Origin of the sequence: Xanthomonas sp. WHRI 6106 (assembly GCF_040202405.1) — a bacterium.
Classification (GTDB): Bacteria; Pseudomonadota; Gammaproteobacteria; order Xanthomonadales; family Xanthomonadaceae; genus Xanthomonas; species Xanthomonas cannabis.
Genome location: NZ_JBEGFC010000005.1, coordinates 57,120 through 114,790, shown reverse-complemented (window position 1 = coordinate 114,790; position 57,671 = coordinate 57,120). Strand labels below are relative to the sequence as shown.

Below are 57,671 nucleotides of genomic sequence, written 5' to 3'. Positions count from 1 at the left end.
GCTGTTCGGCTTCCGCAACGACCAAACCATCGACGGGAATGGATTGTTCGAGCCGCGCTTCGGTTTCAACTACACCTTCGACAGCGATCGCCCCACCCAGTTGCGTGGCGGCGTGGGCCTGTTCCAGGGTGCCGCGGCAACCGTGTGGTTGTCCAACCCGTATTCCAACACCGGCCTGGCGTATACCGATTACAACTTCTCCAGCCAGACGCTGGTGAACACCAATGGCATTCGTTTCACGCCTGACATCAACAATCAGCCGATCGGTAATGGTTCGTTGAATGGCGCTACGCAGTCCGTCGATTTCGTCGACAGCAAGCTGGGTCAGCCGTCGGTATGGAAGGCCAACCTGGCATTCGATACCGAGCTGCCCTGGTACGGCATCGTGGCATCTGCCGAGGCAGTGGTGACCAAGGTCAACGAGGCGATCTACTACCAGCAGCTCAATCTGGGCAGTACCAGCCGCGTGGGTCAGGATGGTCGTAACCTGTACTGGAATACTGCAGGCTTGAATCCGGCCTGCTGGTTGGAGGATGGCCGTAACCCGACCGGTGCCGGCGCTCCGGCGGCTTGTGTGCGCGGCACCGCCTCGGTGGTCGATGCGCGCGGTTCGCGTGATCCGCGTTTCAACGATGCCATCATCGCGCGTCCCACCGACAAGGGTGGCAGCGAGAGCTTTACCGTCGGTCTGAATAAGCCCTTCAATGGTGGTGACTGGTCGTGGGGCCTGTACTACACCTACACCGATGCCGATGAAGTCAGTGGTCTCACCAGTTCCACCTCGGGCTCGCAGCTCGGTAACAACGCGGTTTTCCAGGCCAACGAAAACGTCGCCTCGACCGCTGCGTATGAGGTCAAGAACAGCATCCTCGGCACCTTGAACTGGAAGCATGCGTTCTTCGGCGACTATGAAACCAAGTTGGGCCTGATCTACCAGGGTCGCAACGGTCGTCCGTACAGCTACGCCTTCGATAACGACGCCAATGGCGACGGTCGCTTGAACGACCTGCTGTACATCCCGGCCGGTCGCGGCGATGTGCTGTTCGGTACCGCTCGAGAAGAACAGGCGTTCTGGAACTACATCGAAGGCAACGAGTATCTGGCTGCCCGCCGTGGTCAGGTCGCCGAGCGCAACGGCGCACGCAACTCCTGGATCAACCAGTTCGATCTGCATATCGAGCAAGAGATCCCGGGCTTCTTCAAGGACAACAAGGCCTCCCTCTGGCTTGACGTCATGAACGTCGGCAACCTGCTCAACAAGAAGTGGGGCCGTGTCGAGGAGTATGGCTTCCCGGGCATGCGTGGTGTCGTGGAATACGGCGGTATCGATGCGGCCAGCGGCAAGTACGTGTATCGCTTCAATACACCGGACCAGTCCACGGTCTATGACGATCGCGGCATCTCCCGCTGGGCGCTGCAGCTGGGCTTCCGCTACCAGTTCTGATTGCGGTTAGCGTGTCGTGTGTTGCGGAAACGGCCGGGGCAACCCGGCCGTTTTCTTTTGGGCGGGTGAGTACGCTAAAGTTCCTGAGATACGACAGGAGCAAGCTATGGAACTCAGCAGTACGGCAGCACGGGCGCTGCCGGTGGTGGATGCGCGGATCTACCCGCGTGGTGGCCTGGACGTCTTGTCCAAGGCGGAAGTGGCCAGGCTGCGCGATGCCTCCAGTGGCGGCATGCACGAGCTGTTGCGCCGTTGCGCGCTGGCCGTGCTGACCAGTGGCAGTGCCTCGGACGACCCGCGCGCCGCGCGCGACCTGTATCCGGACTTCGATATCCAGGTGAACCAGCAGGACCGCGGTATCCGCATCGATCTGATCAATGCCCCGGCGATGGCATTCGTGGACGGCGAGATCATTCGCGGCGTGGCCGAGCTGCTGTTCGCCGTGGTGCGCGACCTGGCCTACATGGCCATCGAGCTTGAGGCCCAGCGCGGCGATCTGGACACCAGCGAAGGCATCACCAATGCGGTGTTCGGCCAGCTGCGTAACGCGCGCATCCTGCAGCCGTCGGACCCGAACCTGGTCGTGTGCTGGGGTGGGCATTCCATCTCGCGCGACGAGTATCTCTACACCAAGCAGGTGGGTTACGAGCTAGGCCTGCGCGGCCTGGACATCTGCACGGGCTGCGGACCAGGCGCGATGAAGGGCCCGATGAAAGGCGCGACGATTGCCCATGCAAAGCAGCGCAAGCACCACACGCGCTACATCGGCGTGACCGAGCCCGGCATCATCGCGGCCGAATCGCCCAACCCGATCGTCAACCATCTGGTGATCATGCCGGACATCGAGAAGCGCCTGGAGGCCTTCGTCCGCATCGGCCACGGCATCCTGGTGTTCCCAGGCGGTGTCGGCACGGCCGAAGAGATCCTTTACCTGCTCGGCATTCTGCTGCGCGAGGAAAATGCGGGCCTGCCGTTCCCTCTGATCCTAACCGGCCCGACCATCGCCGCGCCGTACTTCGCGCAGATCGACCGCTTCATCCGCCTGACCCTGGGAGATGCGGCCGCCTCCCGCTACGAAATCATCGTCGGCGACCCGGTCGCCGTGGCGCGCCGCATGGCCGAAGGCATCCACGAGGTGCGCGCGCACCGCAAGGACCAGAAGGATTCGTACTACTTCAACTGGTCGGTGCACATCCCGCTCGAGTACCAGCAACCGTTCGAGCCCAGCCACGAAGCCATGGCCGACCTGGACCTGCACCATGGCCGCCCGGCACCCGCACTAGCGGCAGACCTGCGCCGTGCCTTTTCCGGCATCGTCGCCGGCAACGTCAAGGAAGACGGCATGCGCCGCATCGAAGAGTTCGGCCCGTTCGAAATCAACGGCGACCCCGACATCATGCAGGCCCTGGACGAGCTGCTGCGCGGCTTCGTCGAACAGCGCCGGATGAAGATCTCGGGGGATTACCGGCCTTGTTATCGGGTGGTGACTTGATCTTTGGTCGGATCAAACTGACGCTCGTCGGTACAAATGCCCGTTCGTCGAGACAAAGCTTGTCTTGAATTGGGAAGCGATTCATGCTCCCTAGCACTAACGCTGGGGAGCGTAATTGATGCGTGAATTTCGTAGCCGCGGGTTTACGCTGGCTGAGCTGATGATCACCATTGCGGTGCTCGCAATCGTTACGGCGATCGGCTATCCAAGTTTTCAGGGGGTCATTCGCTCAAACCGAGCTGCCACCGCCAACAACGAAGTGCTGGGATTGCTCAATCTTGCTCGAAGTGAGGCTCTTCGTAGCGGTCAAAGGGGGGCGATCTGCGGAAGCAGTAATGGTACTGCCTGCGATGGCAGTTGGGGCGGCGGGATTTTGGCTTGGGGGGATGTCAACGCCAACGGTGCACTGGATGGCGGGGAGCCTGTATTGCGCTACTGGCTCGGTAATCCACGGTTGGTCGTTCAAGGTCCAGGTACTGCAGTCATTGCTTTCGATGGAAGGGGGCGCCGAGTCTCAGCTGGCGACCAGCAGGTCACGGTGCGTCCTGATCAGTGCTCCGGCCAATCGTTGATGCGGACCCTGCTGGTTAATGCAGCGGGGCAGGTGAGAAGCAGAAAGGATGCCTGTTGATGAACAGTGCCGGCTGTAGACGACAAACGTCGGGGTTTACACTTATCGAGGTCCTCATCGCGATCTTGGTGCTCGCTTTTGGATTGCTTGGATTTGCATTACTGCAAACCATGAGCGTACGGTTCGTACAAAGCGCTAATTATCGAACGCAGGCGACCAACCTTGCTTACGATTTGCTAGATCAGATGCGGGCCAACCGCTATCAAGCGAGTCAGTATACGGCAGCCAGCTTCGCTGCCGGCTCCGCTCCAGCAAAGGGACCATGTGCGCGCCCAACAGGTGCCACGGTTTCCATTGCTCAAAATGTCGAGCGCTGGAAATGTCAGGTAGGTAAAGCGCTTGGAGACTCGGCATCTGCCAATGTCGTCGTGGCAAACGGCCAAGTTACCGTTTCGATCTCGTGGGGCGACCAGCGCTGGGATGCGAACGATCCTGATACAGCAACAACTTTTGCATTGCAGACGGAGATCTGAATTCATGAGTGCACGAGTCAAGTTTGCAGGCTTCTCACTTATCGAGATGATGATCGCGCTGGTCATTGGCCTGCTGCTGTTGCTTGGGGTGATACAGGTATTTTCTGCATCCCGGACAGCCCTTCAGCTTTCCGAAGGAGCATCGCGTGCTCAGGAAAATGGTCGATTCGCACTGGATTTCCTAGCTCGTGACATCCGTATGGCTGGTCATTTCGGCTGTGTCAATGATCAGGCCCATTTCGTAAAAGGCGAAGGTGACCCGCGCGTCAATCTCTCTGCAGCCACAGGAAGTGGTAACCCTCTCGATTTCTCCGTATCCATACAGGGTTACGAAGCAACGGGTACGGCGCCAGGGGGGCGAATTCAGATCGGTGGGACATTGGCGGCGGCTACCGGAGTTCCTTCTCAGATTCAATCTCTCAATCCGGCTCCTTTACCTGGAAGCGATATTCTGGTGTTGCGATATCTGTCTGCCGAAGGTGTCCCGGTTACGGGAATTGTCCGGTCTGGGAGCGCATCAGTCGTTAGCGTAAATGGTGCCCGCTGGTCGCGGCTGACGAGCGGAGGTGTGGGTGCGCCTAGTTTGTTCGGCATTGCCGATTGCTCCCATGCCGATGTTTTTACCGGTACATCCGCTGCTGGTTCAGTAACTGCCTCAGTAGATCTTTCGCGCTACACCGCCCAGCCGACCGGGCAGACGATGCTCTATCGCGCCGAGTCATTGGTTTACTACGTGGGATCGGGTACGTCCGGTGAGCCATCGTTGCGGCGTGCACGGGCAGATAGCACCGGTGCATATACGCAAAACGAGGACTTAGTGGAAGGAGTGGAGAGCTTGCAATTACTGTATGGCTTGGACGCGACTGTGGATATCTCCAGAGGAACTCCCCCTGCAGGAAACATTACCTCACATGTAGTTGCCTCTGGCCTCACTGCGCCCGCTAACGCTGCGGGTGCGAACCAATGGCGAAGAGTAGGCGAGGTCCAGGTTGGAATTGTAGCCAGAAGCCCTTCTGCTGCTGCAGCCGGCGCCACTGCAAGTGATGACCCGTTGGGTGTATTGGGCGTATCTGTTTTGCCGCCTGCAACTCCCGATGGTCGCTATCGAGCGAGTTATGAGCTTTCCGTCGCGCTCCGTAATCGCTTATTTGGAAACTGAGATGCATGTGAAACCGCGCTTTTTCAATCGACGAATGTCTGCTCCCAGGACTCGCCAAGGTGGTGCTGTTTTGTATATCGCCTTGATTATGTTGATTCTGCTTGCCCTGATAGGGATCTCTGCAATGCAGGGAGCTGGCATGCAGGAAAAAATGGCGTCCAATTATCGCGCGGCCAATCGCTCTTTCCAGCAGGCGGAGGGTGTTGTACGAAATGCCGAGGCTTCCGTCGAGGCTGTCTCGAATCGTACTGCGTTGCCGACGGGGAATGTCGTGAGTTCAGGCGACATCAAACGCGGATGCGATGATGGATTCGACCCAGTCTTGTGGGCTCAACAGCAGACATCCAATAAAGCAGTCAATGTTCGTCAAATCGACCAGTGCATCCAGGGCGAGGCAAACATCGGAATGGGGCAGGCACTGGATTCGGCATCCCCTATCTTTCAGATTACAGGCATAGCCGTGGATGACGAGACTAATGCGTCTTCTCGATCTGCGGTCGATACCGTATTCAAGCTTTGAAGGCCATTTTTATGCCATCGCGTAAAATAAAAATTGCTATCGCATCTGGCGCTGCCTTGGTCGGTGGCTTGGGGGCGATATACATGCTGGTTGCTGCACAAGGTCAGGGCGTTTTAGCCCAGGCGCCGCTTAACAGTAAGTTGTCGATACCTTCAGCGTTCATCATGGCAGTCGATGACTCGGGCTCGATGACGTTTCAGACCCAGTTTCCGGGTGCTGACGGTCAAGGTTGTTGGAGCACCAATCGCGAAAGTTTCTTTTCATCGCCAGGCGTGCTCAACACGACCGGGCAATGTGGTTACAATCATGTCACGATTGGTCCGCGCCTGGACATTACACGCCGAGGTGTACCTCCGCTTGATATCTATGGGTTTGCAAGGTCTTCGGCCTACAATCCCACCTATTTCAATCCTGAGGTTGAATACGATCCATGGATTGGAAAGAATCGCAGTATCTATTCCGAAGCGAGTACGTCTGCGACTAAAATTGATCCAAGATCAGATGCAACAGTGGATCTGACTGCTAACTCTTTGCTGACAGATTGGCAGGATTCATCATGGATGCAGAATGGAATGGTGATTCCAAAGGGTGTTCTTTATAGGCGGGTTAATGTAAATAACAGAAACCAGGTAACTGGCTATGGTAATGTTCAGTCGTCGGATGGTGCAGAGTGGAGCAGCGGTCAAGCCTATGTGGTGATGTCAACTATTCGTTCGGTATTTTTCACTCCCTACACCCGAAATACAGATCCCCTTCCTGTCCTACCTGGTTACCCGAATGCTTATGCAAATGTGCCGCGAGTGCGTGTCGCAAATGCGTGCGGTCAAGGGTGTGATTTGTGGAAATACACGATTCCACCCACGGGAGCTGCTGATGCATTGCAAAACTTCGCAAATTGGTTTTCTTTTTATGGCAATAGAAATAAAGCCATCATCGCAGGCATGACGCGCTCTCTGAATTCGGTCGAACCCAATTTGCGCGTGGGCTACTTCAGAATTAACCAGAACGCTAGTTATGACTCCGTAACTGATTCGCTCCCAATGCGTAGCTTGTCAGACGATGCGCAGAGAGAAGCGCTCTACAATGAAATGATTGGACTTACGGCATCTGGTGGTACACCCAATCGCGAAGCGGTGAATGCTGCCGGCATACAATTCAAAAGAACCGATAGTGGGGCGCCAATTCAACTGGCTTGCCAAAAAAATTCCATTATGCTTTTTACTGACGGTTATAATAATAATCCTGATGGTTCTGCAGGTGCCTCAAATGACGAGGGCGACGGCCTGATGGGAGTTCCCTTCAAGGACGGGAACTCGAACACAATGGGTGATATTGCAGCAAAGTACTACAATGATATCAATGGAAAGTCTCCGCTTCGCCCTGATCTGCCTGGCGGACTTGTGCCCGTTCCCAGCGCTTGTGCCTCTGCTCCTAGCGTGCGGCTTGATTGTCAGAAAAATCTGCATATCAATTTTTATGGCGTGACCCTGGGGGCACGCGGAAACCTATTCGACCCTGACAGGGTGAAAGACGCCTACACCGATCCATCAGTCTACGATAACTGGCCCGCGCGCTCAGACAATGATCCTGCGACTGTCGACGATATCTGGCACGCGGCGGTCAATACCCGTGGTGAATATATAAACGCACGCACTCCCGCTGATATTACAGCTGCGATTGATCGCGTTCTGGCGTCCGTTACTTCTGGGCCTTCTCCGTCTGGTACCTTTGCACAAAGTGGTGCGCGTATTGGTAACGGCTCATTTGCGGTATCACCTTCTTATGAGGTCGGTGCCGATGGTGTGGACTGGTATGGCAAGTTGGTTGGGAGCACTGTTTCGGTAAATCCGCAGTCGAGACTTGCGACGACAACGCAGGTTTGGGAGGCAAGTTCACGCATTCCGGCGGCGGCTTCGCGAAATATTATTGTGAGTGAAGCGGGTGCCGCTAACGTTTTTAATGCAAGCAATGTTTCTCTTGCGGATCTCTGCACGAAGCCGGCAGGGCTTTATCCGGGTATCACCAAGTGCTCGGAACTTCGCTTGACTGCCCTGGGAGCGTCTGCGCAGACTGCTGTAGCTTACTTGAGGGGTGATCCCGTTGGAGAGGTGAAGAGGGGCGGGAAGTTCCGTGATCGAACTACCTTGCTTGGAGATATTGTTAACTCTACTCCTGTTATTAGTGCTCCAACGGACGATTTTGGCTATCGCTCATTGTCCGGCGCGCTGGGTACCAGTTATGAAGCCTATCTCAATGCCAAGAAGGCAGCAGGGCGGTATACCGTCTATGTCGGCGCCAATGACGGTATGTTGCATGCGTTCGATGCTGGCATGACTGCAGATGGTTCGATGGATGGTAATGGCGGGCTAGAGCGCTTTGCCTATATCCCTGCCACGGCGTTGGGACATATGGGGGACTTGTTGTTGCCCTCAGATCCTACCGGTAAGTCAGTGGAGTATCAGCATCGATATTACGTTGATGGCCCTGTGGTAGTTGGCGATGTCAATTACGGCAGTAGTTGGAAAACGGTCGCTGTAGGCACCGCCGGTGCTGGCGGGCGTAGTATTTTTGCCTTGGACGTCACCAATTCCTCCAGTTTCTCGGCGTCTAGCCGGCTGTGGGAAATTAGCGATCTCGATACTAGCTTGTCGACCACAGTAAGAAACAACATCGGCCATGTGCTTGGTAAGCCTGTGATCGTACCGGTAAGGGCTGCCAATGGCGGTGTGACCTGGAAGGCGATCTTCGGGAACGGCTACAACAGTCAAAGCGGCAAAGCAGTGCTGTTCCTGGTTGATATTAAGGCCGGCGCGCCGACGGTAACAATGATCGAAGCGAACGAAGCCGGAGGTGGCAGTGCCGGGAGCAATGGGCTAGGAAACATAGTGGTAGTGGATCGTTGGGGTGGAACGTCGTTGACCGAAGGCGTCCGTGACGGGTACGCGGATACAGTGTACGGGGCTGACCAGAAGGGAGCGATCTGGAAATTTGACTTGCGGAGTTCCGCAACCTCAATCACTGCCCCCCTCTTCACTGCTAGGACGTCTACGGAGAGTGGACAGACTTACCGTCAGCCTATTACCGGAGGACTGGTTGCAACTGCCGGAGACGCAGGTGGTGTAATGTTGTTTTTTGGCACCGGAAGCTTCTCTTTTGAAAATGATCCCAAGGACGAGGCTATTCAATCCTTGTACGGTATTAACGATACCTCCAGGGCGGGTCCTGTCGTTCCGCTAACGCGAGCAAATCTGCAGGGAAGTAGCGTCGCAGCAGCCACGCAAGGAGGGGATCGCATATTGACACGTGGTGCAGCGCCGGCAAATTCGCAGGGTTGGTATGTGGATCTGCCTTCCAAGGAGCGCATGGTGGGAAATCCATCGATTGCGTCCGGGATTGTGCTAATGCCGACCTACACCCCGGTTCTGGTCAGTTCCGGCTGTTCTCCCGAAGGTTCAAATTGGTTGTTTGGTCTGGATACGCGCACAGGCGATGGCGCTTTGATCGATGCCCGCAAAGGATCGCCGGGAGGTGCACGCTTTTCGGCTGGGACGGCGGCCACATCCTTGTCTACCGGCGGCACCGCGCCAGTCAAGGATGTAGGAGTTTCAGCCATTCCCAGGTTGTCGCCAGCCGAAAGTGGCAGTGTTCCTGGCGGTCAGGCCTGCTGGATGGTCGTTAATGCCGCTGGCTCTGCGCCGCTTTATGTGCCATATCCTTGTGGTAGACAGTCTTGGAGACAGGTCCAATGATGATGTTCCTAAAGATCGCAAGGTCTTCAGCTAGCTCAGCTGTCCGTGATGTCCCAAGGGCCTCCGGCTTCACGTTGATCGAGCTGATGATTGTGGTTGCGGTTGTTGCTATCTTGTCTGCAATCGCTTATCCAAATTACGTCGAACATGTTCGTAAATCGCGACGGGCTCAAGTGAAGGCAGATCTCGTTGAGTATGCGCAGTTGGCTGAGAGGTTCCACACGGTACGTAATACCTACGCGGGATTCACGTTACCCACCGTTGTGTCGCCGAGGGAGGGGGGAACAGCAGCGTATCGGCTTGGTCTTCAGGCCAGTCAGTCGACTTTCTCTATTTCCGCTACTGCGCAAGGTGGCCAGGTGCAGGACAAATGCGGCGATTTGGGTATTGACCAAGCGTCAAGGAAGTCCAATTCTAAGGGCGCAAAATCTGACTGCTGGTGAGGTCCAGATGTTTGCTCCTGGGGGTTGCATCTCCCGAAATTGGTGTCTAGAATACGCCTCCCCGCCCGAATAGCTCAGCCGGTTAGAGCACTTGACTGTTAATCAGGGGGTCGTTGGTTCGAGTCCAACTTCGGGCGCCAAGATGTGAAAAGAGGCCGCGACTAGTCGCGGCCTTTTTTTTGGCCTCACGGCTGCGTGCAGCTGGTGGGCATGGCGTAGCGCACGGCGCGTGCTCTCCCTGCGTTGTTGACCACAACGTCTGCAAGTCGCTTGGCATTGGTGCACAGGCTGATGGTGATGTTGGTGCCGCTGCTTCGGCCGCTGGGAAGGAACCGGACTACAGGCCTGCCGAGGCTCGAGGTGACGTCGATATCGCCAGTCGCCGGATACTGGGTAATCCTTAGAATGGCGTCGCTTTGGGCTGGTTGCCCGTGGCGGTCAGGGTCCTTGAACAGAATCCAGCCCTGACTCCACACCCGGTCGGGCCGGCAGGTCGCCCCATCGGCAGATGGGCACATGCTTATGGGGACGCGCTGTGTAATGGCCAGACTTCTCGCCATCGCAAGATGTGCCGTGAGCAAATGCACTCGTGTCGTCGCCCGATGCCACTCCAGAACGCTCTGGAAGCTCGGCAGGCCGATGGCTGACGTGATGGCGATGACTGCCATCACGACCAACAACTGCACTGCGGTGTACCCTCTCGCGCTCGAACGAGTCACTGCTTCCATCGCGCTCTCCCTGAGGTCGAGCAAGCAGTCTCCGTGTTGGCCGCATGTCAGGAAACGCTTGCTTCACTCAAGTGAGCGTCAGTTTTTTACCGGCATCGACCTACGAGATTTCGTACCGTCCCCCCGAGATCCGCTCCATGACCGACCGTTTTGAACTCGTCTCCCCGTACTCTCCAGCCGGCGACCAACCCGCTGCCATCGAGAAGCTGGTGGCCAACTTCGAGGCCGGCCTGGCCAAGCAGACCCTGTTGGGCGTGACCGGCTCCGGCAAGACCTACACCATTGCCAACGTCGTACAGCAGGTGCAGAAGCCGACCCTGGTGATGGCGCCCAACAAGACGCTGGCAGCGCAGTTGTACGGCGAGTTCAAGTCGTTCTTCCCGAACAACGCGGTCGAGTACTTCGTCAGCTACTACGACTATTACCAGCCCGAGGCCTATGTGCCCTCGTCGGACACCTTCATCGAGAAGGACAGTTCGATCAACGAGCACATCGAGCAGATGCGCCTGTCGGCGACGAAGACGCTGCTCTCGCGTCGTGACTCGCTGGTGGTCGCCACCGTCTCGGCGATCTATGGACTGGGTGCACCGGAGGACTACCTGTCGCTGCGCCTGATCCTGTCGATCGGCGAGCACATCGACCAGCGGCAGTTGATCCGTCATCTCACCGATCTGCAGTACACGCGCAATGAATTCGAGCTCACCCGGGGCGCGTTTCGCGTGCGCGGGGAGGTGGTGGACGTGTTTCCGGCCGAGTCCGATACCGAGGCATTACGGATCGAGTTGTTCGACGGCGATGTCGAGCAGCTGACCTTGTTCGATCCGCTGACCGGCGAGACCCTGCGCAAGCTGCAGCGGTACACCGTCTATCCAAAGACGCACTACGCCACCACGCGCGAGCGCACGCTCAGCGCCGTCGATACGATCAAGGAAGAGCTGAAGGAACGGCTGGAACAGCTGTATTCGCAGAATAAGCTGGTCGAAGCGCAGCGTCTGGCACAACGCACTCAGTTTGATCTGGAGATGATGGCCGAGGTGGGCTTCTGCAACGGCATCGAGAACTATTCGCGGCACCTCACCGGCAAAGCGCCCGGTGAGCCGCCACCGACATTGTTCGACTACTTGCCGCCGGACGCATTGCTGGTCATCGACGAATCCCACGTGACCATTCCGCAGATCGGCGCGATGTACAAGGGCGACCGTTCGCGCAAGGAAACGTTGGTGGAATTCGGCTTCCGCCTGCCGTCGGCACTCGACAACCGGCCACTGCGCTTCGAGGAATGGGAAGCGCGCTCTCCGCGCAGCATCTATGTGTCGGCGACCCCGGGACCCTACGAGTTGCGCGAGTCCGCCGGCGAAATCACCGAGCTGGTCGTGCGTCCAACGGGGTTGATCGATCCAGTCGTAGAGATCCGCCCGGTGGGCACCCAGGTCGACGACCTGATGTCCGAGGTGCACGAGCGCATCAAGCTCGGCGACCGCGTGCTGGTCACCACGCTGACCAAGCGCATGGCCGAAAACCTCACCGAATACCTGGGCGAGCACGGCATTCGCGTGCGCTATCTGCACTCGGACATCGACACGGTCGAGCGCGTGGAGATCATCCGCGACCTGCGCCTGGGCAAGTTCGATGTGTTGGTCGGCATCAACCTGCTGCGCGAAGGCCTGGACATGCCGGAGGTGTCGCTGGTGGCGATCCTGGACGCGGACAAGGAAGGCTTCCTGCGTTCGACTGGTTCGTTGATTCAGACCATTGGCCGCGCCGCGCGCAACCTGCGCGGCAAGGCCATCCTGTATGCCGACAAGATGACACGCTCGATGCAGGCGGCGATCGACGAAACCGACCGGCGTCGCGAAAAACAGGTCGAGTACAACCTCGAGCATGGCATCACACCGAAGTCGGTGGCGCGCCCGATCTCCGACATCATGGAGGGTGCCCGCGAGGACGCCGCCGAGAAGAAGGCTGGCAAGGGACGTTCGAAGTCGCGTCAGGTGGCCGAAGAAGCGCCGGACTATCGTGCGATGAAGCCTGCCGAGATCGCCGGCAAGCTCAAGAGCCTGGAGCAGAAGATGTACCAGCACGCCAAGGATCTGGAGTTCGAGGCTGCGGCCCAGATTCGTGACCAGATCCAGAAGTTGAAGGCGGCAAGCCTGGGGTAGGGCAGGGCGTTGTCTAAGCGCAAGGAGGGCTTGTGATCCTCAAAACCCTGCGCTAGAATGCGCGCCCTGCACAGCGCAATGCTGGCGCAGGATTCGGGCGGTTAGCTCAGCGGTAGAGCACTACCTTGACATGGTAGGGGTCACAGGTTCGAACCCTGTACCGCCCACCACTTCAAGTCCAGACGACATCAGGGCTTGGGTGGCTTCAAGATCGGCAGCGACGTTTGCCACTGACTCCAGAAGTGACGTTGCTCAGAAGTTTCTCTTGCTTCGGCCTGTCCTTGGCCAGATCTTCGATGATCGACTTCACCCCTTCGTCGCTGCACTTGGATGCCTAGGATCTAGCCTTGTGCAACGGTGGTTGGTTGTGTCTGCTGGGCGGTGAGCCTGCAAGACGCTCCCCATGCGGCTGGTCCACGTTGCCGCGGCCCTGGGACGATGTAGCGGCCAACTCCATCCGATCTACGATAGGGCCGTGGAGTTCATTCTTTCTTATTGCCTACTACATCTGCGCGATTGCCGCCTTGCGCGGGTCGCTTGACCCGCTAACTGAACGCTACTTCGGACGACTTGGGCGCGTTACCAGTGCAAGCGGCTGGCTTCTGCGATCGGCCGATGCCGCTGGCTAGCTGCCACTCCCCAAGGCTTGATCCAATCCAGGCTCACCCGCACCGCTTCCGGACCAGTGCTGTCTGGCCAGCGCGGTCGCATGGGTCCACCGAAAGCGCTTTCTCCGTCACACGTCCTGCTTTAACATCCCATCCGCGCTGACGGAAAGGAAGGCTGGCGATGGACGAGTATCAGCACACCGTGCTGACCAGGGGAGGGTATCGCGTCGTGGCGATTACGCGCGATGAGATGTATGCACCTGATGCTGTTGTGGCGTACGCGGTCGTTACCGATGCGGGGGCGCGAATCACGCCCGATCTGTCCCTGGACCAGGCGAAGGTATGGATCGACTCTCTCGTCGAAAGTGAGAGCGGGGGGCGAAAGTCCGGCCTGATCGATCATAAGCCCGTTGTTCGTCGCTAGTTGTCGTCAGATGCAAGCCTAAGGAGAAGGGCGCATGTCCAAACCCAAAACGATTGCGATTGCCACCTTGGTCGCTGTGCTCACCGGGTACTTGCTGTCCGGCTATATCACGCTGCTCTTGCTGCGGCTTGATACGGCCCTGTACAGCTGGGATACCTATTACCGCTATTTCAGCGCATTGGGTTTGCCGCAAGTCGCTCCGTTCGCCACTAAGATCAAGATGTCCGGTGTCATTGGCTTCGGTCTGCCGGGAATCGTTTGGCTCATTGCGATTGCATTGATCCTCAAGCCGAAGGCGCGAGCCCTGCATGGTGACGCACGCTTCGCTGGCGCCGCCGATCTTGCCAAGCACGGGCTCTTCAAGCCCAGCGGGAACGGCATCGTCGTCGGCAAATTCAACGGCAAGCTGGTGCGTCTGAGCGGGCAGCAATTCGTGATCCTTGCGGCGCCGACGCGCTCGGGCAAGGGTGTCGGTGTCGTCATCCCCAACCTGCTCGAGTACCAGGAATCGATCGTCGTCCTGGACATCAAGCAGGAAAACTTCGATCTCACCAGTGGTTGGCGTGCGAGTCAGGGCCACGAAGTCTTCTTGTTCAATCCGTTCGCCGAAGACCGGCGCACGCATCGCTGGAATCCGTTGACCTACGTGTCGAACGACCCGGCGTTCCGCGTCTCGGACCTCATGAGCATTGCCGCGATGCTGTATCCGGATGGCTCGGACGACCAGAAATTCTGGGTCAGCCAGGCGCGCAATGCGTTCATGGCCTTTGCCCTGTATCTGTTCGAGAACTGGGACGAAGAGCTGTCGCTGGGCTTTCCGGGCGGGGCAGGGGCGCCGACGCTGGGCGGCATTTACCGGCTCTCGTCCGGCGACGGCACCGACCTGAAGAAGTACCTGAAGTCGCTGTCGGAGCGGCGGTTCCTCAGCAGTAATGCCAAGTCGGCTTTTGCCAACATGCTGTCACAGGCGGATGAGACCTTCGCCTCGATCATGGGCACCTTGAAAGAACCGCTCAACGCGTGGATCAACCCCGTGTTGGACGCTGCCACCAGCGCCGACGACTTCCTGCTGACGGACCTGCGCAAGAAGAAGATGACGATCTACATCGGCATCCAGCCCAACAAGCTGGCCGAGAGCCGCCTGATCATCAACCTGCTCTTCAGCCAGATCATCAACCTCAATACCCGTGAGCTGCCGAAGTCCAACCCGGAGCTCAAGTATCAGTGCTTGCTGCTCATGGACGAATTCACCTCGATCGGCAAGGTGGACATCATCGCCACCGCTGTAGCCTATATGGCCGGCTACAACATCCGCTTGCTGCCCATCATCCAGAGCATGGCGCAGCTGGATGCGACCTACGGCAAGGACCTGTCGCGCACCATCATCACCAACCACGCCCTGCAGATCCTCTACGCACCACGCGAACAGCAGGATGCCAACGACTACTCCGAGATGCTGGGCTACACCACCATCAAGAAGAAGAACGTCACCAGGGGGCGGGAGACCACGCATAGCGTGTCAGAGGAGCGTCGGGCGTTGATGTTGCCGCAGGAGCTCAAGGCGATGGGCATGGCTAAAGAGGTCTTTCTGTACGAGGGTATTCCGCATCCTGTCAAATGCGACAAAATCAAGTATTACGAAGACAAATATTTCACGTCCAGGCTGTTGGCTAAGGTAGACATTAAGCCAATCCAAATTTTGTGAACGCTATCACGCCATTTGTTGGGCTTGTGCCTGTTTTGCTGAAATTTTAACTAATGCTTGACGTGGCGTCGCTATCAGTGCAAATTGACAAGTCAAGATTGGGGCAAGATCTGCGGCGAGCCGGAGCGGCTCGGTCGGGGCTCAACATGGAACGTTTCGATGATTTCAATCAAATTTGTTTCTTCCGCCTTGGTTTTGTTGGGGTCTCGGGCAGTTGCGCCGGGCTCGGGCAGGTGCTTGGCGAAAGATACTTCTGGGTTCATTCAAGCCAGTGGCCGAAGTGAACTCGTCTGGCGAAAGCCATCACTCCCGCCATGGAGATGTAGCGTGAGGCAAGCGCAGGTCCTAAAAATGTGTGTAGTGTCGGGTGCAATTCTCTTGCTCAGCGCTTGCGCGACCAAGGCTGCCCCTGATTTCGGTGGACGGTGGAAGCCTGTCAACCGATTTGCCAAGACCACCATGGAAATTCCGCTTTATAAGTCTTATGTCTACCAAGCGACGCCTATGGACGGGACGTTGAAGGCGATGCTGGAGCGATGGGCCAAGGATTCCAGCATGGATCTGGATTACAAGATCCTTTCTGACTACACGCTATTTGGCGCGGTGGCAGAAATTTCTAGTACCAATGTCAATGAGGCTGCAGCCAGCCTGAGTGCTGTCTATGCGGGCCAGGGTGTCTCGGTTGTGGTTGTCGGCAACAAGATCGTTGTACAGCCGGCATCAAGCTCGGCCGCCAAGCCTGGCGCTAATCAGTAGATCCCTCTGCCGCCCCCCGGTGGGTGCGGGCCCAACGATCGTATTTGGTAATCAACGGATAACCCATGTTCCGTAAGAAGGAAGCCGCGGGAGCCAAGGTAGAGCAGTCTGTCGCCAAGGCCGTCAGTTATGAAATCACTGTGGCCGACATGGCCCGCAAGAGCGAGCGACGTGCCTGGATGGTTGCAGGATGCTCGGTAGTTTTGTCAATGATTTTGGCAGGCGGCTATTTTTATATCCTTCCACTGAAGGAGAAGGTTCCCTTCTTGGTAATGGCCGATGCCTATACCGGAACGGCAACCGTCGCTCGCCTGACCGGAACGTTCCAGGGTGAAAAAATTACCACGAACGAAGCTATTAATCGTAGCAACGTCGCGCAATATGTCTTGGCGCGTGAATCTTATGATTCGCAGTTGATGGGTTTGCGGGATTGGGATTTGGTGTTTTTGATGTCATCTGACTCGGTCGCCGCTTCCTATCGACAGCTTTACGCGAAAGCAAACCCGGCAAATCCGTTTGTCATGTATGGCCGTGAGAAAGCGATCCGGGTCAAAATTTTGAGCTTGACCCCTCTCGATGCGCGTCCTGATGGTGGGTTTAGTGGTGCTTCAGTGCGTATCCAGCGCAGCCTATTTGACAAGCGAACGGGCGTCAGTAGGTATCTGGATAGCCGGATTATCACAATGCGTTTTACTTACCGCAATGACGTAGCGTTTTCCGAGCAGGACAGGGTGTTGAATCCGCTCGGCTTCCAAGTAGCTGAATACCGAGCCGATACGGACTACTCGAAGGGAGTACCGGTTCCGGCTGACGACGCCGAAGCACTCGATGCACCGGCTGATCAAGCTGCCCCGGCGGCGCAGGGTGCTGCCGAGATGCTGGACGCGAGAGTCGATCAATTGCCCGTTATCGGAGCTGGCGCGCCTCAAGCGGTGGGGCCACAAACGGTCGAGCCAATTTCCATTGGAACTGCTGAGGGAGCAAGCAACCGATGAGTATGAGTAGTGGACGTAAATACGGGCTTGCATTGGCCCTTCTCGCAGCAATCGCCGCGTCGCCAATTGTCGTGCAGGCACAAGCAGTCGATTACTACGATTACAAGCCCGATCAGATCTACCAAGTTCGGACTGGTCTAGGAATCACGACGCAGATCGAGCTGAGCCCAAACGAGAAGATACTGGATTACAGTACGGGTTTCAGTAGCGGTTGGGAGCTGACCCGTCGGGGTAACGTCTTTTATCTCAAGCCGAAGAACGTCGACGTGGACACCAACCTGATGGTGCGTACTGAGATGAATTCTTACATCTTCGAGCTGAAGGTCGTCGCGACCGACTGGCGCCAGCTGGAGCAGGCCCGTCGCGACGGTGTACAGTATAAGATCGCGTTCACTTATCCCGGTGACACGCAGTTTGCTGTTGCTCAAAAAGCGGTCGAGGAAGAAGTCAAGCCGTTGCTGAGTAGTGAATTGGCAAAGGATCGTCAGTACTATTTTGACTATTCGTATTCCACACGAAACAAGAAAAAGGCGTGGTTGATCCCGGTCAGTGCCTACGACGACGGCCGTTTTACCTATTTGAAGTTAAATCCGTCTCCTGAATTCCAGACCGGTAGTTTCCCGGCAGTATTTGGGCGCGAGCAAGAGCATGGCGAAGATTTTGTGGTGAATACCACTGTTGAAGGGAATACGTTGGTCGTGCATGGGACGTACCCTTATCTGGTTATCCGTCACGGTGATAACGTGGTCGGGCTGCGAAGGAATGCGAAGAAATGAGTCCAAATACTTCTAACAACGATCAAAGTCGTGAGCAGACTGATGCAGCGCGTGATACCCACGAAGAAGCACTGGGCTCGAACCCGTACTACAGTCGTGCTCAGGGCGATGCCCCCAATCTGGACGCTGCCGCGCCAACGCTGCGAAGCGCGGAAGATCAACGGCTGAACAGGAAGGCGTTAGTCTTCCTCGCAGGTATTGTTGCGCTGCTGATCCTGATGGGGTTTCTGGTATTACGGAAGTCGCGTGACGAGGAAGAAGCACCGAAGAAGGAGACGCAGGTCGCGCGCACCGCTACCCCGACAATTCCGAACCTTCAGCGCGATCCCGAGCCGGTGCAGGCGAGTGAGCCGGATGCGATCGACGTGTTGCCTGCGCTTCCTAACTCGGCGCCGCCTCCGCAAGTCAATTATCAGCCGATGTCGGATGCCCCGCGTAACGATCGCGGGCCAAGCTTGCTTGAGCGGCGCATGGCCTCGACAGGACTCGGCTCGGGCAGCCAGGGCGGCGACGCTGGCGCTGATGCGCCACCGCAGCCGTCGGATGAGATGTATCGGCAGCTCATGTCGCGTGCGTCCGGTGGCGAGTCGTCGCCTCAGGAGAGTGAGCCCAAGCGCGGCCCCGATGTGGATGATGTATCCAGCGCCAGCTTCATCAATCACCCGGATGCACTGCTGGTGCGAGGCACCTATCTGCGGTGTGTGCTCGAGACGCGCATCATTACCGACGTGCCTGGCTTTACGTCCTGCTTGCTAACCGAGCCCGTGTATTCCATCAATGGACGTAGTCTGCTGCTACCGAAGGGATCTAAGATCTACGGGGCCTATGGTGGTGGTCCGACTGGTAAGCGCGTCTCGGTCATCTGGGATCGCATTACTACCCCGAACGGTATCGACGTTGCAATGTCTAGCCCTGGCGTAGACCAGCTGGGTGGCGCAGGGCATCCGGGCCAATACAGTGCACATTGGGGGAGTCGCATCACCTCGGCGCTGATGATCAGTATGCTGGCCGACATCTTCAAATATGCGGCAGCTGAGAGCGGCCCTGAGACGACGACCATCACAGGCAATGGGCTGGCAATTCAGCAGCCTTACGAAAGTTCCACTGCGCGCACGATGGAGCGCCTGGCCGGTGAAGCGCTCAATGAGAATATGCGCCGCCCGCCAACGGTCACCATTAACCAGGGTGTCGTGGTCAATGTGTATGTGGCCAAAGATGTCGATTTCACCGCTGTGCTTGCACGGCGCCGATAACGGATAGCTGCGATGGACGCCGAGTCCAAAATTGCCGACGTATCAAGTGAGTTCCTGCGCTATCAGTACGAAGTGTTGGGTATTCACGAATACATGACGTCCAAAGACGTGACGGAAATCTGTATTAATCGTCCCGGCGAGCTCTATCTGGAAACGGCATCGGGCTGGCAGCGTGTCGAGGTACCAACCCTGACCTTTGAACGCGCCCGGCAGTTTTGTACCGCGGTGGTCAACGAAAGCAACACGGGGCAGCGAATCACCGACGCTGACCCAGTGGTTTCGTTGACGTTCCCGACCGGCCAGCGTGCTCAGTTCGTTATCCCCCCGGCATGCGACGCTGGAAAGGTATCGATCACTATCCGTCTTCCTTCCAAGCACACGAAGACGCTGGCGCAATACCAAGAAGACGGCTTTTTCGATCAGATTCTCGAAACCGGTCATAGCCTCACCGACCAAGATCGCGAACTACTAGAGTTGCGGCATACCCGGAACTATGCCGAGTTCTTCAGGCGCGCCGTACTTTATAAGAAAAATATCGTCGTGTCGGGCGCAACCGGCAGTGGTAAAACGACGTTCATGAAGTCGCTCGTCCACCACATTCCGGAGAATGAGCGGCTTGTGACGATCGAGGACGCGCGGGAATTATTTCTCACACAGCAAAATACGGTTCACTTGCTCTATTCGAAAGGTGGGCAGAGCGCGAGCAACGTATCTGCAAAAAGCTGTATGGAAGCGTGCCTGCGCATGAAGCCGGACCGGATCATTTTAGCGGAGCTACGAGGGGACGAGGCGTTCTACTTCATCCGTAATTGCGCATCGGGCCATCCCGGATCGATTACAAGCTGCCATGCCGGTAGTCCTGAGCAAACCTGGGACCAGCTGGCGCTGATGGTGAAGGCGTCCACCGAAGGATCCGGACTTGAATTCGCAATTATCAAGCGTCTGTTGATGATGACGATTGACGTCGTCGTACACATCAAGGCACATGCGGGTCGGCGCTACATCACAGGTATCGACTTCAACCCTGAGCGTGCGTTCGCGTGAAGCGGTGCCCGTCAAGAACTTCGAGAGCTGATGAGGTGAGTCATGCTTCCTGGAATTGAGATGGCTGCGTGTTCCGAAATGGCAGTTCCCATGTCGGTGATGCAACACGTGGTGAACGTCGAGTCGTCCAGTAACCCCTACGCCATCGGCGTGGTCGGGGGTAGGCTCGTGCGGCAACCCAAAACCATGGGAGAAGCGCTAGCTACAGTTAAGATGCTCGAAGAGAAAGGCTACAACTTTTCGGTCGGCTTGGCTCAAGTGAATCGCTACAACCTGAACAAATACGGCCTAAGCTCGTACGAAAAGGCGTTCCATCAGTGTTCCAATTTGCAGGCCGGGTCCAAGATCCTGGCTGAATGTTATTCGCGCTCCGGCAATGACTGGGGTAAATCGTTCAGCTGCTACTACTCGGGAAATTTCGTCACCGGGTATCGACATGGTTACGTGCAAAAGATCTATGCGTCTATTCAGGGGCAGAAAGGAGCTGAGGCGGTCGCTCCGATTGCCGTCGTGAACACAAGGCAGGCGCCAAAGCCCGCGCGGGTCACGGCAGCTCCAAATATGCAAATAGAGCGTAGAATTGTCGACCAAGGCACAGTCGAAAGGGTGCAGGGAATGGCACAGAGAGCGCAGTTCATACCCCAGCGGAATGGTGACCCCGCATTGGTGATTGCTCCTTCGAGCGTGTCGGAGTACGCCCGGGGCGCGTTGATGAGGACGGCCGATGCGGCGATTTCCAGTGTTGTTTCGAATGCGCTCACGAAGCGGAGTGGGCCCGGGCCGAGCGAGCCAGTCGGCGAGCCGCCTTCGCACGCGCAGCAAGACGCATCTGCGTCGGACGTCGGCAACTCCTCAGCTCCTGTCGTGGTGCGTCCATGGGGCGAAAAAGTCAATGGCGCACGTCCCATGAGCCAGCAGAGATCACCCACGGCGCCGACTGCGCCGAGTGTAGATACCGCATTCGTTTTCTGACGATTGCAAACCCAACGGCTGGCAGTGCCGGCTAGTAGTTGTTGCCAGACCATCATCAAGGAGATTAACAGTGAAGATGAACAATCAAGACATTGCAAATGCACGTCGTACGCTCAAGACAATTGCTTACGCCGTGGCGTCGGTCGCTGTGTTTGCTTCGGGCGCAGCGTTGGCTGGCCCAGGTGGAACCTCATACGGCGGCACGGATCAGAAGGTCTGCGGTTTCTTTGAAGACATCAACGGCTTGCTCAGCATGGCGTCGATCGCCGTGGTGACCATTGCTGTCATCTTCTCGGGATACCAGATTGCATTCGCGCACAAGCGGATTGGTGACGTCGCGCCGATCCTGGTCGGTGGAGTCCTCATCGGTGCTGCCGGACAGATCTCGACCATGTTGATCGGCGAGGAAGGTGAGAAGTGCACCGCAATGGTGATGCACCTCAGCCAGTACATGAATGCATAAGAACGTCGTCTTCAGGGGCTGCACGCGTCCAGCGATGTTTTTGGGCGTTCCATATTTGCCGTTCTTCCTGATCGTGGGAGGCACGTTTCTGCTGTCTCTCTACACTAGGATGTGGGTGATGGCTGCCATTCCTCTTGAGATTTTCATCCTGCGGCAGATGGCGCGCCGTGACGAGATGATTTTTCGGATGCTTGGACTGAAGCTGCAATTTCAGTTCAAGGTCAGGAATGTTGGAGATCATTCTGGTAACTGGGTGTTTTCGCCGAATAACTATCGTCGGACCCCTGCACCGAAAGATTGACGCCTGCACATCGGACCGGCAGCGTGCTGCCGGTCCGCTCTATGGAAGGCCCCTAGTTACGCGTTTTCAACGGAATAGAGCATGTTCAGTCCAGATGCGCCCATCGGTGACTTTGTTACGCTGTCATCTCATGTTGCACCCGCGGTCATCAAGACCACGGGCGGCGATTTCCTGATCACGTGGCACCTGGAGGGCTTGCCCTTCGTAGGGCGTGAAGACTGGGATTTGGAGCATAAGCACAACACGTTCAATCGCCTGCTGCAGACCTTACGTGCCCCTGATTTTGTCAACGTGGCATTTTGGGTGCATGACGTTCGCCGCAAGCGTCGTCTCAAGAGCAAAAGCACGTTCCGGCAGCGCTTCAATCAGGATCTCTCTGACGAATATTTCGACATGCTGTCGGCGCAGCGGATCATGCAGAACGAGTTGTATCTGACGATGATTTACCGCCCTGTCGTCGCGGGAAAGCGCTTCGTCGAAAAATCGACCAATATCGAAAAGCTTCAGGCTGAGCAGAATCAGGCGATTGCCAAGTTGATGGAGATGGCTGGTAACGTCGAAGCTGTCATTCGTGACTACTCGCCTTATCGTCTGGGAATGTACGAGGCGAAGAACGGTGTTGTCTTTTCTGAAGCGCTTGAGTTCTTTGGCTATCTGATCAACCGCATTGACGAACCGGTTCCTGTCCTGTCGGCGCCGATCAAGGATTATCTGCCTGTCAGCCGGCATACGTTTTCGCCCAAGACGGGCGATTTCCTGGTAACAACGCCAAATGGCGGTAATCATTTTGGCGCCATTCTCAATATCAAGGAATATGCTGAGGCAACGTTCCCTGGAATCTTGAATGGGCTGAAGTATCTCGATTTTGAATACGTCATCACCCATTCATTTAGCCCCATGGGCCGTCAAGATGCGCTAAAGGTCCTTGATCGCACGAAGGGCATGATGATTTCGTCGGGTGACAAAGCCGTTAGCCAAATTGTCGAGCTCGATCAGGCCATGGATCAGTTGTCGTCAGGCAACTTTGTGCTGGGCGAATACCACTTCCTGATTGCCATTTACGCTGACAGCCAGGAACGCTTGTCGCAGAATATTGCAGCGACGCGTGCCGAACTCTCGAATGCAAGCTTTGTCTCCGCGAAGGAAGATATCGCAATCGCATCGTCGTTCTACTCTCAATTGCCCGGCAACTGGCGCTACAGGACGCGTCTGGCCAATATTAGTTCACTGAATTTTCTAGGTTTGTCGCCGTTGCACAATTTTGCGACTGGTAAACAGCACAATAACCCGTGGGGAGACTGCGTTACAACGCTGCAGACCACCAATGGGCAGCCGTACTATTTCAATTTCCACGCCACACACCCGTCAGAAAATTCGCTTGGCGAAAAGGCGATCGCAAATACGATGGTGATCGGTAAATCCGGCACCGGTAAAACAGCGCTGATCAACTTTCTGTTGAGCCAGGTACAAAAGTACGAGCCTTCGCCCACCATCTTCTTCTTCGATAAAGACCGTGGTGCCGAGATTTTTGTGCGTGCTTGCGGTGGGAATTATCTTGCCCTGGAAAATGGCCAGCCTACCGGGTTCAATCCCTTCCAGTGCGAGCGCTCAGAAGAAAATGTTCAGTTTTTGGCAGAGTTAATCAAGGTGCTGGCTGGCAAGCGGGAGTACACCTCGCGCGAAGAAGAAGACATCTATCGAGCTGTCGAAAACATGCTGGATACGCCGATGCATTTGCGCAGCATGAGTAACTTCCAAAAGAGCCTTCCCAATATGGGTGACGACGGGCTGTATGCCCGTATGCGGCGCTGGACAATGGGGAACTCGCTTGGCTGGGTATTCGATAACCCGGTAGATACTGTCGACCTCAGTCGAGCTAATATCATCGGGTTTGATTATACCGATGTCATTGATAATCCTGAAGTTCGCGTGCCGGTTATCAATTATCTCCTGCACAAGCTCGAGTCGCTGATCGACGGTCGCCCCCTGATCTATGTGATGGACGAGTTCTGGAAGATTCTCGATGGCGAGGGTGGTCTGAAAGAGTTTGCCAAAAACAAGCAGAAGACCATTCGTAAACAAAACGGACTGGGGATCTTTGCTACCCAAAGTCCGGAGGACGCGCTGAAGAGCGATATTGCCGCAGCGTTGATCGAACAGACGGCGACCTTGATTCTGCTGCCTAATCCAAATGCGAGTAAGGAGGACTACATCGAAGGGTTGAAGCTCACCGATGCAGAATTCCAAGTGGTAACCGCACTAGACGAGCGCTCTCGGTGTTTCCTTGTGAAGCAGGGGCACGCATCTAGTGTCTGTCAGCTCAACCTGCGCGGCATGGATGATGCGTTGTCGGTGATTTCCGCTTCGACCGATAACATCGAGGTGATGCACCGAGTGATTCAGGATGCTGCGCTCAGGCGTGGCGTTCATGTCAGTGAGTTGTCGCCCGAAGAATGGTTAGAGAATTTCTACGAAAGGCGCAAGGGGTCGCGTAGCAAGAAGCAGCAGGTCGCTGCTGCTTGAGTGCAAGGACGTTGCATATTTCGATTGATCGAATAAGGGAAGCTGGAGAAGAAAATGAATGTTAAAAAGGATCGCGCCGATAAATCGTCTAGGGTTGGGTCCAAATTACGGACGCTGGTCTTGGTGCTTGGCTGCGCGGCTTGCCTGAATGGTCAGGCTGTGACATTCATCGATCCAGCGAACCTAGTGGAAAATTTCACACAGCGGGTCCAATCTGCTTGGCAGTTTGCGAAAGATAATTCGCAATACGCGAAAGAGGCGCAGTATTTCATCGACCAGGCAAGACGGTGGAAACAACAATATGACGCCGCAATGGCCTTCATCGATCTGGCGAGCTACCGATCAATGCTACCGGACGGTGTAGAGCTGGCGAAAGTAGACGAGGAATACATGGTCAAGGAGCGCTGCGGTGGAGAGGCTCCCAGTGTGTTCAGTGTCTCGGGTCTGAAGGAAATTATTTCCAGTAAGGTCAAGGAGGCGTTGAACAGTGAAGGAATCGACGAGCAACAAAAAAAGACCTGCGCTTATATTCAAATGCTTAAAAATAAGCGTTACAACGATTCGATTGATTTTATTGAAGTGACGATGCCCGCTTTTCAGCGGGAACTTGATCGTATCGTGTTTCGTGCTGCAGGGAATAATACGCCAGGCGCGGTGGATGCACGAATGTTCGAGTTGAGAACCTTGTCGAACGCGATGGACATCCAGATGTCGACGTGGACCGCACGTAACCAGGCATACGAGACATATATCGTGCTGATGGAGGACAAGCAAAAGTCACTTGCCAAACAGGCGCTTAAGGGGAAGGAAGTGCTGCTTGGCACGGTGGTCAAGAATCTCGCTCTGCGCGCAGCGCTGAAAAACGAAAAGACAAACTAGTTGTCACTCGGCAATTTCGTCGGGGCTTGCGCTTCGGCACCGTTAGAACCAAGGAATGCGTCTCATGGTTATGGACATCGTTAGCACAGTTTCCAATTGGCTTCCTAACATGCGCGTAGCCGATGGTGGGTCTATTGGAGATTTCTTCTTTTTCCAAGCCATTATCGAGTATCTCCGAATCGAGATTTACAATTTCGGTCTGGAGACAATGCGCCGGATGATGGAATGGGTGGCAGGAATTGCACTGACGCTCATGACACTCTGGATCCTGTTCCAGGGCTATCTGATTATCTCCGGAAAGAGCCGGGACTCAATGATGGCACTCGTCACCGGCATGGCGCGTGGCGCGCTGGTGGTGATGGTAGCATCGTCAATGGGCATGTTTGGTCAGGACCTTCATCAGTTTCTGGCGGTGGACGTTCCTCAGGAAATCACCGGGCTTATCACCGGAAAAGAAGATGAAACCGCAGAGCATCAAATCGATGAGAGCTTAGCCTGGATGCAGGTCGCGCTGACTACGATAGACTCGCTGCAAGTCGTCGATGATGAAGGCCTGCAACGAGAGAAAGCGACCGCCATGTGGTTCACTGGCATCGGTACGGGTGGACCGGCGTTGACCGCCGCTGCCATGTTGCTGTTGTATCAGGTGGCCATTGCGATGTTCGTCGGGTTTGGGCCGTTGTTCATCCTGTGCCTGTTATTTAATCAGACCAAGCAGTTGTTCCAGAAGTGGCTGCTTTACGGTATCGGTACGATGTTCTCGATGGGCGTGCTGGCCGCGATGGTGTCGATTTGTATGAAGATGGTCGCCAAGGTCGCTGGATCGCTCTGGGCGGTCAAGGGGCTTGGCATGGTGCTGGACATGGATTTTACGAACGGCATCACAAGTCAGGCCATGCAAACCGGCGGGATGGGCGTATTGTTGACGCTTCTGATCCTGACGACACCTCCGATGGCCGCGTTCTTCTTCCAGGGAACCCTGGGTAGCTTCATGGCGTATTCGCAGATTGGCGGTGCAGCGTCGGCTGGTGGGTCTCCTGGTCCGCAGGGACAGGCGCCGGGATCCTACAGCCCTCCAGCTCCCACGCGTGACACCTCGGTAGGTCAGGGATCTTCTTCTTCTCACGATTCTGGAAGAGTAATGTCAGCTAATAGCTCCGGCGGCGTGATATCTAATCAACCTACTGGAATGATGGCAAAAGCCGATCACGTAGGCATAAATCCTCGTTATTGAAGTAACTAAACGATGAAAATTTCAGCTCTACTGAACTATCTCTTTTTTTGGAGCTTACTGTTGCTCAGCGGGAGTTTATATGCTGAGGGTAATTGTCCACCTGGGAGTTATCCTATTGGTGGTCAGGGCGCAATGGGATGTGCCCCGATTCCTGCAGGTGGTCAAGTAGGCGCTGCGCCTACTGGTGAATGGAGAAAAACTTGGGGCGCGGTGGCAATGTCGAAGGTGGGGGATGGTGCAATCGGCGTGTCGAGTGGTTTTGTTTCAAAATCCCAAGCCAAGAGTGATGCTTTAGAAAAGTGTCAGCAACTAACGGATAAAGGCTGCAAAATCGAGGTTTATTACAAGAATCAATGCCTCGCAATTGCTCAGCCTTCTCAGGGGGGAGTGGTGACATGGGGAACAGGGCCAACTGAAGCTAGAGCTGAGAGCGAAGCAAGGGGTGGTTGTTCCTCAAATGGCAAGTCTTGCGGCGTATTGTTTAAGGGGTGTACTGATCCGGTTTTTCGGAAATACAAATAAATCGTCTTTGACGGAATGGCCTGACCCGCTTCGCTTCTAGGTTGCCTTAACTTAGATACGGGTGACGCTAACCAATCGGTTCGCCGCAGGTAGCCGATGATGAAGGCCTGCAACGAGAGAAAGCGACCGCTATGTGGTTCACTGGCATCGGTACGGGTGGACCGGCCTTGACCGCCGCTGCCATGTTGCTGCTGTATCAGGTGGCCATTGCGATGTTCGTCGGGTTTGGGCCGTTGTCATCCTGTGCCTGTTATTTGATCAGACCAAGCAGCTGTTCCAGAAGTGGCTGCTTTACGGTATCGGTACGATGTTCTCGATGGGCGTGCTGGCCGCGATGGTGTCGATCTGCATGAAGATGGTCGCCAAGGTCGCTGGATCGCTCTGGGCGGTCAAGGGGCTTGGCATGGTGCTGGACATGGATTTTACGAACGGCATCACAAGCCAGGCCATGCAAACCGGCGGGATGGGCGTATTGTTGACGCTCCTGATCCTGACGACGCCTCCGATGGCCGCGTTCTTCTTCCAAGGTACGTTAGGCAGCTTTATGGCCTACTCCCAGATCGGCGGTGCAGCGTCGGCTGGTGGGTCTCCTGGTCCGCAGGGACAGGCGCCTGGGTCTTACACTCCACGTCAACCAACTACTAATGATCATGCAGGTGGGGAAACTAGCAGGGCGCCTCAACAGATATTTGGTTCAGGCAATGTACCATCCCCACAAGTTGGTAGCCGAGCATCAAACCGTGAATCTAATGTCTAATTTTTCCGTATTAAAGATAACTGGGATTTTTTTCTGGGCGGTTATGCTTCTTTTTTCGTCCAGCAATTCCTTTGCTGAAGGAGCCTGTCCTCCTGGGTCCTATCCTATCGGAGGGCAAGGCGTTTCTGGTTGTGCGCCTATTAGCGCTGGGGGTAGCAGTAACCCCCAGCCGACCGGGGAGTGGCAGACTAGGTGGGGAGCATTAGCTTACGACGAAGATGATAAAAGTTTAGGGGTGGCAGAGGGCAGGCGATCAAAGTCTGAGGCACGTGATGTCGCTGTTGAATTTTGTATGCAGGGAGGGGAAAGGGTTGTAGTGCCAAGGTTTTCTATAAAAATGGTTGCATTGCGGTAGCGAGTTCTGAACAGAGGAATATATCTAAATCTTACATATCTTCTTCGAAGGTTAGAGCGGAGGATTTGGCATTAAAGTTATGCGGTATAGGTGATTGCAAAATATTTTATTCCGGATGCAGTGAAGCCTATTTTAAAAGGTACTGATTTTAATGATTTCTTAGTTAGTAGGTTTTTCATGCTTCACTGCGCGACAGGTCGCTCTGACCACGATCGACTCGCTGCAAGTCGTCGATGATGAAGGCCTGCAACGAGAGAAAGCGACCGCCATGTGGTTCACTGGCATCGGTACGGGCGGACCGGCGTTGACCGCCGCTGCCATGTTGCTGCTGTATCAGGTGGCCATTGCGATGTTCGTCGGGTTTGGGCCGTTGTTCATCCTGTGCCTGTTATTTGATCAGACCAAGCAGCTGTTCCAGAAGTGGCTGCTTTACGGTATCGGTACGATGTTCTCGATGGGCGTGCTGGCCGCGATGGTGTCGATTTGTATGAAGATGGTCGCCAAGGTCGCTGGATCGCTCTGGGCGGTCAAGGGGCTCGGCATGGTGCTTGACATGGATTTTACGAACGGCATCACAAGCCAGGCCATGCAAACCGGCGGGATGGGCGTATTGTTGACGCTCCTGATCCTGACGACACCTCCGATGGCCGCGTTCTTCTTCCAGGGCACGCTGGGTAGCTTCATGGCGTACTCGCAGATCGGCGGCGCGGCCTCGGCTGGCGGATCGCCTGGGCCGCAGGGGCAAGCGCCGGGGACATATACGCCTGCGCAGCGGGTTGATGAGGGCTCTACATCAACTACAATTGCTCCTACGGTGAGAGGAGTGGGAGCTAATACTTCGTCCGGCTCTGAGTCGAGTCAAAGTGGACGTGGTGCACATCGTGATTTGAATGTTTAGGATCATTTCAATGAAAGTCTTGATATTATTTGCAATAATTCTTCTTCTGACTTTTAAATCTCTAGATGCTTCTGCAGAAGGAAACTGTCCCCCCGGGTTTTATCCAATTGGTGGGCAGGGGGTAGCGGGCTGCGCTCCGATGAGCGGTTCATCTAATGCTACAACGCCTACCGCGACTGGAGAATGGGAAACTAGGTGGGGGGCTTTTGCATTCGATGAAGCCAAAGGATTCATTGGGGCTTCTTCGGGCCAAAGCTCTAAGAAGAAGGCTCGTCAAGAGGCTGAGTTGGAATGTCGGAAAGTTGGCGGCGTTAATTGTAAACCTATTTTCTTTTACAAAAATCAATGCGCTGCAATTGCTGTGGGCTTAGGTTCCGGAGGTGCCGGATATTCAGGCTCTCCAACCTTGGATGGCGCAAAGGACCTAGCTGTAAAGGCATGTATAGGGAAATCACCCGGGAAGAACTGTGAAGTAATTTATTCCGCCTGCAGTATGTCTTCCTTCAGGAAATATTAATTTATTAAATCAAGAAAATTTCTCGTCACTGTCATTGGTTCCGCAATTACTTCTAAAGAGTGTCATCAACGAGGTCACTCAATGTGTCAAAGGGTGTCACAACGTTATTTGACATGGATTTAACCAGCGCCATCATAAGCCAAGCATGCAAGCAGTTGGCTGAGCGGTCGAGGGCTCGGCATGCTACTCGATATAGATTTTACGAACGGCATCACAAGCCAGGCAATGCACAAATAGAAGGCAAGGGCGTTTTACTCCTGACGACATCCCTGACGGCCCCAGTCTTCTCCGAAGCACATTGGGCAGCTTCATGACGTACTCGCAGGTTGGCGGTGCGACCTCGGCTGGCGGAGCACCTGGGCCGCAGGGGCAGGCGCCCGACTCTTACACACCGGCGCAGGCCGTTAACACCTCGGCCTCCACCCAGCAAAATAATGATGTTCGGATGGGAGGAGGTGGTATCCCAACGCAAAGTAGTAATTCTGATGCTGGGGCAAAGGCTGCTCATCGTGATTTGAGGTCATGATAATGAAATTTGCTATATTCTTTTTCTTGATTGCAAGCGATGTTTATGCCGAGGGCCAGTGTCCTCCGGGATATTACACGATTGGCGGGCAGGGAGCCGTAGGGTGCGCGCCGATGAGTGGAGGAGACACTGGCTCCCAGTTACCTCAAGCTACAGGTGAATGGGAGAAGCGCTGGGGAGCTTTTGCTATAGATACAGCTGTAGGAGTTCTCGGTGCGTCGGCTAGAAATAAGAGTAAATCCGATGCCAAGCGTGCAGCCATACAAGATTGCGTAGGATTGGGTGGCAAAGCCTGCAAAGTTAACTTCGTATATTACAATCAATGCGCTGCCGTGGCACGGTCGATAGATGGGGGAGGGAGCACGATACAAGGAGCGAAGTCAGTAGATGAAGCAAAGAAGCTCGTGTTGGAGGCTTGTGAGTCTAAGTCGAAGGTCGGAAAGTGTGAGCTTATTTATACTGATTGTAGCATGTCTGAATTTCGGCGTTATTAATTAATTATTTTGTTTATGTGTGATATTGGTGCGCGGGTAGGCGTGTAGCCAATGGCGGGTCGATTAGAGATTTATTGTTTTTCCAAGCTATTATTGTGAATTTACGGATCGAGATTTATGATTTCGGTCTGAAAGCAATGTGCGAGGATGTGAAGTGTGCCAGGCGTCGCTCTGACGCTCATGACGCTGTGAATTCTGCTGCGGGAGCTATTTGATTAACTCCACAAAAAAGCCGTGATTTGATGATGCTGGTCACCGACATGGCGCGTGGCGCGCTGGTGGTCATGGTGGCATCGTCGATGGCATGTTTGGTCAGAATCTACATCAGTTTCTGGCAGTGGACGTTCCTCAGGAGATCACTGCGCTCATCACCGGCAATGAAGATGAGATGGCTGAGCAGCAGATCGATGAGAGCCTGGCCTGGATGCAGGTGGCGCTGACCACGATCGACGCCCTTCAAGTGGTGGACGACAAGGGGCTGCAGGAGGAAAAAGCCACCGCAATGTGGATGACAGGTATTGGTACCGGTGGTCCGGCGCTGACGGCCGCTGCCATGTTGCTGCTCTACCAGGTGGCTATTGCGATGTTTGCTGGCTTTGGGCCCGTGTTCGTCTTGCGCCTGCTTTTCGATCAAACCAAGCAACTGTTCCAAAAGTGGCTGCTCTACGGCATCGGCACGATGTTCTCCATGGGTGTGCTGGCCGCGATGGTGTCGATTTGTATGAAGATGGTCGCCAAGGTCGCTGGATCGCTCTGGGCGGTCAAGGGGCTTGGCATGGTGCTGGACATGGATTTTACGAACGGCATCACAAGCCAGGCCATGCAAACCGGCGGGATGTGCGTATTGTTGACGCTTCTAATCCTGACGACACCTCCGATGGCCGCGTGCTTCTTCCAGGGAACCCTGGGTAGCTTCATGGCGTATTCGCAGATTGGCGGTGCGGCTTCGGCTGGCGGATCGCCAGGGCCGCAGGGACAAGCGCCTGGGTCATACCGACCTGCTGAACCTTCCGCACAGCCTAATCGAGTAGACGATGGAGCAATGACAGGAATGCGAATATCAGGTTTTGGTGCCCCGCAGTCCCAGCAGCCAGGTGAGCGCGCTTCCAGTCGAAATCCTAACTAGAAATGCTTATGAAACGCTATTTCTTGCCTCTTTTTCTTAATATTTTTCCGGTTCTGGCTTTTGCAGAAGGTGCATGTCCGCCTGGCTTTTATCCTATTGGCGGTCAGGGAGCGTCAGGGTGCGCGCCTATTGCCTCTGGAAACTCAAATGTACCCCAACCAACCGGTGAGTGGAAAGCTCGGTGGGGGGCTCTTGCCAGAAGCCAGGACAACTCAGTACTTGGCGTTGCAGCAAAGGAGCATTCCAAATCTGCAGCAAAGAAAAATGCAATCAAGGCCTGTATGGAAATTGGTGGGGTAAATTGTAAAGTTAAAGTTTTTTATAAAAATATTTGTATAGCTCAAGCGCAGTCAACTCAGCTTGGAAAATTCAACACTTTTAACGACAACTCCAAAGAGTTGGCAGAAAGTAATGCATTGCGAGATTGCGGACACGCGGACTGCGTAGTGGGCTATTCGGATTGTAGTAAGGCGGAGTTTCACGAATACTAATGTAGAAAGATCAGTTTGTCCGGCGCTAAGGGCTGCCGCTGTGTTGTTGCTGCACCAAATTGCCACTGCGATGTTCGTCGGGTTTGGGCCGTTGTTCATCCTGTGCCTGTTGTTTGATCAGACTAAGCAGTTGTTCCAGAAGTGGCTGCTTTATGGTATCGGTACGATGTTCTCGATGGGCGTGCTGGCCGCGATGGTGTCGATTTGCATGAAGATGGTAGCTAAGGTCGCTGGATCGCTCTGGGCGGTCAAGGGGCTTGGCATGGTGCTGGACATGGATTTTACGAACGGCATCACAAGCCAGGCCATGCAAACCGGCGGGATGGGCGTAGTGTTGACGCTTCTGATCCTGATGAAGCCTTCAATGGCCGCGTTCTTTTTCCAAAACACGTTAGGCAGCTTTACGGCTTACTCGCAGATCGGCGGTGCAGCATCGGCTGGTGGATCATCCAGACCGCAAGGGCTGGCGCCGCGATCATACCGACCTGCGGACATTTCTGCACAGTCTCGGCCTGCGTGACGAACGTCTACACGCGATACGTATGCTTGGGTTTGCCCGGCGTCGCTAGCGCGGCTACGCTAACGCCCTTGGCCGGGCGCGCTTTAAGGGCTGGTAAAATGGATTGGCGTTGAGATATTCTGTGGAAGCTTAATATTCCATGGAACGCAAATTTTGCAGCTTGACAATTTTATTATTTATTAAATAAAGTGGTTATTTAATTTAATCGGAGGTTTTATGGCGGGGTTTGCGTCGGCAAGAGATCTGCTACGGCCACTATATTTATTTTGCATCTTCTTCGTTGCAGCGTGCAGTCCTGGTAATGCTCCTTCTGGAGATGCTGGTGCACCAAAAATTTCTGCTGATCAATTCGAAAAAGCTACGGCGCCAGCCTCACAAGGGGATTCAGAAATGCCAGCGACAGTTAATGCAACGCTAAATGATAAAGGTGAGGTAAGAGCAAGCATCAGCGGAATTAACGTCTCAATCAAGGCGCAGGGTTGCACCGAAGATGGCTCGGGAATCATGCTTTGTAGCCGCTCGCCGGTTGTAGAAGTGACATTTCCAGGTGGTAAGCCGATTGCTGTGGAGCCTGAGTCGCTTTACATAGATAGCAATTCCACTCTTTATCATGGTCCTCTGAATGACATGTACAAGAAAAACCGTCACTCGATCATCCTGGCTGATGTCGATGGCGATGGACATGAGGATCTAGTGATTTGGTCGGGTAAAGAGGGTAACTATGGAGGCCCCTCTTACAGCGTTTATCTTTTCGATGCCGCACAACAACTTCTTGTTTTTAATCAGTCGCTATCCGATATCACGGTGATGGCCAATGGTCTTTTCTCCGTGAAAGGGAATCTGCTGACTTCTACTTCAGGGGATGGATGTTGTATCCATGTTTTCGATACTTACGAGCTAAAAAATAACAAAGCAGTGCTGATAGAGCGGGTAACCGAAGACACAAATAATCCGGCTAAACCGAAGAAAACGATCGAGCGGCTCCAGAACGGTGAATTGAGAGGAGTGGACAACTAAAAAGCGGCAGGTAGTTTGTAGTGAGTACATGCAACGCATCTTCGGGTCTGTAATGCCGGCGATGCAACAACAAATTCTAATGACATGCGCGTACGGAGTATACTATGAGCGATGGACGTGGTCGTAGCACCGAAGGCTTTGGTGTAGATCGGGAATCCTCCGTTAGGTTGATCGTCAAAACCGCTCTTGAGAACGGTGTGACCGATCCAAAACAAATATCGTACATTCTGGCGACGGCTCAGCATGAGACGCGTAACTTTCAAGCGCCTGAAGAAGATTTCGGACGCAGCCAGGCGCGCAAACTTGGATATAGCGGCGGCGAAGAATTTTATGGCCGTGGCTATGTCCATCTCACGCACGATTACAATTATGCCAAGTTTGACAAGCTGCTTGGCCTAAATGGCGAAATGGTCCGCAACCCGGACGTGGCGAAAGACCCTGAAATTGCGGCAAAGGTATTGGTTGTCGGTATGCGCGATGGCTTGTTTACTGGCAAGCCGCTCGATCGTTACATTGATGCTGACAGCCACGACGTTTACAACGCCCGGCGTGTCGTTAATGGCGTGACGCCTAGTAAACCTTGGAGTATCGAAGCCGCTAAGGACTGCGAACGACACGCGGAAAGTTGGGAACGTCGTGTTCCCGATTTGATCGAAAGCGTTAAGCGGGATGGTGTTGATCTTAAAGCCAGCGTGGCACCGAGCTCGGCCTCCCATCATGCCGCAAAGTCGCACGACAGCCGGCTAGAACAAGGTGAGCGCGGCGAGCAAGTGAAGCAGCTCCAAGGCCAACTTGCCCAACTCGGTGCCACCGGCCGTGACGGCAAGCCGCTCCACGCCGATGGCGATTTTGGTGGCAATACCAAATATGCGGTCGAGCAATTCCAGCGCGAGCATGGCCTGCAGATCGATGGCGTGGTGGGACGGCAGACGCAAGCTGCATTAGGCCAGTCATTGTCGCAGCACACCGCCAAGCAGGCCGAGCAGACGGTCACTCCGGCAGTGCCGGTGCAGACATCCAGCCCCTTGTTATCCGATTCCCGCCATCCCGATAACGCGATGTACAACGGCGCAGTCAGTAAGCTCGAAGCCTTGGGCGAGCGTGGTGGTTTTGCCAACCGTCAGGATCTGCAGCAGGCGGCTGGCCAGATTGTATTCGAGGCCAAGGTGAGCGGCATGCAACGCATCGACCATGTGGTGCCCAATAAGAGCGGCGATGGCTTCTTTGCTGTACAGGGCGAGATGACCGACCCGGCGATGCAGCGCGTGTTCGTGGATCGCACTCAAGCGCAAGCCCAGCCGTTGGAACACAGCAGCCGGCAGGTGGCTGAGGAGAGTCAGCGTCAGGTGCAGCAACAGGCGCTGACACAGCTGCATACCGAGACGCGCGGCCCAACGATGTAAGGGCGAGGTAGTGCGGAATCGATGGCTCTGGCGTTGCCGGTGCCATTTATGTGTGGGGCGACATCAATGACCCTGGCATTGCCAGGGTTTTTCTTGTGGGACATCGCCTGGAAGCTTTGATCGACAGCCGTCCGCTGATCTATGTGATGGACGGGTTCTGGAAGGTCTGGATGGCAGGGAAACCTACGCCCGTGTGACGAACGTCTGCCCATGAATACGTATGCACGGTTACGCCCGGTGTCGGTAGCGCAGCTACGCTAATGGCCTTGGCCGGGTGCATATTCCAGCACCCGCAAAAGCCCGGGAGGGGCGTGCATGTTGCAGACACCATGGTGGCGCGGGGCGGTCATCTATCAGATCTATCCGCGTAGTTTTCTGGATTCCAACGGCGATGGGGTCGGCGATCTGCCTGGCATCATTGCCAAGCTCGACTACATCGCTGGGCTAGGTGTGGATGCGATCTGGATCTCTCCTTTCTTCAAGTCGCCGATGGCCGATTTCGGGTATGACATCGCCGACTATAGGGCAGTGGATCCGTTGTTTGGCACGCTGGAGGACTTTGATCGCCTGCTCGACAAGGCGCATGCACTCGGGCTGAAAGTGATGATCGACCAGGTGCTGAGCCACACCTCGATTGAACACGCGTGGTTTCAGGAAAGCCGTCAGGATAAAGCCAACGCGAAGGCGGATTGGTACGTGTGGGCTGACCCGCGTGAGGACGGTACGCCGCCTAATAACTGGCTATCGCTGTTCGGCGGTGTGGCGTGGCAGTGGGAGCCGCGGCGCGAGCAGTACTACCTGCACAATTTCCTGGTGGATCAGCCCGATCTCAATTTCCACAATGCCGAGGTGCAGCAGGCGACCCTGGACAATGTGCGGTTCTGGTTGGATCGCGGGGTAGATGGTTTCAGGCTGGATGCGATCAACTTCTGCTTCCATGATGCGCAGCTACGCGACAACCCGGCCAAGGCGGCGGACAAGCGGGTAGGGCGTGGTTTCAGTGCGGACAATCCGTACGCGTACCAGTATCACTACTTCAACAACACGCAGCCGGAGAACCTGGTGTTCCTGGAGCGTCTTCGCGCGTTGCTCGATCGCTACCCGAACGCGGTGAGCCTGGGCGAGATCTCTTCCGAAGATTCACTCGCGACCACCGCGGAGTACACCGCCCACGGCCGCTTGCACATGGGCTACAGCTTCGAATTGTTGGTGCAGGATTACAGTGCGGCCTACATCCGCGAGACGGTGAGCCGGCTCGAGGCGACCATGCTGGAAGGGTGGCCGTGCTGGGCGATTTCCAACCACGATGTGGTGCGCGCTGTGACGCGGTGGGGCGGCGCCGATGCCTCGCCGGTCTTTGCGCGGATGGTGGTGGCGTTGCTGTGTTCGCTGCGTGGTTCAATCTGTCTTTATCAAGGCGAGGAGCTGGGGTTGGGCGAGGCGGACGTGGCGTTCGAGGATCTGCAGGATCCTTATGGCATCACGTTCTGGCCGACCTTCAAGGGGCGCGATGGATGCCGTACGCCGATGCCGTGGACCGACGCGCCGTCTGCAGGCTTCACCAGCGGCAAGCCGTGGCTGCCGTTGTCCGCGCCGCATCGGCTCGCGGCGGTGAGCGTGCAGCAGGACGATGCACACTCCGTGCTGAGCGCCGTGCAGGCGTTCCTTGCCTGGCGTAAGCGCTTGCCAGCGCTGCGCGAAGGCGCGATCACGTTTTACGACACGGCAGAGCCGGTGCTGATGTTCCGGCGTGAGCATGCAGGGCAGGTCATGCTGTTGGCTTTCAACTTGTCCTCCAACGTTGCCGAGCTTTCGCTGCCTGCAGGTGCGTGGAGCCAGATCGATGTGCCGGGGGTGGAGCGCGGCGTGATCGAGCATGGCCGCATAGGCTTGCCTGGGCATGCGATGGTTTGCGCGACGGGCGGGGAGTGACGCCATCGCGTGCAGGTGTGGGCGAGATTGAGTGATACCAGCGAGGCATTCCATTGGGATGCCTCGCTTCGTTTATGGGTCGTCAGGTTGCGAAACGGCGCGCACGCAGAGCAGCGTGCCTGGCAAGCGGTTCAAGACGCGTCACATGCCGCTGCTGTTGCAGGCGACGGTGATGCATCTCTGTTGAACCGATCTAATTTGGCCTGATCAAACTACTTCAAACGCTTGCCCGATCAAGCTGACTGCAACTGGCGGCACTGCCAGTCAACGCAGTGTCTCCTGTCTTGCAGCCTGTCTTGCGTTTAGGTGGCAGGCAGTGGGACATACACATGTCTGATTGGCGCTGAGCCCGTCTGGCCTGTGGCGATCCCGTTTGTCGGAATTGTGATGTTGTTCTTGCAAGAGAAAGCCGCCGTTGTCTAAACGGCGGCTTTTCTCAAAACGATATTTCGACGTCTAGACCGATGCGCCCCGTGATTGCATTGCGGTAGTAGTTCAATGCTTCTGCCGATGAATATGCAGGCGGGTGACGCAGTGCATCTCGGGCAATGATTCTGTTTCCGTGGGCGCCGTACCCTCACCCCAACCCCTCTCCCGGTGGGAGAGGGGCTTTGGCGCCTCGAGTGGCGAGGGGTGACGTCAGGGAAGGAGTGCATCGCTGGTCAGTGGTTCACTGGTCAATCGGTGCAGAACTTCCAGTTCGCGTTACGTCAGAACTGCCAGTCCGCGTTACATCAGAACTGCCAGTTAACGTCACATCAAAAATTCCAGCTCATGTCACATCAGAACTTCCAGCTCACTTCACATCGAAACTTCCGGTTCACTTCACGTCAGAACTTGTAGTTCACACCCAGCACAAAGGTGCGGCCCCATTCGATGTATTCCAGCGGGCGGTCCTTGGTTTCTGCGTAGGTGCGATACGGCGAGTTGCTGAGGTTGCTGGCCTGCAGCAGCAGGGTCAGGCCGGACAGGCTGCTGGCTTCGCTGAAGTTGTAGCTGATTTGCGCGTCGGTGATGTTTTCGCCGACCACGTAGCGCAACGTGCGATTGCCGTTGAAGTTGCCGATCTCGCCGATGAAGTCCGAGCGCCGGCGCTGGCTGACACGCGCTTCGAAGCCCTTGTGCTCGTAGTAGGCGGTCAGGTTGTAGACGCGCTTGGACAGGCCGGGCAGGCTGATTTCACCGTCGCCCACGCTGGAGGCGCTTTCCGGGTCGCGGATCTTGACGTCGCTGTCGTTGAAGGTGGCGCTGGCCTGGATGCCGAAGCCTTCCAACGGGGCGAAGATCAGGTCCAGCGGCAATGAGGCGGTGAGTTCGGCGCCGCGCAGGGTGCCACCCTTGCCGTTGAACGGGGCGCTGAAGGTGCCGGTGGTCAGCACCGGCGCAGAGCCCGGTGGCGGCACGTAGCCGGCGACCAGTGCAGAGAAGTCGTAGTTGTCGCGGCTCTGGGTGTAGATGTAGCTCTTCAGGTCCTTGTAGAAGAACGCCGCAGCTACATACGCGCGATCGGCGAAATACTTCTCGTAGGAAATATCCAGGGCGTTGGCACGCCACGGGTCGAGCATCGGGTTGCCGCCGCTGGCGCCGGGGCGACCGGTGGAGGTGTCGACACCGAATTCCAGCGAGGCACGCAGTTGATCCACGCGCGGGCGTGCGACCTGCTTGGCCATCGCAAAACGCAGGGTCTGCTCGTATGGGAACTGAAACGCCAGATTCAGGCTGGGGAGCCAGTCGCGGTATTTCTTGCCATCGTCGATGGGACGCACCTCGCTGCCGGCCGGCTGCGAGGCATCCCAGTAGTTGGCCTGTGACGATTGGTCGGCGCTTTGCAGCTGCACGCCGATATTGCCGCGTACGCCCACCTGGCCCCATTCGGTATCGATGTTGGCGCGCAGCCAGGCGGTGGTGATCTTTTCTTCGACCGTCCAGGCCTTGGACACCAGGAACGAGGCATCGTCGCTGGGATTGAACAGCATGTAGCGCGACACGGCCGCCGGTACATTCCATGCAGGCAGCGAGCCGAGACCGGCAAAGCCGAGATTGACCGGTGCATATTGCAGGTCCGCACCGACGGTGGCTTCGCCCTGTGCGCCAAGGGTGATGTTGCCTTCCGGCTGGGTCTTCTGCTTTTCGCGATTGGCGTAGTTGACGCCCACGTCCAGGTCGGAAAACCAGCTCAGTGCCTCGGGCATGGCGAAGCTGGCCTGCAGGCGCGCGCCCTTGAGCACGTCTTCCACACGCGGCACCTTGCCGTAGCCGGAGCCGTAGATGGTGTTAGTCAGGAACAGCTCATCGGGATTGGAATAATTCATGCCCGGCGCCAGCTGCGAGAAGCCGTTGCCGACGACCGACACGCCTACCGTGTCCAGCTGCGGCATCGGGGCACGCTGGAGATTGTTCTCCAGGTTCAACTCGTCGCGGGTGGCCTTGGAGTAGTTCAGGTCGGCGACGATCTTGACCGCGCCGGCGGTGATTTCGTTATTCCAGCCGAAGGCGTCGATGGTGTCTTCGCGCTTGTTGTACATACCGCGCACCAGCGGATAGACGCCGCTGGCGGTGCCGCCGACAAAGCTGCCGTTATCGTTGACGCGCACGTCGGTGACGTTCAAGCCCGGCGTGTAGCCACCGTTGTAGTTGCTCAGGTTGAGCTCGAACTGGTTGGCGGTATCGATTTGCTCGGCTTCGGTGTGGAAGGCATCGAGCGTGCTGGTCCAGGCGTTGGACGGGCGGTACTGCAGCGTGGCCATGACGCCGTCGCGCTTCTGGTTGCCGGTACGCCGCAACGCCTTGATGCCATCGGAGAAATACACGCCATCGGCCACGCCGGGGCGTTGACGTTGCGCGTTGACCTGCTGCCAGGGTTCGTACAGACCCACCTGGTTTTCCTGGATCGGCATGTCGGTGTGCGCGTAGCCGATGGTCAGACCGATGGTGCGGTCGGCGAACTGGTCGATATAGCTGACGTTGAAGCGGTTGCCGTACGGGTCGACGTTGGCGGCCTTGCCCAGCGAATTGCGCTGGTAGCGGCCACCGATGGCGATCACGCGCTCGTTGTAACTGAGCGGGCGTGCGGTCTGCATGTCCACGGTGCCGGAGAGGCCCTGGCCGACCAGGCCGGCGTCGGGCGTCTTGTAGACGGTGACGCCGCTGACCAGCTCGGACGGGTATTGGTCGAATTCCACGCTGCGGTTGTCGCCGGTGCTGACCACTTCGCGGCCATTGAGCAGCGTGGTGGAAAAGTCCGGCGACAGGCCCCGCACGCTGATGACCTGCGCACGGCCGGCAACGCGTTGCGCAGCCAGGCCGGGCAGGCGTGCCAGCGATTCGGCGATGCTCACGTCCGGCAGGCGGCCGATGTCTTCGGCCGAGATGGCTTCCACGATCGAGGTGGAGTCGCGCTTGACCGAAATGGCACCTTCGATGGCGCGGCGCAGGCCGGTGACCTGCACCTTGTCCAACTCGGTGACAGCGCCGGCGGGTTGTTCGGTAGCGGATTGTTCGGTGCTGCCGGTCTGTGCTGGCGTTGCCGATTGCGCGGCAGCCAACGTCGGTGCCATGGCAACGGCCAGGGCGATACTCAGCGCAGAGCGCTTGTGCTTCAACATTTTCCCCTCCCAGGTACATGTTGTTCTTCGATTTTTGATCCGGCAGACGCCTGGATGTCATGCGTCGCACGCCCGGACGGACGTCACGACGGCAACGTATGGTAGACACCGCGCCCACGTGCAAACGCGGGCTGCATACGTATTCAACCGTGCTGATGGCGATGAAATCGATTCCATGCGCGCTGTTCACCCGATGCGCCACCGTGGCTGCCGATCCGCCATGCGGGCGCGGCGCTCACGCCATCGCGGCGCCGCTGTGGTTCACGTGTTGGCCTTGCAGGCGCTGCGGCAGCCCCGTAACGGTATCGCTCAGCGCTTGGCCTCCAGCGGAACAAAGCGAATCGCCTGGCCGCCGCCCGGCGCCAGACGCAGTTCCAGGATGTCGCTGCTGCTTACCAGGCGCTCTTCGCGCACGAAGGCGAACGGCTTGCTGACGTAATCCGCGTCGTCGCCATCGCGATAGATCTGCGCGGTGTAGCGCACGCCGGGTTCCAGGAAGCCCAGCGGCACCTGCAGCAGGCGGCCATGCTCGTCGGTGATGCTGCCCAGGAACCAGTCGCGGCTATGTCGGTCCTTGCGCGCGATGGTGACGTAATCGCCCACCTCGCCATTCAGCGCCCGGGTCTGATCCCAGTCCACCGCCACGTCCTCGATGAAGCGGAACGCCTCGCGGTGCTGCAGGTAATGCTCGGGCAGGTCGGCGGCCATCTGGATCGGGCTATACAGCGCCACGTACAGCGCCAACTGCCGCGCCAGCGTGCTGGGAATGGCCTGGCCGTTGCGGCCCTTCAGGCTGACGATGCCGGGCGTGTAGTCCATCGGCCCGGCGAGCAGCCGCGTGAACACCAGGTTGACCTCGTGTTCGGGTGGATTGGGCGGCTGGCCCCAGGCGTTGTATTCCATGCCGCGCGCGCCTTCGCGCGAGATCCAGTTGGGGTAGGTGCGGCGCAAGCCGGTGTCCTTGATCGGCTCGTGCGCGTTGACGGCGATATGGCGCTGCGCCGCTTCCTGCACCACGCGCAGATGATGGCGTGCCATCCATTGGCCGTCGTGCCATTCGCGCAGTGGCGTGCCGCCGGCAGGATTGCGGCGCTCCACTTGGCCGTCGTCGCAGACATAACCGGTCTTCACCGAGTCCACGCCGAAGCGTGCATACAGGTCCATCGCCTCGGCGATCTGGTCTTCGTAATGGTCCACTGCGCACCCCGTTTCGTGATGGCCGATCAGATGCACGCCCTTGGCGGCGGCGTACTTGCTCAGTGCGGGAAGGTCGAAATCCGGCGTTGGCCGGGTGAAATCGAAGTTGCCGCCATTGCCGAACCATTCGCCGTCCCAGCCCGGGTTCCAGCCTTCGACCAGCACGCCGCGAAATCCGTGCGCGGCGGCAAAATCGATGTAGCGCCGGGTGGTGGCGGCGGTGGCGGCATGCGTGGGGCCGGTGGCCCAGGTCTGCTGGTTGAGATGCATCGACCACCACACCCCGACGTACTTCGACGGCTTGACCCAGTCCACGGCCCCCAGCGCATTGGGTTCGTTGAGGTTGAGGATCAGATTCGATTCCACCAGGCCGGTGGCCTGATCGGCGATCTGCAGCGTGCGCCACGGCGTGTCGAAGGGCAGGCTGCGCCGCACCTTCCAGCCTTCGGCGGCCGGCGACAGTTGCGCGCGCAGGCGCTGGTCGTCGGTTCGACGCAGCCACATCCCCGCGTAGTCCACCAGCGCGGCTTCGTGCAGCGCAATGTGCAACCCGCTGTCGGTGCGCAACGTCATTGGCGTATGCGCCAGGGTGAGCTGGTTCAGCGGCGTGCGGTTGTACAGGTATTCGTAGTGGATCGGTTCGCCTGCCGGAATCCACCACGCCTGGGCCGGCTGCGCAATGGCGAACTCGGTCAGTTCGTCGTCGATGATCGCCTCGCTCCATCCCGCTTGTTGCGGAAAGTGATAGCGCAAGCCGACGCCATCGTCGTACACGCGAAAGATCACATCGAAGCGGCGCCGCGCACCGTCGCGCTCGCCTAGCCGAACGCGCAATTCGGCGTAGTGGTTGCGGATCAGGCGCGTTTCGCCCCAGGGTTGCTCCCAGGTCTCGTCGCGATCCTGACGCGCCTGCGAGAGCACCACCAATCCGCGGTCCAGGCGCCCGTCGCGCAGGTTGAAGCCCAGCCGCGAGCGCTGCAGCACCGGCTGGCCGAGGCGTTGCACGCGGTAGTACGGCGTGCCGCCGTCCAGCTCCAGGCTGACTTGCAAGACGTTGCCGGGTGAGTGCACCTCAATGGCAGTCACCTCGGCGTGGGCCAGTGGCGCAAGACTGCCAAGGCCGCTCAGCACCAGCAGCCGTGCGATCCAGGCGGCGCCCAGTGTCGAGCGTGCTCGACGTGAAGACAGCGGCATATCCCCTCCCAAGGCAACCGTTGTACAAGTGGCGACTATGCGGCCGCTTGCAGCTGCTGGGCCGCGCTGCGTGCTGTCGACAGCCATGAATACGTATGCAGTGATGCGTCTGGGCAGGGCGCGCGTCTACCATGGCGCCACGGCACCTGGGAGGGTCCGCGCCCGTGGCACGACAGTGCCGCGCACCATAACGCGTGCAACGAGGGAGGAAGGCCGACGGTGCAAGCCGTCTTGCCGCTTCGATGCTGAAGATGATCTGCATGGCCGCCACGCTTGGCGTGGCGGCAAGCTCGCCGGTATTGGCCGACGAGCTGGAATTTCAGGGGCGCCGGGCACAAGCGCAGGCGCTGGACGATGGTGGTTTCGTGTTGCGTGGGCCGCAAGGCGAGCGTCGCATCGCCGCACAACCAATGCGCTCGCACACCGCCAGCCCGATGTTCGACGCCTTGTTTGCGCTGGCCCAGCAGGAAATGGCCGACGACCGCGTCGATGCAATCCGCGATCCGGCATTCAACGACGGCAAGCCGGTGCCCTGCCGGTGCTTCGAGACCGGCGAACGCTGGCCCTACGTATGGACCCGCGATGTCAGTTTCGCCGCCGATCTGGCATTGGCGCGGCTGGAGCCGGAACGCACGCGCAATGCCTTGCGGTTCAAGCTGTCGAGCGCGCGCGACGGCCGTACGCCCGGCCTGTTCGTTGCGCAGGACACCGGCTCCGGCGGTAGCTGGCCGGTCAGCAGCGACCGGGTGGTGTGGTTTCTGGCCGCGCGTGGGCTGTTGGACGACCAACCGTTTGCCGATCAGGTCTGGCAGGCACTGCAGGCAACGATCGCGCAGGACCGCACTGCGGTGTTCGATGCGCGCATCGGTCTGTATCGTGGCGAAACCTCGTTTCTGGATTGGCGTGAGCAGACCTACCCGGAGTGGACGCGCCAGGACGTGCGCTTCATCGCCGAATCCTTCGCACTCTCCACCAATGTGCTGCATTACCAGGCGCTACGCCTGGCCGAGCAGCTCGCACGCCAGCATGGCGATGCACGCGCCGCGCACTACGCGCAATGGGCCGATGCGCTGCGCCAGTCCATCGATGCGCGCTTCTGGGATGCGGGCAGCAACCGGTACGTGAGCTATCTCGGCAATGCGGCGCACCCGGTGCGCTATGCCAAGGTCGATCTGCTGGGCGTGTCGCTGGGGGTGCTGGCCGATGTCTTTCCCACCGAGCGCGCACGCCTGGCATTGCGCAACTACCCCATGGGGGCCGGCGGCAGCCCGGTGGTGTGGCCGCAGGAGGCTGCGCAGCCGATCTACCACAACCGCGCTGTCTGGCCATTCGTCAGTGCCTATGCCTTGCGTGCGGCACGCGCGCTGGACGACGCACCGCGTATTGCGCTGGAACTGCAGTCGTTGATGCGCGGCGCTGCACTGGCAGGGTCGAACATGGAAAACTACGAGATGCAGAGCCTGGCGGTGCATCTGGAGGAGGGCGCACGCAGTGGCCCGGTGGTCAATTCGCCACGCCAGCTGTGGTCGGTTGCAGGCTATCTGTCTGCGGTACTGGACGGCGTGTTTGGTGTTGCGGCCGATGGCAGCGTGGCCCCCAAGCTGCCGCGTCGCCTGATGCCGTTGCTGTTTGGCGAGCGTCAGCAGATCGTGCTGGAGCAGGGCGCACGGCGGTATGTGCTGCAGCGTCCGGCTGGTGCAGACGGCGAGTTGCTGGTCGCCGGTACGGTCACCCGGCACGGCCAGACCACCCACGTACAGCTGATTGGACGCAAGGCCGATCCGACCGCGCCGCCGCAACCCAGTCAGGTGTTCGCACCGGAAGCCCCGGCTGCTCCGATTGCGCAGCGTCGCGGCAATGGGTCCCGCATCGGCATTCCGGCCGGCACCACGCTGCATCTGGATGGCCGCGCGCTGGCGGCGAGCGGGGCCTGGGACCTGCCTGATGATGGCCTGCTGCACGTGCTCAGCCTGACCCGACGCAAGAATGGACTCGAATCACTGCACAGTCCTGCACTGACGCTTGGGCCGGTGCAGGAACTGCAAGGCGAGCAGTCCTGGCAGTGGCGGTCCCAACGCACCGGCCAGCATCGCGTCGCGCTGCGCTATCGCAACGACACTGGCCCGATCAACACCGGTTTCACTGCAGCAGTGAAACGGTTGCTGCTCGACTGCCCGGGCAAGCCCCTGCAGCCGCAGGTCATCGTCATGCCGCATAGCGTGGGCGAGCAGCTGTCCACGCAGGTGAGCTTCGATGTGGTGGCCGGGCAGTCGTGTACGTTGCGGCTGGAGGATGGCTTCAACATGAGTGCGCTGGCGCACTTCGCGCAGTACAACGGCGGCCGCGGTGGCCGCGACGGTGTGGTCAACACCGCGCAGGTGAGTGCGTTGCTGATCGGCCCCGCCGCAGCGGCGGAGGGCGTGCAATGACGGCCAAACCGCGCTTGAGCTTCTGGCACATCTGGAACATGTGCTTCGGCTTTCTGGGCATCCAGTTCGGGTTCGCCCTGCAGAACGCCAATGCCAGCCGCATCTTCCAGACCCTGGGTGCGCAGGTCGATGACGTGCCAGGGCTGTGGATTGCGGCGCCACTGACCGGGCTGATCGTGCAGCCCATCATCGGGTACCTGTCCGACCGCACCTGGACCCCCTGGGGCCGCAGGCGTCCGTATTTCATGGTGGGCGCGCTGTTCACCACGCTTGCGCTGGTGGTGATGCCGAACGCACCACTGCTGTGGATCGCCGCCGGTACGCTGTGGGTGCTGGATGCCTCGATCAATATTTCGATGGAGCCGTTCCGGGCCCTGGTCGGCGATCAGTTGCCACCCTCGCAGCGGCCGACCGGCTATGCGATGCAGAGTTTCTTCATTGGTGTCGGGGCGATCGTGGCGAGCTTTCTGCCATGGTTGTTGACGCATTGGGGGGTTGCCAATACCGCGGCGCCGGGCCAGCTGCCCGACAGCGTGCGGTACGCGTTTTATCTCGGCGCGGCGGTGCTGTTCCTTTCGATCGCCTGGACGGTGTTGCGCACGCGCGAATACAGCCCCGCGCAGCTGGCCGCGTTCAATGACGCGCATGCGCCTGCCGCGACTCCGGCTAACACCGGCATCCTGCCCTCGCGTCTAGCGAGCACCTGGTGGTGTGTCGCCGGCGTGCTGCTTGCCGCAGCCATTGCCTGGCAGCATGGCGATCGCATGCTGTACGTCCTGGCCGGCCTGTGCATCGCCTATGGCGCACTGCTCGCGCTGGCACGTGCCTTGCCGTCGACCAACATGTTGGTGGTCATCGTGCAGGACGTGCGCAGCATGCCGACAACGATGCGGCGGCTGGCGTGGGTGCAGTTCTTCTCGTGGTTTGCGCTGTTTGCGATGTGGATCTACACCACCGCCGCAGTCACCCAGGTGCATTTCGGTGCCGGAGACGACACCGCATCGGCCGCCTACAACGAAGGCGCCAACTGGGTGGGCGTGCTGTTCGGTGCCTATAACGGGTTTGCTGCGCTGGCCGCCTTGGTCATTCCGTTGCTGGTACGGGCGATCGGCCTGCGTTGGAGTCACCTGTGCAATCTGTGGCTGGGCGCTGCAGGGCTGCTGTCGATGCTGGTGATCCGCGATCCGCAATGGTTGTTGCTGTCGATGCTGGGCATCGGTTTTGCCTGGGCCTCGATTCTGTCGCTGCCGTACGCCTTGCTGTCCGACAGCGTGCCCGCCGCCAAGATGGGCGTGTACATGGGCATCTTCAATTTCTTTATCGTGATTCCGCAATTGGTGGCCGCCAGCGCATTGGGCTTCGTGCTCCGCGCATGGCTGGGCGGCCAACCGATCTATGCGCTGGCCATCGGTGGCCTCAGCCTGCTGATTGCAGGCATGTGCGTGGTGCGGGTTCCAGTGGCCTCGGGAGGGCAGTGATGCGCAGTGCGATGTATGTGGCGTTGACGATGTACGCAGGCGCGGCAATCGCGGCGCCTGCTGCCAAGGATTATTACGGCACCCTGGAACCGTTTGCTGCGGATGCGGTGTATTTCGTGGTCACCGACCGCTTCGTCAACGGCGACACCGGCAACGATCATCGCGACCAGGGTGGGGCGCATCGCACGTTCGACGTGCCAACGCCGTGCGCCGATGGCAGCGAGGACAACATCGGTTACCTGGGTGGCGATTTCAAAGGCATCGTCGAGCATGCCGACTACATTCGCGGCCTGGGGTTCGGCGCGGTGTGGATCACCCCGATCGTCGACAACCCCGATCAGGCGTTTACCGGCGGCAAGCCGATCACCTGCGGCAGCACGCTCAGTGACCACGGCAAGACCGGGTATCACGGCTACTGGGGCGTCAACTTCTACAAGCTCGACGAGCATCTTCCCAGCCCGGGCCTGGACTTTGCCGGCTTCACCCGCGCCATGCACGCCAATCAATTGAAAGTCGTGCTGGACATCGTGGGCAACCACGGCTCGCCCGCCTACACCATGCCGGTGGCGCAGGCGGGTTTCGGCAAGCTCTATGACGCGCAGGGGCGTTTAGTGGCCGACCACCAGAACCTGCCGCCGGCCCAGCTGGACCCGCAGCACACCCCGTTGCATGCGTTCTACAACACCGGGGGTGGCCTGGCGGAACTGTCCGACCTCAACGAAAACAATCCGGCGGTGCTCGACTACCTGGCGGGCGCATATCTGCAATGGATGGAGCAGGGCGCCGATGCCTTCCGTATCGATACGATCGGTTGGATGCCCGATCGCTTCTGGCATGCGTTTGTTGCGCGCATACGTGAGCAGCGCCCGGGCTTTTTCATGTTCGGTGAAGCCTTCGATTACGACGCCGACAAGATTGCCGGGCATACCTGGGCGCGCAATGCCGGCGTCAGCGTGCTGGATTTTCCGCTGAAGCAGCAGCTTTCCGCGGTTTTCGGTCATGCGCAGGCCGGCTTCGAAACGCTCGCCGCGCCGCTGTTCCTGCGTCAGGGGCCGTATGCGAACCCCTACGAGCTGATGAGCTTTTACGACAACCACGACATGGCACGGCTGGATGCCAGCGACACCGGCTTTATCGATGCGCACAACTGGTTGTTCACTGCGCGCGGCATCCCGGTGATCTATTACGGCTCGGAGATCGGCTTCATGCGTGGGCGCGCCGAGCACGCCGGCAATCGCAACTACTTCGGCGTCGAGCGCATCCGCGATGCACCGCAGAGTCCCATCTTCGGCCCGCTGCAGCAGATCGCACGTGTGCGCCGCGACACGCCGGCGCTGCAGCGTGGCGTGCAGGTCGATATTGCCCTGCGCGGCGAACAGGCGGCGTTCCTGCGCGTGTACCAGTACGCCGGAACCAGCCAGATGGCGCTGGTGCTGCTCAACAAGGGCGATGCGGCAACCGCGATCACGGTGAGCCGCTTCCTGCAATCTGGCACGTGGCGCGATGCGGTCAGCGGCGAGCAGGTGCAGGTGCGGGGGCGGTTACTGACGCAGGTGCCGGCGCATGGCGTGCGGGTATTGCTATCGGATGCGCCGGTCACCGATCCGGCATTGCGCACGCAACTCGATGCGCAGATGGCCGAACAAGCCGCACGCGACGCCCGCAATAGGTAGAAGTGCGGCTGGGCACGATGAGGCATCGCCGGTAACGCCCCGTCGCGGCCGGGTGCGCTCCTACGCAGCGTGCGGCCGATCTCGCAATCTGCCGTGCACGCTGCCCCGAATCGAACCCCGAACCCCGAATCCCGAATCCCGAATCCCGAATCCCGAATCCCGAATCAGCGCCTGACAGCCCCCTCCGCCGCCCGGCCCGCCACCGTCTCGCCAGTGTCTGCGCCGGACGGGGTCCACCCCAGCGGCGGCTGCAAGCCGCTGCTGCGCGACGAGTCGCGTAACGCCAGCCGCACCGGAATCGTACGGCTCTGCGCCGCTTCGCCACGGATCAGCGCCACCAGGCTTTCCACCAGCAAGGTGCCGGCCTGCTTGGTGTCCTGTTGCACGGTGGACAACGCCGGCGCCACCGATGCGGCCAACGCGATGTCGTCGAAGCCGCTGACCGCCACGTCCTGCGGCACGCGCAGGCCGCGTTCGCGCAGGGCGCGCATCGCGCCGATGGCGATCAGGTCGCTGGCTGCGCACACCGCATCGAACGCCTTGCCGCTGTCGAGCAAGGCCAGGCAGGCGGCGTGGCCGGACGATTCGGTGGTGATCGCATCGAACTGCAGCGCTGCATCGGCAACCAGATCCTGCTGCGCCAGCGCGGCAACGTGGCCGCGGTAGCGTTCCTCGAATTCGGGGTAGTGATTGGAGGCATGGCCCAGAAACGCAATGCGCCGGCAGCCCTGAGCCAATAAATGCTCGGTGATGTCGAGCCCGCCCTGATAGTTGTCGCTGCCGATCGAGATGCCCGGCTGCCCCGGCAGTGCGGCACCCCAGCGCACGAAGTGCATGCCTTGCTCCACCAGTAACTGCAGCCGCTGCCGCGACTCCTGGTAGTCGCCATAGCCCAGCAGGATGATGCCATCGGCCTTGTTGCTGTCTTCGTAGTCGGCCTGCCAATCCTTGGACAGCTGCTGGAACGACACCAGCAGGTCGTAGCCCTGCAGCGCGCAGGCGCGGGTGATCGAGCCCAGCATGGAATGAAAGAACGGGTTGATCAGCGAATCGTCGGCGGTGGGGTCTTCGAAGAACAGCAGCGCCAGCGTGCCGGCATTGCGCAGCCGCAGCGACGAGGCGTTCTTGTCGACCTTGTAGTTCAGCTCGCGGGCAATGCGCAGGATGCGTTGGCGGGTTTCCTCGTTGACCATCGGGCTGCCGCGCAGGGCGCGCGACACGGTCGGCTGCGAGACGCCGGCCAGGTAGGCGATATCCAGCGAGGTGGCTTTACCCTTGATGGTCATGGTCGGCAACGGCAGGACAAGTGGCCGGCATCATGCCATGCGCCCGCCGGTGCCGTGCCGCCGCACGCAACGGCCGGCTGATTGGTTTACCATTCACGCCCAAGACCCCTTGCGAGAAGGTGGCCCGCGCCCAGCGCCGGCCCAGCGTGCGACATGAGCACTACCACCGCCCACCGTTGATCCCGACCGGCGCCCGTTTCCGTGGCACCCGCGACGCGGTCTTTCGCATGACCTTTCCCGCTTCTTCCCGAGCCTGCCCAGCAATGGCCAGATCTCCCATGGCAGCCGACCGCTGCAGCCAGACCAGACCTCATTCTTGCCCATGATCAACATCACGCTCCCCGACGGCAGCCGCCGCGAATTCGAATCCCCCGTCTCGGTGATGCAGGTCGCCCAGTCGATCGGCGCCGGCCTGGCCAAGGCCACCATCGCCGGCCAGGTGGATGGCCAACTGGTCGATGCCAGCGACGTCATCGACCATGACGCCAGCCTGCGCATCATCACCGCCAAGGATGCCGAGGGCGTGGAGATCATCCGCCACTCCTGCGCGCATCTGGTCGGGCACGCGGTCAAGCAGCTCTACCCCGAGGTCAAGATGGTGATCGGCCCGGTCATCGCCGAAGGCTTTTATTACGACATTTACAGCGAGCGCCCGTTCACCCCCGAAGACATGGCCGCGATCGAGCAGCGCATGCAAGAATTGATCGCGCAGGACTACGACGTCATCAAGAAGGTCACCCCGCGCGCCGAGGTGATCGAGGTGTTCGCCCAGCGTGGCGAGGAGTACAAGCTGCGCCTGATCGAGGACATGTCCGAGGACATCACCGCGATGGGCCTGTACTACCACCAGGAATACGTGGACATGTGCCGCGGCCCGCACGTGCCCAATACGCGCTTCCTCAAGGCGTTCAAGCTGACCCGCATTTCCGGCGCCTACTGGCGTGGCGATGCCAAGAACGAGCAGCTGCAGCGCATCTACGGCACCGCCTGGGCCGACAAGAAGCAGCTGGACGCCTACATCTTGCGCATGGAAGAAGCCGACAAGCGCGACCACCGCCGCATCGGCAAGGCGCAGGACCTGTTCCACCTGCAGGAAGAAGCGCCCGGCCTGGTCTTCTGGCACCCCAAGGGCTGGTCGCTGTGGCAGGTGGTCGAGCAGTACATGCGCAAGGTCTACCGCGATAGCGGCTACGGCGAAGTACGCTGCCCGCAGATCCTGGATGTCTCGCTGTGGCAGAAATCCGGCCACTGGGACAACTACCAGGACGCGATGTTCTTCACCGAATCGGAGAAGCGCACCTACGCGGTCAAGCCGATGAACTGCCCCGGCCACGTGCAGGTGTTCAACCAGGGCCTGCACAGCTACCGCGACCTGCCGATCCGCTACGGCGAGTTCGGCGCCTGCCACCGCAACGAGCCCTCCGGCGCGTTGCACGGCATCCTGCGCGTGCGCGGCTTCACCCAGGACGACGGCCACGTGTTCTGCCTGGAATCGCAGATCGAATCCGAAGTGACCGCCTTCCACCAGCAGGCGCTGGCGGTCTACACCGCGTTCGGCTTCGACGACATCCAGATCAAGATCGCGTTGCGTCCGGAAAAGCGCCTGGGCGACGACGCCACCTGGGACAAGGCCGAAGCCGCGCTGCGCAGCGCGCTGGGCGTCTGCGGGGTGGAATGGCAGGAGCTGCCGGGCGAGGGTGCCTTCTACGGCCCCAAGATCGAGTACCACCTCAAGGACGCCATCGGCCGCACCTGGCAGCTGGGCACCATGCAGGTCGATTTCATGATGCCGGGCCGCCTCGGCGCCGAGTACGTGGACGAAAACAGCCAGAAGAAGCATCCGGTCATGCTGCACCGGGCCATCGTCGGCTCGATGGAGCGGTTCATCGGCATTTTGATCGAACACCATGCCGGCGCCTTCCCGTCCTGGCTGGCCCCGGTGCAGGTCGTTGTCGCCAACATCACCGACGCTCAGGCTGAATATGTCGACTCGGTTAGGAAAACCCTTGCAAATCAAGGCTTCCGTGTCAGCGCCGATTTGCGTAACGAGAAGATCGGTTATAAGATTCGCGAGCATACGCTGCAACGCGTGCCATATCTGCTCGTGGTCGGCGACCGTGAGAAGGAAAATGGCGCTGTCGCCGTGCGGACGCGTTCGGGAGAGGACCTCGGGACCATGACGGTCTCGGCCTTTATCGAACGCCTGCAGGCAGAGCAGGCAGCGTGAGCCAACCCCGGCCGGTCTGGATGATCCGGATGCGCCGGTTCGATTCCTCTGGGAGATTGCAATATCAGTACCCCTGACAACAAACAGAACCGCAAGAACCAAGAAATCCGTGTGCCGCGCGTTCGCGTGATCGGCAGCGACGGTGAGATGGTCGGCGTGTTGTCGCGCGACGAAGCGCTCGCCAAGGCCGAAGAAGAAGGCCTGGATCTGGTCGAAATCCAGCCGCAGGCCGATCCGCCGGTCTGCAAGATCATGGATTTCGGCAAGTTCAAGTTCGAGCAGCAGAAAAAGGCCAACGAGGCCAAGAAGAAGACCAAGCAGGTCGAGATCAAGGAACTCAAGTTCCGTCCGGTCACCGACGAGGGCGACTACCAGATCAAGTTGCGCAACATGCGCCGCTTCCTGGAAGAGGGCGACAAGGTCAAGGTCAACATCCGCTTCCGTGGCCGTGAAATGAGCCACCAGGAGCTCGGCCGCGAGATGGCGGCGCGGATCGAGGCCGATCTGGGCGAAGACATCGTCATCGAATCCCGTCCGCGCCTGGAAGGGCGTCAGATGGTCATGATGATCGCGCCCAAGAAGAAGATCTGAGGATCTTCTTTCGTGCTGCGACGGCCCCCGGCGGGTCTGTCGCAGCCGCAGGATCAATGACTTGCAGGAATTCCCGGCAACGGGTAGACTGCGCGGCCCGCTTTATCGGGGCGCCGTGCAAGCGGCATCAGGACCTGTCCGGATCGTGTTCGATCAAGGACTTACAAGCAGGCAAGGGCAAGGATGGAAAGTGTGGTCGCAAGACTGCCGCCCGTGTCAGTGACAAAACACCATCAAGGACATTGCAATGCCCAAGATCAAGACCAACCGGGCGGCGGCCAAGCGTTTCCGCAAGACCGCCTCCGGCAAGTACAAGTGCGGCCACGCAAACCGTAGCCACATCCTCACGAAGAAAGCGACCAAGCGGAAGCGCAACCTGCGGCAGACGAATCACGTCCGTGCCGAGGATGCTGGCCGTCTCGATCGTATGCTTCCCTACCTCTGAGGATTGACCCATGGCACGAGTAAAGCGTGGCGTACAGGCGCGTCGCCGCCACAAGAAAATTCTGACCCTGGCAAAGGGTTACTACAACGCTCGCCGCAAGGTGTTCCGCGTTGCCAAGCAGGCGGTCATCAAGGCGCAGCAGTACGCCTACATTGGCCGCAAGCAGAAGAAGCGTAATTTCCGTTCGCTGTGGATCACCCGCATCAATGCGGCTGCCCGCATCAATGGCCTGAGCTACAGCCGTTTCATGAATGGCCTGCTCAAGGCGGGTATCACCCTGGACCGCAAGGTGCTGGCCGATATCGCCGTGCACGACGCCGCCGGCTTTGCCGCGCTGGCCGAGAAGGCAAAGGGCGCGCTGGCGGCGTAAATGCAGGTCCCTCTTCAAGAGCCCGCACATCCATGTGCGGACTTCTTAATGAGATAGTCCCTCGCAAGAGCCCGCACGCTGTATGTGCGAGTCCCTCGCAGGAGCCCGCACATCCATGTGCGGACTGCTTAGAGAAGCGGGTCATCGGATGTAGTCACACTTGGTGTGCATGCCTTCGGTGAGGTGAGACGCAGAGATGCAGGGGGAAGGGCGCGAGTCCTTCCCCTTTTTGCGTTTTTGCGAGGCCATCAAGTGGGTGATGGCAGGTCAATGCAGTGACAATGCGTTCCGGTGCATCCGGAAACACCGTTCGGCTAGCAGTTGAGGCGCAAGTGCAATGAGTGAGATTCAATCCCTGACCGAGCGTGCGCTGGCCGATGTTGCCGCGGCGCAGACGCCGGACCAACTGGAAGCATTGCGGGTGGCCTTGCTGGGCAAGAGTGGCAGCATCACTGCCCAGCTCAAGCAGCTCGGCACGTTGCCGCCCGAGCAGCGCAAGGCGGCGGGCGAGGCGATCAACCAGACGCGCGATGTGCTGACCGCCGCGTTGTCCGAACGCAAGAACACCCTGGAAACGGCTGCGCTCGACGCACGTCTGGCCGGCGAAACTATCGACGTCACCTTGCCGGGTCGCCGCAGCGAACGTGGCGGCCTGCATCCGGTCACGCGGACGCTGGAGCGCATCGTCGAAATCTTCGCGCGGCTGGGGTATGAGTTGTCCGACGGCCCGGAAATCGAAGACGACTGGCACAACTTCGAGGCACTGAATTTTCCGCCGCACCACCCGGCGCGCGCAATGCACGACACCTTCTACTTCGGTGATGGCCGCCTGCTGCGCACGCATACCTCCGGCGTCCAGGTGCGTTACATGGATGCGCACACACCGCCGCTGCGCATGATCGCGGCCGGCAAGGTGTACCGCTCCGATTCGGACCAGACCCATTCGCCGATGTTCCATCAGGTCGAAGGCCTGCTGGTGGACGAGCATTCCAACTTCGCCGACCTCAAGGGCACCTTGTCCGAGTTCGTGCGTGCGTTCTTCGAGCGCGATTTCGAAATGCGTTTCCGCCCCAGCTATTTCCCGTTCGTGGAACCGGGGGCGGAAGTGGACATCGCCTGGCAGCAGCCCGACGGAAGCACCCGTTGGTTGGAAGTGCTGGGCTGCGGCATGGTGCACCCCAACGTGCTGCGCAGCGTCGGCATCGACCCCGAGCGTTACACCGGCTTCGCGTTCGGCCTGGGCGTTGAGCGCTTCGCGATGCTGCGCTACGGCGTCAACGACCTGCGCGCCTTCTTCGAAAACGATGTGCGTTTTCTTCGGCAGTTTGCTTGACGGCGGGGAATCGGGGATTCGGGATTGGGGATTTGCAACCGCGCCCCGGTCCTTCCCCAGACTCCGTCGGCGTGTTCCAGCTAATCCCCAATCCCGAATCCCCAATCCCGGCTCCTCATGAAATTCTCTGAAAATTGGCTGCGTAGCCACGTCCCGACCCAGGCCACGCGCGACGAACTGGCTGCGACGCTGACGGCGATCGGTCTGGAAGTCGAAGACGTCACGCCGTTGGGCGAGGCGCTGAGGCAGGTGGTGGTGGCGCGCATCGTCGAGGCAGTGCGTCACCCTGAAGCCGACCGGCTGCAGGTGTGCAGTGTCGATGCCGGGCAGGGCGAGTTGCTGCAGATCGTGTGCGGGGCGCCCAATGCGCGCGCCGGTCTGGTGGCGCCGCTGGCGCTGGTCGGTGCGCAGATCGGCGAGCTGACCATCACCGCGGCCAAGCTGCGTGGCGTGGCCTCCAACGGAATGCTGTGTTCGGCCAAGGAGCTGGGTCTGGATAGCGACGCGTCCGGCCTGTTCGAGCTGCCCGACGATGCCCCGGTGGGCCAGGCGCTGGCCAACTATCTGGGGCTCCCCGATGCCAGCATCGAGATCAAACTCACGCCCAATCGCGCTGATTGCTTCAGCGTGCGTGGCATCGCCTTCGACGTGGCGGCCGCGTGCGCCAGCGAAGTGGTGGCCTTCGACGCCGGTGCGGTGACGCCGGTGTCCACGCGTACGCTAGCGGTGGAACTGGACGCCGGTAAGGATGCGCCGCGCTATTGCGGCCGTGTGATCGAAGGGATCGACCCGGCCGCCAAGACGCCGGTGTGGCTGGCCGAGCGGCTACGCCGCAGCGGCGTGCGTCCGGTGTCCTTGCTGGTGGACATCACCCAGTACGTGATGCTGGAACTGGGCCAGCCGATGCATGCCTTCGATCTGGATACCTTGCAGGGCCCGATCGGCGTGCGGCATTCGCGCAGCGGCGAGCAGCTGGCGCTGCTGGATGGGCGTCAGGTGACCCTGGACGACAGCTTCCTGACCATCACCGATGCCGGCCGCCCGGTTGCATTGGCGGGCTTGATGGGAGGCCTGGAGACCCGCGTCACCGACACCACGCGCAATGTGTTCCTGGAATCGGCGTACTTCGATCCGGCCGCCATCATGGGCCGTGGCCGCAAGTTTGGCCTGCACACCGACGCCGGGCATCGCTTCGAACGCGGCGTGGACCCGGCCTTGCCGCCGCAGGCGATCGAGGTCGCCACGCGTCTGGTGCTGGAACTGGCCGGCGGTACGCCAGGCCCGGTGGTGCACGCGCAGCTGCCGGAGCATCTGCCGCAGGCCGCGCCCATCCTGTTGCGTCGCGCGCGCATCGCGCGCGTGCTCGGCATCGCGATCGACGATGCCGAGGTGGTGCGCATGCTGAGCGCGCTCGGCATGCAGGTCGATGCGGTCGCCGAGGGCTGGCAGGTGATGGCACCGAGCCGGCGCTTCGATATCGCCATCGAAGAAGATCTCATCGAGGAGCTGGCGCGTATCCACGGCTACGATCGCGTGCCGACTACGCTGCCCGGTGGCGCCAGCCGGATCGCGATGCCAAGCGAGACCCAACTGGACGAATTGAGCGTGCGCCGCCAACTGGTGGCGCGCGAGCTGCAGGAAACCATCAACTACGCGTTTGTCGACGCCGCGCTGTTGCAGCGCTGGCAGTTGGATGAGGGCCTGGTGTCGCTGGCCAATCCGCTCAGCGCCGAGCTGGCCGTGATGCGTCCGCGCCTGCTGCCTGGCCTGGTGGCGACGCTGGGCCGCAACGTCGCCCGTCAGGCCGGGCGGGTGCGGTTGTTCGAGCTGGGCAAGGTCTTTGCCGCAGCCGAGCAAACCGGCGCCGCGCCGCAGGAATCCCAGCACGTGGCTGCGGCCGTGTGCGGCGATGCGTTGGCCCTGCAGTGGGGCGAACCCTCACGCAAGGTGGACTTCCACGACGTGAAGGGCGACCTGATGGCCTTGGCGGCGGCCAGCGGCGCGAAGCTGGAATTCCAGCCGTCCGCCCAGCCGTTCGGGCATCCGGGGCGGTCGGCCGACGTCTATCGCGACGGCGTTCGCATCGGCTGGATCGGGCAGGTGCATCCACGCCTGGCCAAGTCGCTGGAGATCGATGTGGATGTGATCGCATTCGAACTGCAGCTGGCACCACTCGTGCAGCGCGCACTGCCGCGCGCCGGCGAGCTGTCGCGCTTCCCGTCGGTGCGTCGCGATCTTGCCTTCCTGGTACCCGAGCAGGTGAGCTGGACGGCGCTGTCGGCGAGCGTGCAGACCACGGTGGGCCCGTTGTTGCGTGAGGTGCAGCTGTTCGACCGCTATGTCGGGCAGGGGGTCGAGCCAGGTTTCAAGAGTCTGGCTATGGGCTTGATTTTGCAGGATAACTCGCGCACTCTCACCGACCGGGACGTGGACGCGGTCGTCACCGATGTGGTGGCCGTGATCGAGCGCGAGCATCGCGCCCGGATCCGGAGTTGAGGCGGTAATCAGGGGAGTGGCATGGCATTGACGAAAGCAGAGATGGCCGAGCGTCTGT

At 58.7% G+C, this 57,671-nt stretch carries 49 protein-coding genes and 2 tRNA genes (2 of these 51 cut by a window edge); 47 read left to right on the top strand and 4 right to left on the bottom strand.

What is annotated here, in order from left to right; all coding sequences use genetic code 11:
• The 9 genes from ABQZ09_RS09545 to ABQZ09_RS09505 form a co-directional block, all read left to right on the top strand.
• Nucleotides 1-1,444: the end of a TonB-dependent receptor gene (locus ABQZ09_RS09545; RefSeq protein WP_349776757.1), read on the top strand. The gene continues 1,802 nt to the left of window position 1, outside the view; the window shows 1,444 of its 3,246 coding nt (coding positions 1,803-3,246); the start codon falls outside the window, past its left edge; it ends in the stop codon at nucleotides 1,442-1,444.
• A gap of 106 nt (nucleotides 1,445-1,550) precedes the next feature.
• Nucleotides 1,551-2,936, top strand: coding sequence for a nucleotide 5'-monophosphate nucleosidase PpnN (gene ppnN, locus ABQZ09_RS09540; protein ID WP_349776756.1), 1,386 nt, complete (start codon nucleotides 1,551-1,553; stop codon nucleotides 2,934-2,936).
• Nucleotides 2,937-3,054: 118 nt separating this feature from the next.
• The gene (locus ABQZ09_RS09535) at nucleotides 3,055-3,567 is read left to right on the top strand and encodes a GspH/FimT family pseudopilin (RefSeq protein WP_184555042.1); all 513 of its coding nucleotides are present in this window, start codon (nucleotides 3,055-3,057) and stop codon (nucleotides 3,565-3,567) included.
• Nucleotides 3,567-4,040, top strand: a complete 474-nt coding sequence (gene pilV / locus ABQZ09_RS09530) for a type IV pilus modification protein PilV (RefSeq protein WP_184555040.1) — start codon at nucleotides 3,567-3,569, stop codon at nucleotides 4,038-4,040. Before ABQZ09_RS09535 ends, pilV begins: the two co-directional genes overlap by 1 nt.
• 4 nt (nucleotides 4,041-4,044) lie before the next feature.
• Complete coding sequence (locus ABQZ09_RS09525; RefSeq protein ID WP_349776755.1) at nucleotides 4,045-5,199, top strand: PilW family protein; 1,155 nt, start codon at nucleotides 4,045-4,047, stop codon at nucleotides 5,197-5,199.
• Between the two features lies 1 nt (nucleotide 5,200).
• Nucleotides 5,201-5,719: a pilus assembly PilX family protein gene (locus ABQZ09_RS09520; protein WP_184555036.1), complete on the top strand. Its 519-nt coding sequence runs from the start codon at nucleotides 5,201-5,203 to the stop codon at nucleotides 5,717-5,719.
• Between the two features lie 11 nt (nucleotides 5,720-5,730).
• A complete protein-coding gene (locus tag ABQZ09_RS09515) occupies nucleotides 5,731-9,468 on the top strand; it encodes a pilus assembly protein (RefSeq protein WP_349776754.1) in 3,738 nt (1,245 codons plus the stop codon).
• A 2-nt stretch (nucleotides 9,469-9,470) separates the two neighbouring features.
• Nucleotides 9,471-9,911 (top strand): type IV pilin protein, encoded by a 441-nt coding sequence (locus ABQZ09_RS09510; protein ID WP_456362174.1) that lies wholly within the window; start codon nucleotides 9,471-9,473, stop codon nucleotides 9,909-9,911.
• 63 nt (nucleotides 9,912-9,974) lie between these two features.
• Nucleotides 9,975-10,051 (top strand) — tRNA-Asn (locus ABQZ09_RS09505).
• 45 nt (nucleotides 10,052-10,096) lie between these two features.
• Here ABQZ09_RS09505 and ABQZ09_RS09500 read toward each other — a convergent pair.
• Complete coding sequence (locus ABQZ09_RS09500; protein WP_349776753.1) at nucleotides 10,097-10,639, bottom strand: GspH/FimT family pseudopilin; 543 nt, start codon at nucleotides 10,637-10,639, stop codon at nucleotides 10,097-10,099.
• Between the two features lie 137 nt (nucleotides 10,640-10,776).
• Here ABQZ09_RS09500 and uvrB point away from each other — a divergent pair, with 137 nt between their 5' ends.
• The 28 genes from uvrB (at nucleotide 10,777) to ABQZ09_RS09365 (ending at nucleotide 37,289) form a co-directional block, all read left to right on the top strand.
• Nucleotides 10,777-12,798, top strand: coding sequence for an excinuclease ABC subunit UvrB (gene uvrB / locus ABQZ09_RS09495; protein ID WP_166745151.1), 2,022 nt, complete (start codon nucleotides 10,777-10,779; stop codon nucleotides 12,796-12,798).
• A gap of 95 nt (nucleotides 12,799-12,893) precedes the next feature.
• A tRNA-Val gene (locus tag ABQZ09_RS09490) sits at nucleotides 12,894-12,968 on the top strand.
• 619 nt (nucleotides 12,969-13,587) lie between these two features.
• Entirely contained in the window at nucleotides 13,588-13,830 is a 243-nt protein-coding gene (locus ABQZ09_RS09485; protein WP_039407510.1) for a hypothetical protein, read from the top strand.
• Nucleotides 13,831-13,864: 34 nt separating this feature from the next.
• Nucleotides 13,865-15,535: a type IV secretory system conjugative DNA transfer family protein gene (locus ABQZ09_RS09480; protein WP_184555028.1), complete on the top strand. Its 1,671-nt coding sequence runs from the start codon at nucleotides 13,865-13,867 to the stop codon at nucleotides 15,533-15,535.
• Between the two features lie 146 nt (nucleotides 15,536-15,681).
• Nucleotides 15,682-15,819, top strand: coding sequence for a hypothetical protein (locus ABQZ09_RS09475; protein WP_184555025.1), 138 nt, complete (start codon nucleotides 15,682-15,684; stop codon nucleotides 15,817-15,819).
• A 67-nt stretch (nucleotides 15,820-15,886) separates the two neighbouring features.
• Complete coding sequence (locus tag ABQZ09_RS09470) at nucleotides 15,887-16,291, top strand: hypothetical protein (RefSeq protein ID WP_039407516.1); 405 nt, start codon at nucleotides 15,887-15,889, stop codon at nucleotides 16,289-16,291.
• 65 nt (nucleotides 16,292-16,356) lie between these two features.
• Nucleotides 16,357-17,286: a VirB8 family type IV secretion system protein gene (locus ABQZ09_RS09465; protein ID WP_228313999.1), complete on the top strand. Its 930-nt coding sequence runs from the start codon at nucleotides 16,357-16,359 to the stop codon at nucleotides 17,284-17,286.
• 2 nt (nucleotides 17,287-17,288) lie between these two features.
• Complete coding sequence (locus tag ABQZ09_RS09460; protein ID WP_184555453.1) at nucleotides 17,289-18,062, top strand: TrbG/VirB9 family P-type conjugative transfer protein; 774 nt, start codon at nucleotides 17,289-17,291, stop codon at nucleotides 18,060-18,062.
• Nucleotides 18,059-19,315, top strand: coding sequence for a TrbI/VirB10 family protein (locus ABQZ09_RS09455; RefSeq protein WP_349776752.1), 1,257 nt, complete (start codon nucleotides 18,059-18,061; stop codon nucleotides 19,313-19,315). The genes ABQZ09_RS09460 and ABQZ09_RS09455 overlap by 4 nt, the downstream gene beginning before the upstream one ends.
• Before the next feature lie 12 nt (nucleotides 19,316-19,327).
• On the top strand, nucleotides 19,328-20,359 hold the full coding sequence (virB11, locus tag ABQZ09_RS09450; protein ID WP_184555019.1) for a P-type DNA transfer ATPase VirB11: 1,032 nt from the start codon (nucleotides 19,328-19,330) through the stop codon (nucleotides 20,357-20,359).
• A gap of 42 nt (nucleotides 20,360-20,401) precedes the next feature.
• Nucleotides 20,402-21,331, top strand: a complete 930-nt coding sequence (locus tag ABQZ09_RS09445) for a lytic transglycosylase domain-containing protein (RefSeq protein WP_266103777.1) — start codon at nucleotides 20,402-20,404, stop codon at nucleotides 21,329-21,331.
• Nucleotides 21,332-21,401: 70 nt separating this feature from the next.
• Nucleotides 21,402-21,794, top strand: a complete 393-nt coding sequence (locus tag ABQZ09_RS09440; RefSeq protein WP_166748848.1) for a TrbC/VirB2 family protein — start codon at nucleotides 21,402-21,404, stop codon at nucleotides 21,792-21,794.
• A complete protein-coding gene (locus tag ABQZ09_RS09435; protein WP_039407530.1) occupies nucleotides 21,787-22,095 on the top strand; it encodes a VirB3 family type IV secretion system protein in 309 nt (102 codons plus the stop codon). Before ABQZ09_RS09440 ends, ABQZ09_RS09435 begins: the two co-directional genes overlap by 8 nt.
• Before the next feature lie 81 nt (nucleotides 22,096-22,176).
• Nucleotides 22,177-24,618, top strand: coding sequence for a VirB4 family type IV secretion/conjugal transfer ATPase (locus ABQZ09_RS09430; RefSeq protein WP_039407533.1), 2,442 nt, complete (start codon nucleotides 22,177-22,179; stop codon nucleotides 24,616-24,618).
• 54 nt (nucleotides 24,619-24,672) lie between these two features.
• The gene (locus tag ABQZ09_RS09425; RefSeq protein WP_039563608.1) at nucleotides 24,673-25,497 is read left to right on the top strand and encodes a hypothetical protein; all 825 of its coding nucleotides are present in this window, start codon (nucleotides 24,673-24,675) and stop codon (nucleotides 25,495-25,497) included.
• A 70-nt stretch (nucleotides 25,498-25,567) separates the two neighbouring features.
• Nucleotides 25,568-26,731, top strand: coding sequence for a TrbL/VirB6 family protein (locus tag ABQZ09_RS09420; protein WP_349776837.1), 1,164 nt, complete (start codon nucleotides 25,568-25,570; stop codon nucleotides 26,729-26,731).
• A 12-nt stretch (nucleotides 26,732-26,743) separates the two neighbouring features.
• Nucleotides 26,744-27,253 carry a DUF4189 domain-containing protein gene (locus ABQZ09_RS09415; protein ID WP_228313993.1) on the top strand — a complete coding sequence of 170 codons (510 nt, stop codon included), beginning with the start codon at nucleotides 26,744-26,746 and terminating at the stop codon, nucleotides 27,251-27,253.
• Between the two features lie 133 nt (nucleotides 27,254-27,386).
• Nucleotides 27,387-28,010, top strand: coding sequence for a type IV secretion system protein (locus tag ABQZ09_RS09410; RefSeq protein WP_349776751.1), 624 nt, complete (start codon nucleotides 27,387-27,389; stop codon nucleotides 28,008-28,010).
• Between the two features lie 288 nt (nucleotides 28,011-28,298).
• Nucleotides 28,299-28,511 carry a DUF4189 domain-containing protein gene (locus ABQZ09_RS19895; protein ID WP_503018826.1) on the top strand — a complete coding sequence of 71 codons (213 nt, stop codon included), beginning with the start codon at nucleotides 28,299-28,301 and terminating at the stop codon, nucleotides 28,509-28,511.
• A 122-nt stretch (nucleotides 28,512-28,633) separates the two neighbouring features.
• Nucleotides 28,634-29,263, top strand: a complete 630-nt coding sequence (locus ABQZ09_RS09405) for a type IV secretion system protein (RefSeq protein WP_503018824.1) — start codon at nucleotides 28,634-28,636, stop codon at nucleotides 29,261-29,263.
• A 10-nt stretch (nucleotides 29,264-29,273) separates the two neighbouring features.
• Nucleotides 29,274-29,780: a DUF4189 domain-containing protein gene (locus ABQZ09_RS09400; RefSeq protein ID WP_184555014.1), complete on the top strand. Its 507-nt coding sequence runs from the start codon at nucleotides 29,274-29,276 to the stop codon at nucleotides 29,778-29,780.
• A 522-nt stretch (nucleotides 29,781-30,302) separates the two neighbouring features.
• On the top strand, nucleotides 30,303-30,800 hold the full coding sequence (locus tag ABQZ09_RS09395) for a DUF4189 domain-containing protein (protein ID WP_349776750.1): 498 nt from the start codon (nucleotides 30,303-30,305) through the stop codon (nucleotides 30,798-30,800).
• 304 nt (nucleotides 30,801-31,104) lie between these two features.
• Nucleotides 31,105-31,926 carry a type IV secretion system protein gene (locus tag ABQZ09_RS09390; protein ID WP_349776749.1) on the top strand — a complete coding sequence of 274 codons (822 nt, stop codon included), beginning with the start codon at nucleotides 31,105-31,107 and terminating at the stop codon, nucleotides 31,924-31,926.
• Nucleotides 31,927-31,934: 8 nt separating this feature from the next.
• Nucleotides 31,935-32,417 (top strand): DUF4189 domain-containing protein, encoded by a 483-nt coding sequence (locus tag ABQZ09_RS09385; RefSeq protein WP_349776748.1) that lies wholly within the window; start codon nucleotides 31,935-31,937, stop codon nucleotides 32,415-32,417.
• Complete coding sequence (locus ABQZ09_RS09380; protein WP_349776836.1) at nucleotides 32,380-32,937, top strand: type IV secretion system protein; 558 nt, start codon at nucleotides 32,380-32,382, stop codon at nucleotides 32,935-32,937. Before ABQZ09_RS09385 ends, ABQZ09_RS09380 begins: the two co-directional genes overlap by 38 nt.
• A 216-nt stretch (nucleotides 32,938-33,153) precedes the next feature.
• Nucleotides 33,154-33,954, top strand: a complete 801-nt coding sequence (locus ABQZ09_RS09375) for an XAC2610-related protein (RefSeq protein ID WP_349776747.1) — start codon at nucleotides 33,154-33,156, stop codon at nucleotides 33,952-33,954.
• A 104-nt stretch (nucleotides 33,955-34,058) separates the two neighbouring features.
• Entirely contained in the window at nucleotides 34,059-35,357 is a 1,299-nt protein-coding gene (locus ABQZ09_RS09370; RefSeq protein WP_266103776.1) for an XVIPCD domain-containing protein, read from the top strand.
• Nucleotides 35,358-35,672: 315 nt separating this feature from the next.
• Nucleotides 35,673-37,289: an alpha-glucosidase gene (locus tag ABQZ09_RS09365; protein ID WP_228313990.1), complete on the top strand. Its 1,617-nt coding sequence runs from the start codon at nucleotides 35,673-35,675 to the stop codon at nucleotides 37,287-37,289.
• 830 nt (nucleotides 37,290-38,119) lie between these two features.
• On the opposite strand, the gene ABQZ09_RS09360 is transcribed toward ABQZ09_RS09365, so the two are convergent.
• Together ABQZ09_RS09360 and ABQZ09_RS09355 are read right to left on the bottom strand one after the other, a co-directional pair.
• Entirely contained in the window at nucleotides 38,120-40,894 is a 2,775-nt protein-coding gene (locus ABQZ09_RS09360; RefSeq protein ID WP_184554992.1) for a TonB-dependent receptor, read from the bottom strand.
• Nucleotides 40,895-41,203: 309 nt separating this feature from the next.
• Nucleotides 41,204-43,285, bottom strand: a complete 2,082-nt coding sequence (locus tag ABQZ09_RS09355) for a glycoside hydrolase family 97 protein (protein ID WP_349776746.1) — start codon at nucleotides 43,283-43,285, stop codon at nucleotides 41,204-41,206.
• Nucleotides 43,286-43,527: 242 nt separating this feature from the next.
• On the opposite strand from ABQZ09_RS09355, the gene ABQZ09_RS09350 reads away from it, so the two are divergent.
• From ABQZ09_RS09350 to ABQZ09_RS09340, 3 genes are read left to right on the top strand one after another with little or no spacing between them, the layout of a single operon-like run.
• Entirely contained in the window at nucleotides 43,528-45,714 is a 2,187-nt protein-coding gene (locus ABQZ09_RS09350) for a glucosidase family protein (protein WP_349776745.1), read from the top strand.
• Complete coding sequence (locus ABQZ09_RS09345) at nucleotides 45,711-47,192, top strand: MFS transporter (RefSeq protein ID WP_349776744.1); 1,482 nt, start codon at nucleotides 45,711-45,713, stop codon at nucleotides 47,190-47,192. Before ABQZ09_RS09350 ends, ABQZ09_RS09345 begins: the two co-directional genes overlap by 4 nt.
• A 47-nt stretch (nucleotides 47,193-47,239) precedes the next feature.
• A complete protein-coding gene (locus ABQZ09_RS09340) occupies nucleotides 47,240-48,865 on the top strand; it encodes an alpha-amylase family glycosyl hydrolase (RefSeq protein WP_349776835.1) in 1,626 nt (541 codons plus the stop codon).
• Nucleotides 48,866-49,029: 164 nt separating this feature from the next.
• Here the strand turns inward: ABQZ09_RS09340 and ABQZ09_RS09335 are convergent, their stop codons facing one another.
• The gene (locus ABQZ09_RS09335; protein WP_349776743.1) at nucleotides 49,030-50,151 is read right to left on the bottom strand and encodes a LacI family DNA-binding transcriptional regulator; all 1,122 of its coding nucleotides are present in this window, start codon (nucleotides 50,149-50,151) and stop codon (nucleotides 49,030-49,032) included.
• A gap of 322 nt (nucleotides 50,152-50,473) precedes the next feature.
• Here ABQZ09_RS09335 and thrS point away from each other — a divergent pair, with 322 nt between their 5' ends.
• The 7 genes from thrS to ABQZ09_RS09300 form a co-directional block, all read left to right on the top strand.
• The gene (thrS, locus tag ABQZ09_RS09330) at nucleotides 50,474-52,378 is read left to right on the top strand and encodes a threonine--tRNA ligase (protein WP_005930235.1); all 1,905 of its coding nucleotides are present in this window, start codon (nucleotides 50,474-50,476) and stop codon (nucleotides 52,376-52,378) included.
• 48 nt (nucleotides 52,379-52,426) lie between these two features.
• Nucleotides 52,427-52,969, top strand: a complete 543-nt coding sequence (gene infC, locus ABQZ09_RS09325; RefSeq protein ID WP_070690874.1) for a translation initiation factor IF-3 — start codon at nucleotides 52,427-52,429, stop codon at nucleotides 52,967-52,969.
• A gap of 247 nt (nucleotides 52,970-53,216) precedes the next feature.
• Nucleotides 53,217-53,414, top strand: a complete 198-nt coding sequence (rpmI, locus tag ABQZ09_RS09320) for a 50S ribosomal protein L35 (protein WP_002811096.1) — start codon at nucleotides 53,217-53,219, stop codon at nucleotides 53,412-53,414.
• Nucleotides 53,415-53,424: 10 nt separating this feature from the next.
• Nucleotides 53,425-53,784 carry a 50S ribosomal protein L20 gene (gene rplT / locus ABQZ09_RS09315; RefSeq protein WP_003484828.1) on the top strand — a complete coding sequence of 120 codons (360 nt, stop codon included), beginning with the start codon at nucleotides 53,425-53,427 and terminating at the stop codon, nucleotides 53,782-53,784.
• 337 nt (nucleotides 53,785-54,121) lie between these two features.
• Entirely contained in the window at nucleotides 54,122-55,117 is a 996-nt protein-coding gene (gene pheS, locus ABQZ09_RS09310) for a phenylalanine--tRNA ligase subunit alpha (protein ID WP_039410829.1), read from the top strand.
• A gap of 117 nt (nucleotides 55,118-55,234) precedes the next feature.
• The gene (pheT, locus tag ABQZ09_RS09305; RefSeq protein WP_349776742.1) at nucleotides 55,235-57,613 is read left to right on the top strand and encodes a phenylalanine--tRNA ligase subunit beta; all 2,379 of its coding nucleotides are present in this window, start codon (nucleotides 55,235-55,237) and stop codon (nucleotides 57,611-57,613) included.
• 21 nt (nucleotides 57,614-57,634) lie between these two features.
• Nucleotides 57,635-57,671, top strand: the beginning of a protein-coding gene (locus ABQZ09_RS09300) for an integration host factor subunit alpha (RefSeq protein ID WP_002811076.1). It continues 263 nt past the right edge of the window; 37 of the gene's 300 nt are visible here — the first part of the coding sequence; the start codon lies at nucleotides 57,635-57,637; the stop codon falls past the right edge of the window.

Bases quoted from the DNA above. Each gene is read 5' to 3' on its own strand.
- ppnN (WP_349776756.1), top strand. From the start codon at position 1,551: ATGGAACTCAGCAGTACGGCAGCACGGGCGCTGCCGGTGGTGGATGCG.
- ABQZ09_RS09535 (WP_184555042.1), top strand. From the start codon at position 3,055: ATGCGTGAATTTCGTAGCCGCGGGTTTACGCTGGCTGAGCTGATGATC.
- pilV (WP_184555040.1), top strand. From the start codon at position 3,567: ATGAACAGTGCCGGCTGTAGACGACAAACGTCGGGGTTTACACTTATC.
- ABQZ09_RS09525 (WP_349776755.1), top strand. From the start codon at position 4,045: ATGAGTGCACGAGTCAAGTTTGCAGGCTTCTCACTTATCGAGATGATG.
- ABQZ09_RS09520 (WP_184555036.1), top strand. From the start codon at position 5,201: ATGCATGTGAAACCGCGCTTTTTCAATCGACGAATGTCTGCTCCCAGG.
- ABQZ09_RS09515 (WP_349776754.1), top strand. From the start codon at position 5,731: ATGCCATCGCGTAAAATAAAAATTGCTATCGCATCTGGCGCTGCCTTG.
- ABQZ09_RS09510 (WP_456362174.1), top strand. From the start codon at position 9,471: ATGTTCCTAAAGATCGCAAGGTCTTCAGCTAGCTCAGCTGTCCGTGAT.
- ABQZ09_RS09500 (WP_349776753.1), bottom strand. From the start codon at position 10,639: ATGGAAGCAGTGACTCGTTCGAGCGCGAGAGGGTACACCGCAGTGCAG.
- uvrB (WP_166745151.1), top strand. From the start codon at position 10,777: ATGACCGACCGTTTTGAACTCGTCTCCCCGTACTCTCCAGCCGGCGAC.
- ABQZ09_RS09485 (WP_039407510.1), top strand. From the start codon at position 13,588: ATGGACGAGTATCAGCACACCGTGCTGACCAGGGGAGGGTATCGCGTC.
- ABQZ09_RS09480 (WP_184555028.1), top strand. From the start codon at position 13,865: ATGTCCAAACCCAAAACGATTGCGATTGCCACCTTGGTCGCTGTGCTC.
- ABQZ09_RS09475 (WP_184555025.1), top strand. From the start codon at position 15,682: ATGGAACGTTTCGATGATTTCAATCAAATTTGTTTCTTCCGCCTTGGT.
- ABQZ09_RS09470 (WP_039407516.1), top strand. From the start codon at position 15,887: ATGTGTGTAGTGTCGGGTGCAATTCTCTTGCTCAGCGCTTGCGCGACC.
- ABQZ09_RS09465 (WP_228313999.1), top strand. From the start codon at position 16,357: ATGTTCCGTAAGAAGGAAGCCGCGGGAGCCAAGGTAGAGCAGTCTGTC.
- ABQZ09_RS09460 (WP_184555453.1), top strand. From the start codon at position 17,289: ATGAGTAGTGGACGTAAATACGGGCTTGCATTGGCCCTTCTCGCAGCA.
- ABQZ09_RS09455 (WP_349776752.1), top strand. From the start codon at position 18,059: ATGAGTCCAAATACTTCTAACAACGATCAAAGTCGTGAGCAGACTGAT.
- virB11 (WP_184555019.1), top strand. From the start codon at position 19,328: ATGGACGCCGAGTCCAAAATTGCCGACGTATCAAGTGAGTTCCTGCGC.
- ABQZ09_RS09445 (WP_266103777.1), top strand. From the start codon at position 20,402: ATGCTTCCTGGAATTGAGATGGCTGCGTGTTCCGAAATGGCAGTTCCC.
- ABQZ09_RS09435 (WP_039407530.1), top strand. From the start codon at position 21,787: ATGCATAAGAACGTCGTCTTCAGGGGCTGCACGCGTCCAGCGATGTTT.
- ABQZ09_RS09430 (WP_039407533.1), top strand. From the start codon at position 22,177: ATGTTCAGTCCAGATGCGCCCATCGGTGACTTTGTTACGCTGTCATCT.
- ABQZ09_RS09425 (WP_039563608.1), top strand. From the start codon at position 24,673: ATGAATGTTAAAAAGGATCGCGCCGATAAATCGTCTAGGGTTGGGTCC.
- ABQZ09_RS09420 (WP_349776837.1), top strand. From the start codon at position 25,568: ATGGACATCGTTAGCACAGTTTCCAATTGGCTTCCTAACATGCGCGTA.
- ABQZ09_RS09415 (WP_228313993.1), top strand. From the start codon at position 26,744: ATGAAAATTTCAGCTCTACTGAACTATCTCTTTTTTTGGAGCTTACTG.
- ABQZ09_RS09405 (WP_503018824.1), top strand. From the start codon at position 28,634: ATGTGGTTCACTGGCATCGGTACGGGCGGACCGGCGTTGACCGCCGCT.
- ABQZ09_RS09400 (WP_184555014.1), top strand. From the start codon at position 29,274: ATGAAAGTCTTGATATTATTTGCAATAATTCTTCTTCTGACTTTTAAA.
- ABQZ09_RS09395 (WP_349776750.1), top strand. From the start codon at position 30,303: ATGATAATGAAATTTGCTATATTCTTTTTCTTGATTGCAAGCGATGTT.
- ABQZ09_RS09390 (WP_349776749.1), top strand. From the start codon at position 31,105: ATGTTTGGTCAGAATCTACATCAGTTTCTGGCAGTGGACGTTCCTCAG.
- ABQZ09_RS09385 (WP_349776748.1), top strand. From the start codon at position 31,935: ATGAAACGCTATTTCTTGCCTCTTTTTCTTAATATTTTTCCGGTTCTG.
- ABQZ09_RS09375 (WP_349776747.1), top strand. From the start codon at position 33,154: ATGGCGGGGTTTGCGTCGGCAAGAGATCTGCTACGGCCACTATATTTA.
- ABQZ09_RS09370 (WP_266103776.1), top strand. From the start codon at position 34,059: ATGAGCGATGGACGTGGTCGTAGCACCGAAGGCTTTGGTGTAGATCGG.
- ABQZ09_RS09365 (WP_228313990.1), top strand. From the start codon at position 35,673: ATGTTGCAGACACCATGGTGGCGCGGGGCGGTCATCTATCAGATCTAT.
- ABQZ09_RS09360 (WP_184554992.1), bottom strand. From the start codon at position 40,894: ATGTTGAAGCACAAGCGCTCTGCGCTGAGTATCGCCCTGGCCGTTGCC.
- ABQZ09_RS09355 (WP_349776746.1), bottom strand. From the start codon at position 43,285: ATGCCGCTGTCTTCACGTCGAGCACGCTCGACACTGGGCGCCGCCTGG.
- ABQZ09_RS09350 (WP_349776745.1), top strand. From the start codon at position 43,528: ATGCTGAAGATGATCTGCATGGCCGCCACGCTTGGCGTGGCGGCAAGC.
- ABQZ09_RS09345 (WP_349776744.1), top strand. From the start codon at position 45,711: ATGACGGCCAAACCGCGCTTGAGCTTCTGGCACATCTGGAACATGTGC.
- ABQZ09_RS09335 (WP_349776743.1), bottom strand. From the start codon at position 50,151: ATGACCATCAAGGGTAAAGCCACCTCGCTGGATATCGCCTACCTGGCC.
- thrS (WP_005930235.1), top strand. From the start codon at position 50,474: ATGATCAACATCACGCTCCCCGACGGCAGCCGCCGCGAATTCGAATCC.
- rpmI (WP_002811096.1), top strand. From the start codon at position 53,217: ATGCCCAAGATCAAGACCAACCGGGCGGCGGCCAAGCGTTTCCGCAAG.
- rplT (WP_003484828.1), top strand. From the start codon at position 53,425: ATGGCACGAGTAAAGCGTGGCGTACAGGCGCGTCGCCGCCACAAGAAA.
- pheS (WP_039410829.1), top strand. From the start codon at position 54,122: ATGAGTGAGATTCAATCCCTGACCGAGCGTGCGCTGGCCGATGTTGCC.
- pheT (WP_349776742.1), top strand. From the start codon at position 55,235: ATGAAATTCTCTGAAAATTGGCTGCGTAGCCACGTCCCGACCCAGGCC.